The following is a 57,671-nucleotide window of genomic DNA, read 5'->3' as shown; positions in this document are numbered from 1 at the left end:
CGTTCGGAAGTTTCATGGGCAAAATATAGAATAGTAGCAAAAGCTCAGGGCCTATTTTGAAAACAACAGTACAAAAATTTTTCGGTAATTCTTTGTCTGACAAAGGGAATTACTTAGTAGTTTTAACGAATTATTTAAATGTGCTGCCTTGCAAATCTAGTAACAATAGCGGTACGATTTTTGCCTTCTGTGCAATTTAATAGGATTATCATATTCGAATCGAATGGGATGGCAATTTAGTCGGTAGTAATCCCCAAAAGTTTGCCGTACCCGTACCATTCTTGAAACCGACTTTTGTAAGTCCCGCACCGATCGCTTGTCAGCCCTACGCTCCAAACGCATGAAATTATCGTCGACCAACCGGTTGTATATTGGCTTTGCATTTGCTCTTGTTCTGTTTGTTGTGCTGGGCGTGATTGCGTTCCGCACGATTCGTAACCAGCTTGAAGAAGCGCAGTGGGTGCGGCATAGCTATAAAGTGTTGAAAAGCATCGCCATAACGGAGCAGTATCTGATCGATATGGAAACGGGTCGGCGGGGATTCCGGGCGACCAATGAAAAGCGGTTTCTCAAACCCTACACTGAAGCCCTGGGCCGGGTAGAAATTTCGGCCGAAACCATCCGGAAACTGGTGACGGATAATCCGGAACAAACCGAGCGGGTCATTGAGATAGAAAGGCAGATCCGGGATTTGCTGACCTATTGGAAAGAGCTGGGTGATGACGCTTCCCGGTATACACGAGCCGACATCGTCCGGATTACCGACGGCGAGAAAGCCCGCATGGATGAGGCCCGGCAGAAGCTGGGAGACATGGCCCGCATGGAGGAATTGCTGCTGGCGAACCGGGAAAAAGAAAGCGATCGTGCCGTCAATACGGCGATTTATGTCTTTAGCGCGGGGGCGGTATTTTTGCTGCTATTCGGTGCTGTTCTTCTGTATCTGTTTGCCTTTGAGATCCGTAAGCGCCAGAAAGCGGAAACGGAGTTGCTGCAGAATCTGGAAGAAGTCGAACAGCTCAATCAGGTCAGTGAAGAAAAAAACTGGATGCTAACGGGTTTGGCGGTGATCAACGAATCGATTCAGGGCGTTAATGAATCCGACTCGCTGGCGAAAGAAGTATTGAGAAATCTGACCCATTATCTGGCTGTACAGGCGGGCGGTTTTTATTGTTATGACGACGAAAACGAACGTCTGGAACTGAATGCGTCGGTGGCTTTGCCCGCCCAATCCCCTCAGTTCTATGCGCTGGAAGAAGGTCTGGTTGGACAGGCGGCCACCGGTTCCGAAGTCGTGGTGACCAACCACGTTCCGGCCGACTACTGGGCGATTCAATCGGCCAGCGGCAAATCCGTTCCGGGGCAAGTGATTTGTATGCCGCTTTGGTACAAAAAAGAACTGAAAGGGGTGATCGAACTGGCTGCTTTTCAGGCGCTGTCGCATACCCAGCTCGCCCTGTTGAAGGCCGTTGCCAACAACATTGCCATTGCCCTGAATGCCGCCGAAGCCCGCAAAAAAGTAAACCGCCTGCTGGAACGGGTTCAGGAGCAGAAAGAAATTCTGGAAAACCAGCAGGAAGAACTCCGGCAGTCGAACGAGGAGTTGACGCGGCAATCGGAAATTCTGCAGGCGTCGGAAGAAGAACTGAAAGTACAGGAAGAAGAACTGCGCCAGATCAATGCTGAACTCGAGGAACGAAATGAAGCCGTCGAAGTGGGTCGCCAGACCCTGGCCCGGAAAGCTTTGGAACTGGAAGAAACCGGTCGGTATAAATCGGAGTTTCTGGCCAATATGTCGCACGAATTGCGAACTCCGCTGAATAGTGTGCTGATTCTGGCCAAAATGCTGTCGGAAAATAAGGCCGGTAACCTAACCGGCAAGCAGGTCGAATATGCCAATGTGATTCATAAATCGGGCTCCGATCTGCTCAATCTGATCAATGATATTCTGGACTTGTCCAAAATTGAAGCCGGTAAAATTGACATGGTGGCCGAAAAGGCAGCTGTCAGCGGAATCGTCTACGATCAGGAACAATTGTTCAGCGTGGTGGCCGAGCAGAAAGGCGTTAAGCTGGTTACGGAAGTGGACGAATCGGTACCGCCGGTTTTATTCATTGCGAAACCCCGACTCGAACAGGTCATTAAAAACCTGCTGTCCAACGCCTTCAAATTTACGCCACAGGGCGGAACCGTCACCCTGTCGTTCAGGGTGCACGGCCCGATGGACGGTTTTGCCAACGAACCGCTGGTGAAGGCCGGACAATGGCTGGCGATTGCTGTTCAGGATACGGGCATCGGGGTTTCGCCGGACAAGCAGCAGGTTATTTTTGAAGCGTTTCAACAGGCCGACGGGTCGACCAGCCGGAAGTATGGCGGTACGGGTCTGGGGCTGTCCATTAGCAAGGAACTGGTGAAACGGCTCGGCGGAGAAATGCGGCTTCAAAGTCAGGAAGGGCAGGGAAGCACCTTCACCGTTTATCTGCCGCTAACGGAAGCGCCGACCGCCGAAACCCCCAAAGCGACCGAGCCGGAACCCCCAAAAGCCAGCGCCCCGGTACTGCCTTTGACCGGAATTGTTGAGCAAAACACGCTGAAAGACGACCGCGATGCGCTGCAAAAGGGTGACAAAGTGATGCTCATCGTGGAGGATGACCCCATCTTTGCGAGTGTTGTTCAGGATTTTGCCCGCAGTAAAAACTACAAAACCATTGTGGCCCTGCAGGGCGATGAAGGGATCTACTACGCCCGGAAATACAAACCGTCGGCCATCATTCTGGATATGCAGTTACCGGTTGTCGACGGCTGGAGTGTGATCAACTGGTTGAAAAATGACGAAAGTTTGAAGGCCATTCCGGTCCACGTGATGTCGGCAGCCGACGAGCCGAAGTCGGGCATCGGGAGCGCCTTGGCGTATATCCGGAAACCGGTCGAGAAAGATGATCTGGAGAAGGCGTTCGGGCGAATCAGCGACCATTTGCAGGCGCAGATCAAGAAGGTGCTGGTGTTGTCGGGCGATTACCTCAACAACGATTCATTGAAGCAATTTATCGGTCAGCGGCATTTTGACCTGGAGTGTGAATACGTGGCCACGAAGGCGGAAGCACTGAAAAAACTCGGACAGAATTCGTACGACTGTCTGATTGTCGACATGGGCGGGGATCTGGAAAAGGGACTCGGCGAACTCAAACAACTGCGCGAAGCCATGCCGACGGAATCGCTGCCGGTAATTATTTACATGGACAAGGATTTGAAACCGGCCGACGAATGGGAACTCAAAAAACTATCCGATGTCGTCATCCGGGAGTCGTCACAGGCCATCGACCGGCTGATGGACGAGCTGGAACTGTTTTTATACAAAGTACAGGAAGTCGAAAAGAAAGAATTGCCCCGGCCGCTGACCAAAATCGACGACCGGAGTTTGCAGGGGAAAAAGGTCTTGCTGGTCGACGACGACATGCGGAACGTATTCGCACTGAGCACCTTACTCGAAGAGCAGCAAATGAACGTGGTGACGGCGGTCGATGGCCGCGAAGCCCTGGAACTGTTGCAGCAACACCCGGATACCGACATTGTTCTGATGGATATAATGATGCCCGAGATGGACGGATATGAAGCGACCCGGCGGATTCGGGCGGATCTGAAACAGATCCACTTGCCGGTAATTGCCCTGACAGCCAAGGCCATGCCCGGTGATCGTGAAAAAGCGATCGATGCCGGAGCGTCGGACTACATCACCAAACCCATCGATAGCGGGCGTTTATTTTCGTTGATGCGGGTTTGGTTATCGGTAAAAGCATGACCGTACACAGTCACATTTCACTGGAAGAACTGGAAGAAATCGTTCACCTGATTCGGCGGCAGTATGGCTACGATTTCGGCGATTATGCCCGGGCTTCGCTCCAGCGCCGGGTGATTCGGTGCATGCAGAAATCGGGCTGTCTGACGGCCTACGAACTAAAATACCAACTGACCAACGACAGGGTGTTTTTTGCCTGGTTCATTGAATCATTGACGGTGAATGTAACGGAAATGTTTCGCGATCCGTCATTTTATAAAGAACTGAGAAATACGGTATTACCCAAGCTGGCCTCTTACCCGACCATCAAAATCTGGCATGCGGGCTGTTCAACGGGCGAAGAAGTGTTTTCGATGGCCATTCTGTTGCACGAAACCGGTTTGCTCAACCGGACGCGGCTGTATGCCACCGACCTGAATCCGGCCAATCTGGAGCGTGCGCGCCAGGGAATCGTGCCGTTGCAGCATATGAAAGACTATACGTCCAATTATATCCAGTCGGGTGGATCGAATGCGTTTTCGTCGTACTACACGGCTCGTTACGAGAACGCCATTATTCACAAGGAATACCGGAAAAATCTCGTATTTGCGACGCACAATCTGGCAACCGATCAGGTTTTCAACGAGTTCCAACTGATTTGCTGCCGGAATGTACTGATCTATTTTAACCGGAATTTACAGAATCGGGTCATGACGCTGTTCAGCAACAGCCTGGCACCGCTGGGCTATCTGGCACTCGGCATGAAGGAATCGTTGCTGTTTTCGGACGCCCGGCATCAATTTGACGTCGTGAGCCCGACCACCCGTATTTACCGAAGTAAAACCTAAACGGATGACCGGATGCAAGGTAGTGGCAATTGGCGGCTCGGCGGGAAGTATTCCGGTCGTGGCGGAGTTGTTGCAGGCTTTGCCGGCGAATTTTCAATTTACCGTAATCATTATTTTACACCGCCTGAAAAACGTTTCCAGTAGCATGGATACGATTTTGGCTGGCAAACGAAGCGGGATTATGATTGCGGAGCCTGACGACAAAGAGGTGATTGAGGGAAATCGTGTTTATCTTGCTCCGCAAAATTATCATCTGTTGATTGAAGCAGATAAAACCATCAGCCTGGACTATTCCGAGCCGGTTCATTACAGCCGCCCGTCGATCGATGTCACGTTTGAAAGCGTGGCGCAGGCCTATGCCGATAAAGCCGTAGCGGTTTTACTGAGCGGAGCCAATCCCGACGGGGCCGACGGGCTGCTCGCTATCGTCAGTCAGGGCGGTATGGCCATCGTTCAGGACCCGGCAACCGCCGAATATCCGGCCATGCCGCAGGCCGCCATCGACCGGAACCGGGACGTGGTTATTCTGACACCCGAAACCATTGCATCCTTTTTACACACACTCAACGATTAACCCATAAACGAATGGTAACAGCGAACCACTCTCCGGATATTACCATTATGCTGGTCGACGACCGCGAAGAGAACTTGCTTGTGCTTGAAGAAATGCTGGCCAGCGACCAGCGGAAATTTATCAAGGCTACTTCCGGCAACGAAGCTTTGCGCTATGCCCTGAAAAACGACCGGATTGGCCTGGTTATGCTCGATGTTCAGATGCCGGAAATGGACGGTTTCGAAGTCGCCCGGATTTTGAAATCCAATCCGAAAACCAAAGATATCTCGATCATTTTTGTCACGGCCATCAACAAGGAGGAGCAATACATTCTGAAGGGGTTTGACGAGGGCGCCGTCGATTATCTGCAAAAACCGCTGGATGTCAATGTGACCAAAGCGAAAGTAAATGTTTTTGAGCAACTGTATCATTACCAGCAGGAACTGAAGCAGACGGCACTTCAACTCGAGAAAATAAATAAGCAACTGGAAAAATTTGTCTACATCGTGGCGCACGATCTTAAGTCGCCGTTGGTTGGCATGATTGCTGCCCTTTCTTTGCTGGAGATGAAAAACGAAGAAGAGGTGGTGCCACGGGAAGAGATTCAGGAGTATGTCGGCCATTCGAAGTCGGCCGCGTTTCATTTGTCCGATATGATCAATTCATTGTTGGAATATTCGCGGAAAAACGTTGCGCAGCAAACCGTCGAGGAAGTTGACGTCCATGAACTGGTCGAGCAGATTGCCCTGCTGATTTTTCCGCCCCGCCATATTTCCATTGAGATTGTGGGGCGATTGCCCGTATTGAAAACCAAGAAAATCAAACTTCATCAAATCTTTCAGAATCTGCTCAGTAATGCGATCAAATACAACGATAAAGCCGTCGGAATCATTGAGATCGGTTGTCACGACCGCGGTCGTATGGTGGAGTTTTACGTAAAAGACAATGGGCCGGGAATTTCGCCGGATGAACACGAAGCCATTTTTAAATTATTCCGGACGACCTCGAACGTTGCCCAGGCCGACAGCAGCACCGGCGTCGGGCTGTTCATTCTCAAAATGCTGGTCGAAGAACAGGGCGGCCGGGTTTGGGTGGAGTCGGAACCCGGAAAAGGCAGTACTTTTTATTTTGAGTGGATGAAATAAAGTGAAGATAATAGGCCGGATATGAAAGAATGGAGAATTGTCACGGTGAATGAAAATGCCTCGCTATCAGTGGATTCTTAGGTCTAAGCTTGCGTATCTGAAAAATAAAAACGGTATGGAAAACAGTATTACATTTTACGTGGTGGAAGACGATCAGACGGATTTTAGTTACATCGATCGGGCGATTCACGAGATCCAGCCGGACCTGAAAATCCGGCGGTTTTTACACGGAGCAGCCCTGCTGACTCATCTCCAGAATAGTGCCCCGGAAGAATATCCTTCCCTGATCATGCTGGATTTTTACATGCCGGTTCTGGATGGCCTGAAAACCCTCCGGCAATTGAAAATCAACGAAAATTACCAGCAGATTCCCGTCGTCATGTGGTCGGGGTCTTCGCGCCCCGAAGACATTAGCCAGGCCTACCGGCTGGGTGCCCGGGCCTTCCATACCAAACCGGTTTTGTTTGAAGACTGGCAGGAACAGTTGCAAACAACGCTTCGGTATTGGCTTCGGACCGTCGAGCTACCGAATCTGGTGGAATAACGAAGAGTAGCGGGCACGTTACCAAATTTGTACCCGAGTGCACAATTCTATACCAGCCAGCCGGAATTCTGTACGGTTTGATCTTGTTCTATCGGTGATATTTGCACTATCAATGAATTGAAACAGGATCATGGAAACGATAACATTCAAAACCAATATCAAATGCGGGGGCTGTGTGGCCACGGTTACTCCTTTTCTCAACAAAGCCGTCGGTGAAAACAAATGGCAGGTCGATACCCAAAACCCGGATAAACTCCTGACGGTGGAAGGATCGACGGTCGATCAGGTGAAAGAAGCCCTGAAAGAAGCCGGTTACAAAGCCGAACCGGTATGAGTACGCAACCCACGGCGGTCGAACGAACCGCACGAACCGGTTCGACTTCCAAACCGGTTCGAAAAACCTATCCCGTTCTGGAAATGAGCTGCGCGGCCTGTGCCGTGAGTGTGGAGTCGATGCTGAAAACGACACCGGGCGTTGTCGATGCGGGTGTCAATTATGCCAATCAGCAGGCCTGGGTCGAGTTCGACCCCAAAGCCGTCAGCCAGCAGGACCTCCAGAATGCCATCCGTTCCATCGGCTACGACCTGATCATCGATGCGGAAGACCCGCAGGCGGTGCAGGCCGAAGCCCAGCAACGCCACTACGAATCGTTGAGACAACGGACGATCTGGGCGGCTGTCCTGTCGGTACCGGTGGTCATCATCGGCATGTTTTTCATGAATGGTGCGTATGCCAACGAGATCATGCTGGTGCTGTCGGCTCCGGTGGTGTTCGGTCTGGGTCGTTCGTTTTTTGTCAATGCCTGGAAACAGGCCCGGCACGGAAAAACCAACATGGATACGCTGGTGGCCCTGTCGACCGGTATTGCGTTTCTGTTCAGCACCTTCAATACCTTCAATCCCCAGTTCTGGCACGCCCGCGGCATTCACCCGCACGTTTATTTCGAAACGGCTGCGGTCATCATCACGTTTATTTTACTGGGTAAACTACTCGAAGAACGGGCCAAATCGAACACCTCATCGGCCATTAAAAAACTGATGGGTTTGCAGCCCAAAACGGTCCGGATTGTGGAAAATGAGGCAGAAATCGAAGTTCCGGTGGCGTCGGTGCGGGTGGGTCAGGTGATCGTGGTGCGGCCCGGCGAGAAAATTCCGGTCGATGGAGTCCTGATTTCCGGTTCGTCGTTCGTCGACGAAAGCATGATTTCCGGCGAACCCATACCGGTTGAAAAAAAGACGGATCAGGCGGTATTTGCCGGAACGATCAACCAGAAAGGAAGCTTCCGCTTTCGGGCCGCGAAGGTTGGTGCCGATACGGTGCTGGCGCAGATCATCCGGATGGTGCAGGACGCCCAGGGCAGCAAAGCGCCGGTGCAGAAACTGGTCGATCGGATTGCCGGTATTTTTGTGCCGGTCGTCATCTCGATTGCCCTGCTGACGTTCGTGGTCTGGATGGTTTTCGGGCCCGCCGAAAACGCGTTTGCCCAGGCTTTGCTAACGTCGGTCACGGTGCTGGTCATCGCCTGCCCGTGTGCGTTGGGACTCGCCACGCCCACGGCCATCATGGTCGGGGTGGGCAAAGGCGCAGACAACCAGATTCTGATCAAAGACGCCGAAAGCCTGGAGTTGGGGCATCGGGTGAACGCCGTCGTTCTGGATAAAACCGGCACGATTACCGCCGGAAAACCAGCCGTCACGGCGCTGGAATGGCAGTCGTCCGAAGTCGCGCGGCTGTCGTCGATTTTAGTGGCTCTGGAAAGCCAGTCGGAACACCCGCTGGCCGATGCCGTGATCGACCATCTGGGCCCCTTGTCCGGAAAAACACTCACGCTCGAGAGCTTCGAAAGCCTGACCGGACGCGGTGTTTCGGCTCGTTATGAGGATGTTACGTATCTGGTTGGGAATCGTCGCCTGCTGGACGAACGCGGTATTTTCATAGAGCCGGGCATTGAGCAACGCGTGAACCAGTGGCAGCACGACGCCCAAACCGTGGTTTATTTTGCCGACGAAAAAACCGTTCTGGCCATCATTGCCATTGCCGACCAGATCAAGGAAACGTCGAAAGCCGCCATCCAAACACTGAAAAACCGGGGTATCGAGGTCTACATGCTGACCGGCGACAACCCGCAAACGGCCGGGGCAGTAGCCCAAACCGTGGGGCTGACCGATTTTCGCGCCGAGGTCATGCCGTCGGATAAAGCCGCTTTCGTCAAGGAACTGCAAAACCGGGGCAGGGTGGTTGCAATGGTGGGCGACGGCATCAACGACTCACAGGCACTGGCTCAGGCCGATGTCAGCATGGCGATGGGCAAAGGGTCTGACATTGCGATGGATGTGGCCCGGATGACGCTCATTACGTCGGATCTGGGCAGCATACCGAAAGCATTGGAATTGTCGCGCAGGACCGTGCAGGTCATTCGGCAAAACCTGTTTTGGGCGTTCATCTACAACCTGATCGGCATTCCGATTGCCGCCGGAATTTTGTTCCCCTTCAACGGTTTTCTGCTCAATCCGATGATGGCCGGAGCCGCCATGGCGCTCAGTTCGGTGTCGGTGGTCAGCAATAGTTTACGGTTACGCAGCATACGGTTATAAACCGTTTGTTAAAAATGAACAGCCCACGGCCAAAACCGTGGGCTGTTTTTGGTTTAGGGCATCTGTTGCGTAACCCGCCACATTTCCACGATTTTTCCCTGACTCAGCCGAAAAACGTCATAGAACGTCACCGGTTTCCGGTCAAGTTGACCGTCCGACTGAACAACCACAAAATTGCCCTCTCCAATGATCCGAAGCAGGTGATCGATGGAGAAACGACCGGTTTGCTGCAAATACTGGCGCAAACCGTCCGATCCGTTGGCGATTTCGGGCGTGTGCTGAATGAGGTCCGGCGCGACATACTGGGAAAGAAACTCAACTTTCCGGTCAATCAGAATGCGTTGATAAAAGTCGCCGACCCGCTTTTTATGGGTCAAGGTTAGGCCGAAATCTTCTGTTTCTACGGCACCGTCCATCATGGGATGACCGTTCAGGGTGGTTTCGGGTTGCTGTTGAACGGCGTCCCAATGTTCGGCCACTTGTCCGTTCTGGAACCGGAACAGATCAACCACGACCATTATTTTGCCACCCATCTCGAAGCTCAGATTCGTCACCACGAAATCACCTTCTGCAATGAGCCGCATGAACGGTTTCGTGGAAGTGGCCGGTTTGGGCATTTGTTTCATCGAATTCAGCGCTTCCATCAGCCCCGCTTTGCCCGGTTTGACCATCGGACTGTGCTGAATGTAGTCGTCGGCGATGATTTGGTCGGCGTAGTCGATATCGCCATTCGCAACCGTGCGCCGGTAAAAATCACGGATGATGGTTTTGTTTATTTCTATCTGCTGCATGCTGCCTGTCTGGTTGGGAGTTGTTCTGGAACACGAAAGGATCAGGGCAACGCATAGCGGCCCCGCAATGAAAACGCGAATTTTCATTTTTTCGAAAATTGAATGGATTGACTGGTTGGACCGTCAGGCTCCTTTCCGGAGCCTGTTGCGCTCAAAAGTGTGGCGCAGGTGAAAACGACCTACCGGTTTTCGGCAGGAATTTTCGGGAAGGTCGGCGGTATTTGATGATTCTATGAAGCAGTGGGGCAAAGGTAAGGCGTGGCCGCATGAGTTGCAACTGATGGCGGTATTTGGCATACTTCTTGTCCGTTTTTCAGGAATAAGCCGCCCGTTTTGCAGGCGCTCTAGTTTCGATCTTTTCCATCATAGGCAGACGGTACCAATAAATAAGTGATTTATAATTGGATAGGAAAACGTAGGTGAGGTTGACTATAAATGCCTACTTTAATCGTTATATTGACTTTCTATTCCTCTCTTTAATGCGGTTTATGAATTTATTACGACTTGTTATCAACGCCACTCCGGCCGATGACCTTCCGTTCAGGCATGTTAATTGGTACCAGAATGAAATTGCTCAAATCGAACGGGCAATCCGCATCCAGGCGGGTATCGAGCAGGTGGCAGAATCCATACGGAAGTATGAGAAGCTGGCCCATGACCTGGAACTTGAGAGAAAGCAGCGAAGTAGAATGCTTGCTAAAATCCAATCCCGGATGGACAAGTTAAAAGCCGAGATTGAGCTGGTCAACTACCAATTCAGTACCAATTAAGAAACTGATTTTCACGGATCGACCCGGAATGGCCGCTCGACGAAGTTTCCCGAAGTCGCGGGGACTGCTTTTTGGATTACATCCCGATCAAAAGGCCGGTTGAGTGTATGGCCGGCGAGGTCTTCCAGCCGGGCCTGGTTCCGCAACGTGTAGGGGCCTGGTTTCCACGCCCGACCCGGTTTGAAGAGGCCGGTTTTTTCGAGCGGGTGGTCGTGGCCAGCCAGAGCAGTCCCGCAAAGCCAACCGTCAGTAGGAAATACATTTTTTTCGTGATTCGAACGGTTAGTTAGGATTTGAATTGGTAGTGATGATTGGCTGAATTTGTCTAGCCGTACAACCCTGAAAAAGCTTTTAAAAAGACAAATTTTGGTCGTTTTTGGTTAGTAATTCAAGGTGCCGTAGGGTGGGGTGGTCGGTGTTGAACCCCGGAGGGGTTTCCTGTTACTAGAATGAGTAATCTGCCGCCATCTGGCTAAGCCCCGGCCGGGGCGTCCTAAACTTCAAACCACCATCAATTTCACCAGTAGGACGCCCCTGCCGGGGCTTAAAGCTTGCAATTCGGCTTTTACGGGCTAGTAGCAGAAAACCCCTCCGGGGTTCAACACAAATGAGATCTTTCCCGACATTCGAGAGAATATTACCGTCAGAACACCCTTTCGGGGTTCAACACAAATCCCCTGGTTGATGAACCAACATGGAATTTAAGGGCGATTTATACATGCAATAGCATGATCAAAGTCCTGCGATTATACCCTTACAAATAAGGGACTTGTAATATACTTAAAGAACCGCCGATGGTAACCGGTAACTCCGGAAGGGTTTTCCGGTTACTAGCCTGGAAGGACTGAATTGCCTGTTTTAAGCGCCGGCAGGGGCGTCCTAAATGCAAGACCGCCGTTAATCAGGGCTCCCCTGCCGGGGCTTAGATGGATAGGTTCATCGTCTTATTCTGGTAACTGGAAACCCCGCCGGGGTTCAACACCGACCCCGGGAGAAATTTTGTGCTCCCCGGTCTACTTCCGCGCCAGCCGGTCGGCATCCACCGCCGTCAGCAGCGAAATCAACCCGTTCTGTTCGGTGATTTTCCGGTGCGTTTCGGGATACCGGATGGCAGATGTCTGGTCGCGGAACATCAGCCGCAGCAGTTCGCCATACAGGTGCATTTTGTTGTGATCGAAACCGTAGCGGATCTGAACCTGCTGGGCTATTTCAAACTCTTTGTTGCGGCCGCGGGCCGCCCGGTCTTTGCCGCCGTAATTGGCGGAAATGTCCAGGATTGACTCCGGAAAAAGGTCCATCAGTGCCCGCGTCCCGGATTCGTCGACCAGCCCCCGAATCACGGCCCGCGTCGGCACCCATTCCTGCAGGGTAACGTCGCCCCGCTCAAACAAAAGCCGCATTTCCTGGCGGTCCATCCGGCCCACCTGCGTGAAACCGTGGTAGAAATTAACCAGCGTATCGCCGTAGCGAACCGTCGCATTCACCTGATCTTCGAGGTCGGTTCCGTCGCGTTTGCAAACCTGGGCGGCTTCTACTTTGCCTTCGCCCAGCCAGCCCGCAAACATGTCGAAGAAGTGAACGCCGTGTTCGATAAAAATACCGCCACTCAGTTCGCGGTTCCAGAACCAGTGCTGGGGTGCCAGCCCTTCGTCACCCGCGTAATTCTCGAAATAACCGTGCAGAAATTCACCCAGTATCTTTTTGTCGATCAGCGTTTTAATGCGCTCGAACATCGGGTTGTAGCGTTGCATCAGGTTGGTCACCATCAGCAATCCTTTGCTTTCGGCGTAGGCCACCATCTCGCGACCCTGTTCGGCATTCATGGCCAGCGGTTTTTCACAAATCACGTGTTTTCCCGCCCGTAGCGCCTGCATCGACTGTTCATAATGCAAAAACGGCGGTGTGGCAATGTAAACGATGTCGAGGTCGGGCTGGGCCAGCAGTTCGTCGATGGTATCAAAGTGCGTAGCGCCAAAGCGGTTGGCGGCTTTTGTCGCTTCTTCGCGCTGGGAACCGGCAATGCCGATGAGTTTGACGTTGGGCGTTTGGAGGAAATGCTGTGTGGCAAACAGGCCAAAACCGCCGAAGCCAATAACGCCTAAGCCCAGTTCTTTCAGTTCACTCATGATTGGTTTTTGATTGATTAACAGACAGGTTGTTCTTACCTAACAACAATCCGGCTCAACTGTTGAAAGGTTTTCAGAATTAGGAGGCCGATTGCGGGATTACAGCGACTGGAACCGCATTTTGATCAATTATCTGCGTTTCTGATCCATTTCACCGCGTCTCCATTTACTTTGGCCGTATAGCCTCACCGTTGCTTTAGTTCAACCTATGATGCCTTTCAGGCTGGAATTTTGGCGGTTCATCACTTTTTTGTCCTATGTGATAGGGGGAAAACCGACCTTTGCTGTCATCAAACAAAAGCAGCCCATTCCGGCTGTTTTTCAGTCATCCAACCATCCTATTATGAAACAGTTCTTACAAATCGGCCTGCTGATGCTTTTGGTCAGCTCTTTTGTCCTGGCGCAGGGGACGACCGACCCGGCTTCGGCGACCCGGCGAACGAACGGTCAGGCAACGGTGAGCGGTTACATTAAAGATGCTGCCAACGGCGAGGGATTGATTGGCGTTTCGGTGTTCGTGAAAGAAGCCGGTACCGGTATTACCACCAATTCCTACGGCTTTTATTCGTTGACCTTACCGCTGGGTACCTACAATCTGGTGTATTCGTACGTTGGTTTTTCCAAACAGAACCGCACCATCGATCTGACCAGCCAGAACGTCCGCTTAGACATTGAGTTGAAAGAAGAGGGACGTGACCTTCAGGAAGTTACCGTGTCGACCAAGCGCGAAGACGACAACGTCAAGAGCATGGCGATGAGTGTCAACACGGTGGAAATGAAGACGATTCAGAAAATTCCGGCGTTGCTGGGCGAGGTCGATGTCATTCGGAGTATTCAACTGCTGCCGGGCGTCTCGACGGTCGGCGAGGGCGCCACGGGTTTCAACGTCCGGGGCGGGAACGTCGATCAGAACCTGGTGTTGCTCGATGAAGCACCGGTCTACAACTCCTCCCACCTGTTCGGTTTCTTTTCTGTTTTTAATCCCGATGCGGTAAAAGACGTCAAGCTGGTGAAAGGCGGTATTCCGGCCGTGTACGGCGGTCGGATTTCGTCGATTCTCGACGTTCGGATGAAAGAGGGAAATTCCAAGAAAACGACGGTGTCGGGCGGTATTGGGCTGATTTTTAGTCGGTTAACGCTGGAGCAGCCGCTTTTTAAGGATAAAAATGGCCAGGCGCGGGGGTCGTTCATTATTGCCGGCCGCCGGTCGTATGCCGACATTCTGGCCAAACCGTTTCTGACGGGCGACCTGAAAGGCTCCCGGTTTTTCTTTTACGACCTGACGGCCAAGGCCAATTACCGCATCAACGCCAAAAATACCATCTACTTATCCGGTTATTTGGGGCGCGATGTTTTCGGGGCCGATTTTGGGTTCAACTGGGGGAACACGACGACCAGTTTGCGCTGGAACCACGTTTTCAGCGACAAGCTTTTCCTGAACACCACGGCTTTTTACAGCAATTACGACTACCTGCTGGACAGCGACCTGAAGCGGAAAAACACGAAGGATTTTTTCAACTGGAAATCCGGTATTGTCAACTACAGCATCAAACCCGACTTCACACTGTTCCTGAAAAACAACACCCTGACGTTTGGCGGGCAGGCCATTGTCTACGACTTTCAGCCGGGACTAGCCACGGCGGCCAGTGGGGGCGAAGTGCGGACGTTTGGACTGGAAAACAAATACGCACTCGAAAGTGCGCTCTATATTGGCAATGAACAAGTGGTTTCCCGGAAGTTGCAGTTGCAGTACGGACTGCGGTATTCGCTCTATAATTACATTGGCCCCGGCGAAGCCTACGAATTCCAGACCGATGTGCCACCCAATCAGCGCCGGTTTCCGGTTTCGACCACGACCTACAAACGCAACGAACCCATCAAAACATACGGCAACTGGGAACCCCGGTTTTCGGCCAAATATGAGTTGAATGAGGTTAGTTCGCTGAAAATGAGCTATAACCGGCTGGCGCAGTACATCCACCTGGTGTCGAACACGACGGCTTCAACGCCCCTGGATGTCTGGACGCCATCGACCAATAACATCAAGCCGCAGATTGCCGACCAGATCGCCGGGGGCTATTTCCGGAATCTGGGTAAAACCGGTACCGAATACGAAGTGTCGGTTGAACTGTATTACAAATGGCTGCAAAACCAGGTCGATTACATCGATGGGGCCGATCTGCTGCTCAATAAATACCTCGAAGGCGATCTGCTGAACGGCAAGGGCCGCGCCTACGGAGCCGAATTTTTTGTGAAAAAGAACCGGGGCGACCTGACGGGCTGGGTGAGTTACACGCTGGCTAAAACCGAGCGGTTCGTGGACGGTATCAATAACAACCGCTGGTTTCCAACCCGTTTCGACAAGCGGCATACGGTGAACATCGTGGCGTTGTATGACCTCAACAAACGCTGGAGCTTCTCGGGGACGTTTGCTTTTGCAACCGGTACGCCGGGTACGTTCCCCACCAACGGCTATCTCTTTCAGGGCTATCTGGTGCCGCACAACGCGGAGAATTCCCGCAACAACTACCGGATTCCGCCGTATCACCGCCTGGATCTGGCGGCTACCCTGCAAAACCGCAAGAAAAAACCGACCCAGAAATGGGAAAGCAACTGGGTGTTCTCGGTCTATAATTCCTACGCTCGCCGGAATCCGTTCTCGGTCTATTTCCGGCAGGCCGAAGACAAACGAACCGTCACCCTGAATGGCGAACAGGTGCAGATTCCGGTTGCGGAAGCCGTGCGGTATTCCGTTTTTGCCACGCTCATCCCATCAGCGACGTATAACTTTAAATTCTAGAATTTAGAACCCGCCATGAAAAATAATCAGATATTCGGTTTTTCGGTCATTCACGTAATCTTACTGGGATTGCTCCTGCTGGGCATGACGTCCTGCGAAGATCCGATCGACATCAACCTGCAAACCGGCCCGTCGCAACTGGCCATCGATGGCTGGCTCACCAACCAACCCGGTCCGCAAACCATCAAACTGACGCGAACCGCCGGTTATTTCGACGCGGCTCAACCGCCCGCAGCCCTGGGTGCCACGGTGATCGTGGCCGACGAGGACAGTGTCATTCACGAGTTTGTGGATTCGAAAGGAACGGGCAATTACGTCTGGACCCCGAAGCCCGGTGAAGTGTTCGGAAAAATCGGTAAAAGATACCTGTTGGGCATCCGGTATGAAGGGCAGGAATATTACGCCATCTCGCAGATGAATCCGGTTCCGACCATTGATTCGCTGGTTTTCCGGGAAGAAAAACCCAATCCGCTGGAAAAACGGACGGCTTTTGAGGGTGAATTTTATGCCCGGGATTTGCCGAACCGGACGGATTATTACTGGATTCGGACCTATCGCAACGGCAAGAAACTCGACGGAACCGAAAACATTCTCGTTTCGTACGACGGCTCCTTCAACGGGTCGGCCAACACCGACGGACTGTTGTTCATTCAACCCATCCGGACGTCGATCAACCCCGATAGCCTTTATAATATGAATGACTCGGTCAAGGTCGAAGTGTTGTCCATCACACCGGATGCGTTCTATTTTTTCCTGCAACTGAGCACCCAGATCAACAACGGCGGTTTGTTTGCTTCCCCGCCCGCCAATGTGCCGACCAACGTGATAAACCGGAATGCCAGCGGTCCCAAAGCCGTGGGTTTCTTCGGGGTTTCGGCGGTGAGCAGCAAGGCGGTAAAAGTGGAACCGGCGTTGATTCGTCCGAGTGAGGATTGAAGAGAAAGGAGGTAGAAAGGTGAAACGAACTTACTTAGTCAAAGCCGTTCGCAGAGGCCATGGCGAATACCGCCCTCTTGATCGAAGCGGTCTGCAATGATGGAGTAAAATTGGTCGTCATGACGTTCGTAAAACCGGAATATCGCGTATGCTACCAGATCGGCCAATTGAATAAGACGCGACGCGCGGGAATCGAGAAACAAAGGTACTTCAGACAAGTTACGCAACACGCCCCAAGTATGTCCCAGAGTCCTAAAGTTTGTCGCTAAGCCCTGAATAGTGGTTTCGTAAGTGGATTTGTCAAAAATAATGATACCGCGTTGTGTATCATTATTTTTATGCAATCGACCCAAATAATGATCAAATCGGCTAGCCAATTGTTCAAATGCCATCTCTACAGGATCATGTGGGCTAACTTTTGCTTTGTTAATGACACAAGCAAAAATACGATTGGATAAGTGCGAATTTGCTAAGACTGAAAGGGCATCTTTAATAGCTTGTATCCGGTCTTGTTTAGGAAACGGTTTCCACATGTTCCGTCCGCCCATCATTGGACTGCCATGCAACTCAATGGCATTAATTTCAGCAGGATTGAAGCGTTCGGCGATGCGGTCGAGTTCATTTGAGATCCAGAAGGTTTGTCTCTCAAAGAAGGAAATTCCAGCCAAGACAAAGTGTATTTGGTTAGGATCAGCTGCGCTCCCGGACTCGTCAGCGTAAAGTAAGTGCATAAAAAAAGCAGTCAAGGAGAAACCATGTTCTCGCGGCCCAAAGTGGCAGGGCCTCCCAACTGCATTACAAATGTAATAATATTATGCGACATTATGAACAACAATGTTACATAACAACAGGTTGATGGCGCGACCTTCATAGCTTCCACCGCACCTGTACTTTCACTTCGCTCTTGTGCGGTTTGGCAATCTCGTCCAGATCCGAACCGGCGGTTTCCTGTTTTCGGAAATCGGTGCGGCTCCAGCGCAGCCAGAGGTCGAAATGCTTGTTTAGTGTGTACTGAACCAGCAGGTAATTCCGGATGCCCTTGTTGGCGTAGGCCGGAATCGAAAAAGCCGCCAGCACATCCCGTTCATAAACGTACTGGCGGCTGTCATAATCATCCGTGCTGAACCACGCCAGCCGACCGCTGAACGACAGCCGCCCAAAATCGGCCGTCGCATCCTGCACTATAGCCACGCCGTTCGAGGGGGAGAAGCCGGTATATTGGAAACCGCCCCACTGAACCCGCGTCCGAAACGACCAGGTTCGCGAGGGCGTATACTCCGCGTTGAGCGCGTAGTTGGTCCGTACGGTTTTGACGGTTTCTTTCGTTTTGCTGAGCCTTTCCGGCAGGTTTTTCGCCTTGTGCTCTGCGTGGTAGATCCCGTAAACCGTCAGCTTTTTCGTGGGCGTATAGGTCGTTTGCAGAAGGTAATCGTACCCCTGAGACGGTTTGTCGACTAAAAATTTCCACCACGGAAACCGGTATTGATCGATGAAAGCGCCCAGCGTCAGCTTGCGGTAGATGACGTAGCGCAAACCGGTGTAGATACCGCGCTCGTTGCTGTTGCGCGTATTTTCGCCGAAAGCATTGGCGTAGAAGCTGTGAAAATTCCGGTCGTAATACCGCCCCAGAATAGCCGCATCCAGTCGTTTCGTCAGGCTGGCCACCGCTCCGCCAACCGCGCCAACTCCTCCGCTGGATGACCGGGCCGCTTCACCGAAAAAATTAACATTCTGCCACAAATAGGTGCCGTGCAGTCCCAGAACCGTGTTTTGTTTTCCCGTAAACTCATAGCGGTTATACGGCAAATCGCGTTTTTGCAGGGATTTATCGAAAACCGTATGCAAAACGGTTGCGCCCAACTGCCATTTCTGATCCGAATGATACAGCACATGAACGCCCAGATTTTGTTCCAGGAGGCTGGCCCGGTCGGCAAGCTCGGCGGGCGTTCGGTGCAGGCCACTGGTTTGTAAGGAACTGATCTTGTCTTCCTGATTTTCGGTATCCGCCACCACATTGCCATCGCGCCGGTTGCGAGCCGCCAACAGCGTAACATCCCAGTTTTTGCTCAGCGCGTACGTGGCCGTCAGCCCGCGCAGGTAGCCGTATTCGCTCAACGACGTATACGGTCGTCCGCCCAGCGACGGCCGACGAACGCCCCCAACGGTTTCGGCACCCTTGCCCAGCGAAAAGCCCGACGCCAGTACCAGCCCCTGACCGATTTGCAGTTGATAGTCGCCAACCAGGATATTCCGCCAGCGGCCCCGGTTTTGAATCTGGGCGTGAAACGAAAGGTAATCGATGCCGTAGTGATGGCTCGCCGGTTTCCAGCGGAATGGTTCGCCGGGGTCCTGCTCCAATGTTAAGCCAAAACTGAAATCGCGCGGACGGCTGTAGCGATACCGCAAATACCACTGCTGCCGGCTGCCGTCGTAACGCCGGGGCAGATTGCCGTTTTTATCCGGTTCGGCGGCCGTAAATCCTTTTTGCTGCTCCAGAACGCGTTCAACCCGCATAATCAGGTAATGATCCGTCGGGTTTCGCACCGAAAGCGAGCGGTTTTGGGTATCGACGGTTACAAAAGGCAGGAGTCGGCGGATGGTCGGCAGGTCGAAATCGGGGACGGCCTGAAGTTCATAAATCGATAAAAAAGGGCCGAAGGTCGTGCGATAGTCAAACAGGCTGTTGAGTTGTCGTTCGGACAGCAGGTAGGTCGCCGAAAGTTCGTCGCGGGAAGCGGTATTGAGATCGAGCGGATTGGCGTAAAGCTGGTACAGATTTTCGTACACCGTCGGGTAATCGATGCCTTCGGTCTGTACGGGAAATAAATTCTGGATGAAGGCCGTGAGGTTGGTTTCCCGCCGGCGGTATTCCTGGCTGAAGACGGACTGATTCAGCAGCAACAGGCCCGCCAGCAGGCCAACCGGGAAATGGAATTTCAAAGCTTCGTCGCGGTGGGAGAGGCCATACTGCTACCGAACAGCCCGTTTCGGCTGAAAGATTTTCTTTCAGTAGCTTAGACGAAGAAACGGGCCGGAAGACACTCCGGCCCGGATCGGGTTGGTTTAAAATACCGCCACCTTACTCTCCCTTGATGACCTTCAGCAGTTCCTGCAAATTTTTCTGCTGGCGTTTGTTCACTTTCGGATACTCGAACTTCAGATTTTTCAGTTCGTCCACCAGAACTTTGGCCACAATCAACCGCATGTTTTTCTTGTCATCGGCCGGAATGACGTACCAGGGGGCCTTGTTGGTGGCGGTGGCATTGACCGCATCTTCGTAGGCCTGCATGTATTGCTTCCAGAAGCCCCGTTCCACCACGTCCTGGTCGTCGAATTTCCAGTTTTTCGACGGATCTTCAATCCGGTCGATCAGCCGGTCGCCCTGCTCTTTTTTCGATACGTTCAGAAAGAATTTCAGGACCGGAAAACCGTTGCGATTCAGATACGTTTCGAAGTTGCGGATGTCTTTGTAGCGTTGTTTCCAGACTTTGTCCAGGTCGGTGGTGCGTTCTTCAGGTAGCCGCTGGGTTTGGGTCAGAATCTCCGGATGAACTTTAACCACCAGCACCTCTTCGTAGTACGACCGATTGAAAATGCCGATGGTGCCGCGTTCGGGCAGGTTGATGAGGTTACGCCAGAGGAAATCGTGGTCGAGTTCCTGGTCGGTCGGCCTTTTGAACGAATGAACGCGCATTCCCAACGGGTTTACACCGGAAAACACGTGCTGAATGGTGCTGTCTTTGCCAGCGGCATCCATCGCCTGAAAAATGGTGAGCAGCCCGTAGCGGTTGTGGGCATACATTTTCTCCTGCAAGGCATTGAGTTCGACGGTCAGGCTGCTGAGGAGGGTTTCATACTGCTCCTTGCTTTCGTAGAGATCGTCGATTTTAGTCGGAAAGTCGGAAATGGAAAATTTTCCGCTTTCTTCCGAACCGGAGAAACGGAATTGCTCCGTTTTCAGGTGTAATGATTCGTTTTCGCTGTTCAAAGTGGTAGGTGGTAAACTTTCGGGACGGCGAACCGTCTTAAAATGGATTCTGTTACTTAAAAACCGTTGGACTGATTGCTGCGTCTGTACGGCAGGGAACTCACTTTTGTTATTCGGGTACAATGTCGGAATAAACCTTTCAACTTTGTAATATGTTCAAACCATTGCACGTCAAACGCCTGACGACCTGGTTGATGGCCCTGTTGCCCATCGTCCCTTTGTTGTCGTGCGGCCAGTCGAAACAACAATCATCTGATCGAAAATCCAAAATTATGAATACCAACAACCCCGCATCAACTGCCGCTGGAATGGAAAAAGCGACCTTCGGCACCGGCTGCTTCTGGTGTACGGAAGCCATGTTTGAATCTCTGGACGGTGTTTCGGACGCTGTTTCGGGCTACGAAGGCGGTTCCAAAGCGAACCCGACGTACAAGGAGGTCTGTACCGGAAACACCGGCCACGCCGAATGCGTCGAGGTGACCTACGATCCCAAAAAGGTGACCTACGCCGAACTGCTGCAGGCCTTTTTCCGGAGCCACGACCCGACTTCGCTCAACCGTCAGGGCGCCGACGTCGGAACGCAATACCGCTCGGTGATTTTCTACCACAACGATGAGCAGAAGCAACTGGCCGAAACCGTGAAGAAAGAACTGAACGCATCCGGTGCCTATGACAAACCGATTGTGACCGAAATCAGCCCGGCTACGACCTTCTACGAAGCCGAAGCGTATCACCAGAGCTATTTCGCCAACAATCCGGATCAGGGTTATTGCTCGTTTGTGATTGCGCCGAAGCTGGATAAATTCCGCAAGGTGTTTAAAGATAAGCTGAAAAATAGCAATAAGGTGACGTCGAGTCACGAGTAAGATCTACTAAAAGGCCCCGAAAGGGGCTTTTTAGTTTAATACCGATTACAGCATACGAATTAATCCGTAGGTTCGTACTTTGCCGGCGCTTTTCACTTTTTCATTTTTCGAACGCCGACGCTGCCCTATGACTGCTGGTTCCAACGCCCATTTGCTATTGGTTGAAGACGAACCCAAAGTGGCTACGTTTATCAAAAAAGGACTACAAACGCAGAGCTACACGGTTGACGTGGCCCTGACGGGCGCGGAAGGAAAAAACCTGTTTAACACCACACCTTTTGATCTGATTATTCTGGATGTGAATCTGCCCGACATCAGCGGTCTTGACCTGGCCGAATACATCCGTCAGCAGAAAAGCCGGGTGCCGATTCTGATGCTCACGGCGCTGGATACAACCGCCGATAAATTGCTGGGATTTGAAGCCGGTGCCGACGACTATCTGGCCAAACCGTTTGATTTTCTGGAACTGCTGGCCCGCGTAAAAGCCCTGCTGCGTCGGGCGGGCACGACGGAAGACGTGGATCGGATTTTGCGGGTGGCCGATCTGGAACTCGATCTTCACGAGCGCGTGGCCCGGCGGCAGGGGCAGACGATCGACCTGACGGCCCGCGAATTTGCCCTGCTGGAATACCTGATGCGCAACGCCGGACGGGTTGTGTCGCGGGTGGACATTGCCGAGCAGGTTTGGGACATCGGATTTGACACGGGAACAAACGTCATCGATGTGTACGTGAGCTATTTACGTGCTAAAATCGACAAGGATTATCCCACAAAACTGATCCATACGCTGATCGGTATGGGTTACGTGCTGAAAGAAAAATGAGCCTTCAAAACCGACTGACCCTCTTATCGACCGCCATCGTTTCCATCTTGCTGGCGCTCTTCTGTCTGTTTCTGTATCTGGTGGCGGAGCAATACCGGAAAAAAGAATTCCTGAACCGGCTGCGATCGGAAGCACTGACGGCCGGCCATCTGCTGGTGGGGCAGGAGCGCCTGGGGCCGACCCTCTACAAACTGATCGATAAAAACCAGTTGACGGTGTTGCCCGAGGAGGAAATTATTATCTACAACGCGCAAAACCGGTTGATCTACGAAAGCGGGACGGACTATCTCACCGTCACGCCCGCGATTTTAAACCGCGTTCGGGAACTGAAAACCACCCAGTGGCGGGAGGGAAGCCGTGAAATTGTCGGAATCGTATTTACCGGAAAAGCCGCTTCGTTCCTCATTTTTGCCTCGGCGGTCGACCTGTATGGCGTGCGGTCCATGCAGGATCTGGCCCGGTTGCTGGGCGGTGGCTGGTTTGTGATGATTGGCGTCATGCTGATTGCCGCCCGGTATTTCATGGGGCGTATTCTGGAACCCATCAGCCGGATCAACCACCGCATCGATGAAATTACGGCGTCGAACCTTTCGCTCCGCTTACCCGAAGGCGAAAATGCGGATGAGCTAACTCAGTTGGCGCAACGATTCAACCGGATGTTGAACCGGCTGGAAGAGGCTTTCCGGCTGCAACGCTCGTTTGTGTCACACGCGTCGCACGAGCTTCGCACTCCCCTGACCGCCATTACGGGGCAACTGGAAGTGTCGCTGCTGGCCGACGATGAACCGGACGAACTGCGGGCCACTCTCCGTTCGGTGCTCGACGATGTGCGGGGCCTAAACCGCATGGCCAATGGGTTGCTGGCGCTGGCCAATGCCAGTATGGATTCATCCGCCGTGCCGATGGCAACCGTGCAGGTCGATCAGTTGCTGGAGCAGGTCCGGCGGGAGGTTCAGCGGCTGCAATCCGATTATACCGTTCATCTTCACATCGACCCGCCGAATGCAGCCCCTGCCGACTGGCAACTGACGGGCAGTGAACCGCTGCTGCGGACGGCTTTTTTTAACCTGCTGGACAATGGGGGCAAATTCTCGGCCGACCATACGGTATCGGTGCAGTTGTCGAGGCTGGCAAAGTCGGTTGAATTGCGGGTGCACAACGCCGGTTCGGTGATTCCGGCCGATCAGCTAGTCGCTATTTTTATTCCGTTCCAGCGGGGCCGAAATGCCAGCGGACTGCCGGGTTACGGGATTGGACTCCCCCTGACGGACCGTATTGTCCAGTTGCATCAGGGCCAGATCCGGGTCGAGTCATCGGAGGACGCCGGAACTACCTTTATCATCACCCTCCCGCGCTGATTGCATTTCTAACCCCGTTCTAATACCGCTCTAACACGAGCTTAACCCCGGCTTACGACCTTTGTACTGTCAACCGGAAAGCAGGTCACTTCATGTACCTGACCCGTCTGGTTGATCATTTAAAAGATAGAAAGCCATGAAAACATACATTTTTGCTCTTGCCCTTAGTGGATTAACGGTCCTGACAGCCTCGGCTCAGGACGATGCAAAACAACGGAAAGACGTCACTTACTCGACGCATAATTATAAACACCCGAACAAGGCGGCCGCGGCCCAAAAATGGGCCAACCAGCAAGGCGAAGGAATCAGCGCCCCGGCGGTGACTAACCGGACGGTGGTTAACTACAAGCAGCCGAGGCCGAACGCCGAACCGGTCAACGGTATTGTCGTACCCCACACTGCGCAGGAAAATCTGGCCAACCGGAATTACAAAATTCAGCGGCTGAATGTGGCGAATCAGGATACCCCGGTGACTGAAGTCGCCGGTTCTACCGCCAAAGACGCGCTGCCACAAGAGAACGAATAACCCGAACCCTTCAATCTGGCGGCTTAACTGCTTGTTTTTTAGCAGTTAAGCCGCTCAAGTTTATTTATACTCAACGAAGACTACGATGATCCGGTCCTATCAGCAATTATTTGTCAACAATAAGAAATGGGTTCAGGAAAGAACCCGCCAAACTCCCGACTTTTTTCATAAACTGGCCGAGGGGCAGCAGCCTAAGTTTTTATGGATTGGCTGTTCCGATAGCCGCGTGCCAGCCAGTGAAGTAACCGGCACCGACCCCGGCGACCTGTTCGTGCACCGCAACATTGCCAACATGGTGATTCATAACGACATGAGTGTGCTCAGTGTGCTGGATTATGCTGTCAATGTACTGGAAGTGCAGCACATCATCGTCTGCGGCCATTACGGCTGCGGGGGTGTTGCCGCAGCGATGGGAAGCAAACAGGTGGGAATAATCGATAACTGGCTGCGCTACATCAAAGATGTGTACCGGCTGCACCAGCGTGAACTGGACGGCATCGACGATCCGGGCCAGCGGCTCGATCGCCTGATCGAGTTGAATATTCAGGAGCAGGTCTATCGACTGACCACGACCACGATTGTTCAAAATGCCTGGAATATGGGAAAACCGCTTCAGATTCACGGACTGGTGTACGATTTGAAAACGGGTTTACTCAACGATCTAAAGCTGACCAAAGACCAGACGAGCGTCATCGATGAAGTCTATCGGCTCGAACCCGTTTATGCGTAAATGCGGTAAAAAATAAGGTTTGTGTTGGTGTGATGGAAGCCCAAAAGCCCCGAAAGGGGCTTTTGGGCTGTTCATTGTATTCAAAAAACGAAGGCTTACTTCTTTTTCCGGACATACACATTGTTGCTGATCGATTCCAGCCGTACGTCCGGCCCTCCGCCGTTTACCGTTCCTTCCAGCAGATACCCAACAATCGGATTTTGCTGTTTCTTGTTTTTAAAGTCGATGCTGAGATCGGAATACACCTCGCCGGTAATGGTTTTCAGCGCCAGATTCGCACCCTTTGTCCCCGACCAGTTCAGGTCGACAAAACCGCTGATGGTTTTGGCAAAAACAGCCTCGCTGGCACCTTCGATGTCGATGTTGCCATTGATGGTTTCAACGCGTAGTTTGGCTTTGCGGGGCAAAAAAACCTGGTAATTGATCGTGCTGCAGGTGTAATAAGCAGCGCCGTTCTTTTCCGTACGCCAGGTGGAATGTCTGCTTTCAGGACAATCTTCGGCTTTACCCTGTTTCAAAAGTTCGCGGTCGAAGTCGGTTTTGACGGTAATTTCGGTTGCCGTTGATCCCGATTCGACCAGCAGCGCGTCGTTCAGCCGACCGCCGTTGATGGTTGCGGCAATGTGCACCGATACTTCCGCCTTATCCCAATACCGGATCTGGATGCTGTCGGCAAACTTCAGGTTGAGGTTGACGACCTGGTCCGGGCTGAACGGTATTTTTTTGTCGATGATTTTCTGGGCGAAGGCCGGGCCGATGGTCAGGCCGGTGAGGAGCAAAATGAGAAGGTTTTTCACGGCTGTCTTATTTTTGCTTGCGGATGTAGATGTTACTGCTGATGGTATTGAGCTGAATTTCAACCCCTCCGCCGTTGGCGGTCCCTTCGATGTTGTTGCCTCCACCCACGCGTGCCAACCCTTCTTTGGCGCTTTTCAGACCCAGGTCGAAATCGGTGTACATTTCGCCGTTAATCGACCGCAGCTTCATGTTGGCTTTGGCATTGGCGGGCAACGTCACGTCCACGGCCCCCGAAATGGTCGTGATGGAAGTCGGTTTTTCCTGACTCAGATTGGTGAAGGAGACGTTGACTTCGCCGTTGGTGGTATTGGCCACCACGGGGCCGGTTACATTTTTGAGCGTGATCGGGGAGTTGGTGGTGCGGACTTCCAGGTCGCCGTCCATGTTACTGATCGTGACTGCGCCGTTCCGCCAGTTGGTTTGCCGGAACAGAATCGAGGCTTTTTTGGGTACCCGGATCGTGTAATCGATGTCCTTGCGGTTTGCTTTTTCGATTTTCAGACCGCCGTTTTCCGGCGTCACCGCCAGACCGATACCGGAGTTGTCGACGGCCGAATAATACAGCGGTTTTAACCCTTTGGCCCGTTCCGGTGGTGCCTCAAGCCCGGACGACGCCCGGATAATGACTTCGTCGCCGTCGTAACCTTCGATTTTGTATTCGCCGGCATCCATTTCGATGGTAAGTTTCCGGTCTTTGGCATTCCCTAACTTGGCCTTGTATTCCTGCGCATGGGCATCCAAAAGGCAGCATAAAGCCGTGACAATCAATAGACTGATTTTTTTCATTGGTTTGGTATAAAAAGTGAAAATCGAGTGGGGTCAGGAAGCCGTCTGGGTTTTGGTCTGCGTCAACCGGTTGAGTCCTTCTTCGGCTTTCAAACGAACGGCTTCCAGAATCTGGCGGCTCCGGGCCAGTCGCTGCATTTCGTCGACGGCCCGTTTTTCCTGAATGGAAACCAGCGTTTCGATGAGCATGATCTGGACGTAGGGGTCGGTCTGAATCTTCAGCGACTGAATCAGGGCTTCCCGCACGCCGGGTTCGTTGGGCAACCGCATCAGGGCCTCGCAAGCCGCCAGCCGTACGTTGACGTTGTCGTCAAAATTCAGCGTATTGATGAGCAGTTGCGTAATGTCCTGATCGACTTCTGCCAGCTCGTAACTCTGGTTAACCGCCTGAATGCGTTCACTGGCCGATGTTTGGGCGGTATGGTCAAAATCCAGCGCCTTCTTGATGGCCAGCGTCGATGAGGTTTCCGTCCGATCGGGTTGGCCAGGAAGCCGGTTGCTGTAATACAATCCACCGACAAAACCGCCGGCCAACAGCGTCAGACTGGCCGCAATCCGCAGGCTCCATGTGATCAGGCTCCGAACCCGGCCCTCCGAACCCAGGCGGTCGGACAGCCGTTGGTTAAAGGCCAGCGACGGCTGCTCCTTTCGCGTTTCGGCATAGTAACGAAATGGTCCGGCCTGCTTCTCCAGATGAGCGGGAACCGAGGCTCCGCGAAAAAAATCCCGCAACTGCTTTTCCTCTTCCAGTGTGCTCTCTCCGGCGTAATATTTTTCGAGCAGCTTTTCAATATCCTGCTTCATAGTCGTTGGTTTTTAGGTAACTGTCCCGCACCCGTTGCCGGGCTCTCGACAGAATCACCCGGATGTTATTCACGGTCAGGCCCGTTACTTCTTCAATTTCTTCAAACGAATACTCCTCCACATCACGCAGATGGAGAATCAGTTTTTGCTGCTCCGGTAATTCGTCGATGATGCGATGCAGCAGATTTGAACTGTCTGATAATTCCGCCTGACGATACGGTGAAAGGGTGTCGGCCTGAACGCTTGTCAGGTCGGCATTGCCGTCCGTTGTCCGGTTTGCAAACGATTTCAGTTTGTCCAGACACAGATTCCGCGTCATCTGAACGGCCAGAGCCTCCACGCTGTGGTACGAATCCAGTTGCTGCCGTTTCGTCCAAAGCCGCATCAAAACCTCCTGCAAGGCATCCTCGGCTTCTTCGCGGTTGCGCAGAAACAGTTTGGCCAGCCGGAAAAGCCGGCCCTGGACGGGGAGTACCTTTTGTTTGAAGGCTTGTAAATCCATTTCAGAGACAAAGACGAGCCAGCGGTCAATTCATTACAGGGAGTAAGCAAAAAATAGATTTTTTTCGGAATATTTCTGAATTGGCCCTCAAACCGCGTCTCCGTGTCTGGTTTATAGGCGGGAGAGACGGCCGACTCACGTGTCACCGAACTCAGGTACGTAGAAATACTTGCTACCAAAAAGTAGATAGGGGTTACTACTACGAGATTTTAAGGGAATTCTACCCGATTTTGGGGCAAATAACGACAACTAACCGCTCACCTCTTGTAAGACGTTGATAAACTCCCTTATTTTGACCCAAGTTTCACATCTAACTCATTCATACTAATGAAAAAATTATTCTCCTCACTTCTCGTAATGTCCCTGCTGCTAGTAGGTACTCAATCATTCGCACAATATCAAAAAGGCGATAAATTACTCAATGCCGGTATTGGTTTGGGGGCTTACTATGGCGGTGGTATTCCCTTGGGAGCATCCTTCGAAGTGGGTGTAACAGACGAAATCAGCGTGGGTGCCCAAGTCGACTTCTATACCTGGAGTTACTCTTCGTACTGGCGTTACACATTCGTACCCATTGGTGTTCGTGGATCATACCATGTTAATGAATTATTAAACCTTGGTAATGAAAAGCTGGACTTGTACGCTGGTGTAGGTCTTGGCTATCGTATTTCGAGTTACAAGTATGATGGACCGGGTGGTTCAATTTACAGTGATTCATACGGCAGCGGTGCCTTCTTAAATATTCACCTGGGTGGTCGCTATTATTTCAAACCGAACCTCGGTGCTTTTGCTGAAGTTGGTTACGGTGTTGCGCCCTTGAAATTAGGGGTTACCTTCAAATTCTAAGATACCCTTAGTTCATACAGGAAAACCGCCGGAAGCATGCTTCCGGCGGTTTTTTGCTTTTAAACGTTCAGATCACTTACTCTTTACAGACGGTTCTTTCAGGCTTTTTATTCCCATGTTCCAGAGCGTAAATGCGTACAGATCCGCCGTCGACTCGATGTTTTTCTTCGTATTACTGGCGCCGTGACCCGAATTGGTCTCGATCCGGATCAGCACCGGATTCGGGCCCTTGTACTTCTCCTGCAACGTAGCCGCATACTTGAACGAGTGCGCCGGAACCACCCGGTCGTCGTGGTCGGCCGTCATGATCATCGTGGCCGGATACGGGATTCCTTCCTTAATATTGTGGAGGGGCGAATACTGGTAAATCGCCTTGAACTCGTCGGCATTGTCGCTGCTGCCGTAATCGGATACCCAGCCCCAGCCGACGGTGAATTTATGAAACCGCAGCATGTCCATCACGCCCACCTGCGGAATGGCCACCCGAAACAGATCCGGGCGCTGGTTGATGACGGCCCCCACCAGCAAGCCGCCGTTGGAACCACCCCGCAACGCCAGTTTCTGCGGAGACGTATACTTCTGCGCGATCAGGTATTCCGCAGCCGCGATGCAATCGTCGAACACGTTTTGCTTTTTGAGCTTCATACCCTGCTCGTGCCAGGTTTCGCCGTATTCGCTACCGCCCCGCAAATTTACCTGCGCATAAATCCCGCCTTGCTCCAGAAAAGGCAGCAGCATGGCACTGAAACTCGGCGGCAGGCTGATGTTGAATCCGCCGTAGCCGTATAGGATCGTCGGATTGGTGCCGTCCAGCTTCATGCCTTTACGGTAGGTCAGAAACATCGGGACGCGCGTGCCGTCTTTGCTGGTGAAAAACACCTGTTTGGTTTCGTAATCCGCCGGTTTAAAGTCCACTTCCGGCTGGCGGAACAGCGTGGTTTTCTTCGTGGCAATCTCGTAGCGATAGATCGTCGGCGGGAAGGTGAACGACGTAAAGGTGTAGAACACAAACGTGTCTTCTTTCTGACCACCAAAACCGCTCACGGTGCCCAATCCCGGTAATTGAACCTCGTTTTCGAGCTTTCCGGCCAGGTCGTAAACGTAAATGCGGGAGGTGACATCTTTCAGGTAATTGACAAAGAGCTTGCCTCCGGCGGTATTGGCCTGGTCTAACTTCTCCGGTTTTTCACCCACAAAATCGCGGAACTGCCCGGTTTTCGGATCAACTTTCGACACCTTGTAGTTCGGCGCTCCGTTGTTGTGATAAACCAGCAGCTGATCCCCGGCGTTGTCGACCACCGAGTAATTGTATTTGAATCCTTCCACCAGACGCTTGAACGTTTGATCCTTCGCCTGGGCGTCTTTATACCAGATTTCCGACCCGTCGGTACCTTCCGAAATGTTCAGGATCAAAAACCGCTCGTCTTCGGTCGTCTGCGCAAAGAAATACCGCAGCGGGTGGGTTTTGTCTTCATAAATCAGCTGATCCTGCGCCTGCGGGGTTCCCTGCCGGTGGAAATACACTTTCATGAACTCATTTTTGGACGACAGTTCCTGTCCGTCGGCGGGATGGTCGTAGCGGCTGTAAAAGAAACCGTCGCCCTGCCAGGCAGCCCCGGTAAATTTCACCCACTCCAGCTTATCGGGCAGCGACTGGAGGGTTTGCATATCCATCACGAAAATTTCCTGCCAGTCGGAACCGGCTTTCGAAAGGGCGTAGGCGGCATAGCGGCCGTTTTTCGACAAATCGAAGCTCGTCAGGCGCGTCGTGCCGTCGGTCGAAAGTTTGTTGGGATCGATCACCACTTCCGGGGTCGCGTCGAGGCCCTTCTGCCGGTATAAAACCGCCTGGTTCTGCAAACCGTCGTTTTTGTAAAAATAAAACCACTCGCCTTTGCGGCCCGGAGCCGAATAGCGGGGGTAGTTGATGATCTGTTCGAGCCGGTTCTGAAGCTGCTTACGATACGGAATCTGCTCCAGATAGCCGAACGTCACGGCATTCTGGGCCTTCACCCACGCCCCGGTTTCGGCCGAACGGTCGTCTTCGAGCCAGCGGTACGGATCGGCCACTTTCGTGCCGTGGTAGTCGTCGGTCTGGTCCGTTTTGCGGGTCTGCGGGTAGTTTAGCGAAGGGGAAGCGGAGTTTGATTGGGCCGTAGCCCCCGAAATTTCAAGCATAAGAAAAAAACCGGTAAAGATTGCCTTTAGCATGTTCGTTGTCGAAGAAGGTAAGCGGGAAATCAACCAATAAAGTTCAAAATACGATTTTCGAAACAAAAAACCGCCTGACACCTCTTCTTCAAAAACAGGATTGGGCGGATTGAACGGATCAAAACGGATTTTAATCCGCGCTAATCCGTTCAATCCGCCCAATCAGCGTTCCCGTTTACTTTACAAAACGTCCCACCAGTTTTTTGCCGCCTGCGTATCGCCACCAATGTTTTTGGCGGCTGCTGCGCTGTTGGTGGCGTTGCTGGCCCGGCTTCCACTCGGGTATTTCAGTCGTTTCGGAACATCTTTTACATCCGGGTCGAGGCTTCCGGAAGCGGGATCGATGAACAGAATGTCGCCGTTCGGTTTTTTAATATCCAGCCGCAACCGCTCCATCCAGGCCTGCAAACCCTGCATGTAAAGCGCCAGCCACTTCTGGGTGCCGATCACGTTTTTGAAATTACCGGCTTTGTACGGAACGCCTTCCAGATAGGTAGCAATCGCTTTCGAATCCGTGATGCCCCACTGCGTCATCGAGGCCGTTACGGCGGCTTTGTACAAATCTTCGGCGCTTTCGGTGCCGACGTTCATTCCACGGGCTGCGGCTTCGGCTTTGGCGAAGGCAACTTCGGCGTACGTGATCAGGTAGCCTTTGGCCGAACCGCTGTAAGCAATCACGCCCGGTTTCGACAAACCAATCATCGTCGGCGAATTGGCTTCGGTACCATACACCTTGCCAATGTACTTGCCGTTCGTATCGTCCGGACGCGCAAAAATCGGCAAGCGCGGGTCGTTGACGGATTTCAGGTAATCGACCAAAGTCGACGTTACGGCAAATTCCACCAGCGGTCTTTCCACGTCATTATAGGGAAACCGGCTGGTTGTGGCAGACACATTATACGGGAAAAAGACATCCTGGCTGACACTGGTCAACGTATTTTTAACGGCATCTTCGATTACCGCTTTGGCTTCGGCGGGTTGAGCATCGGCGGTCCGCAAGGCAATGCGGATGCGCAGGGCATTCCCGATCCGGGCCCATTGCTTGGGGTCACCGTTGGCGATGATGTCACCCCGAATGGCGCCGGACGGCGTGTTTTGCAGAATATCCACCTGTTTTTTCAACGAAGCCAGAATTCCGGCATACACATCCTTGCCTTTATCAAAAGCGGGTTGCGGAATGTCATCGCCTTTGAGCGCCTGCGAATACGGAATGTCGATATACGCATCGGTCAACACGTGGAACAACCAGCTTTTCAGAATTTCGGCCACGGCCAGCGTGTGCGGATTGCTTTCCTCCGGATGCCGGTTGTAGTAGTTCTGAATTTCCTGTAAATCCATCAAAGGACCGGAATACAGGCCGTTCCATAAGCCGTCGTTGGTAAACAGAAACCGGCCGTCGGTCGTCTTGTCGGTACCCATCCAGTACTGCGAAAGTTCCATGCCGATTCGTCCGTTGAAATACGTGTCGTACATGATGTCAGACGCTCTTTTTTGGGCGTTGGCCAGCAGAAACTCCGGCTGCGTTTCGCTGGAACGGGCCGGGTCGGTATTGAGTTCTTCAAAGTTTTGGCATCCTGAAAAGGCCACGAGCAGGGCGGCCAGCAGGAAAATGGTATTGAATTTCATGGCAGTAAATTTTATGAGTTAGCGTACCCAAACCGGGTCGTCCTTAAAAGGTCAGATTTAGATTGACACCGTAACTGCGCACAGGCGGCAAGGCTCCACCCTCAAAACCAATCTGGTTGCTGATGGAGTTGGTGATGTTGGCCGGGTCCACATTCGGGGCGCTGCTTTTGATCAGCCAGAGGTTCCGACCCGTCAGCGTGAGCCGCAACGCCTGCATCCGGATTTTTTTGGCGATGGCATCCGGGAAGTTCCAGCCCAGACGCACTTCCCGCAGATAGATGAAGCTGCCGTCGTAGAGGTTGGCGCTGCTGATGCGGTTTCCGCCATCGGCGTTGAAGTGCGTACGGGCCGTAATCACCACATCGTTGGGGGTGCCGTCGGCTTTTACACCCGGATTGATCAGCCCATTCTCCCGAATACCGCCCTCGGCCGTTTCGGCCAGCATACCGGATTTATACCCGTACAGATTGGTATACGAGAAGAAATCCCCGCCTTTCTGAAAGTCGATCAGCGCCGATAGATACAACGCTCTATAACTGAAGGTGTTGGAAAAACCGCCGATAAAATCCGGGTTGGCATCGCCAATGATGACCGGTGTCGGCGTCACGTTGTAGGTACCGTTGGCGCCCACCGTTTTGTTTCCATTGGCGTCATACACAAAGTCGGTGCCGAGCATCGTGCCCAGCGACATGCCTTTTTGCGCGATCATCGACACTTTATTGGTACGCCGTTCCGTGCCGATCACAAACCGCTCGATGCCCTGGATATTATCCGTGTTCAGGTCGAGCACGGTATTCTTGTTTTTCGAAAAGTTCAGGGCGGCCCGCCAGCTAAAATTCCGCGTGGTGATGGGCGCAATCGAAAGCGTTAGCTCAATTCCCTTGTTCTGGACCGTACCGCCGTTGACCGTTTTGGTCGAGAAACCACTTTCGGGCGGTGTCTGCACATCCCAGATCTGGTTTTTGGTCCGGCGGTCGTAATACGTGAAATTAAGCCCCAGCAGTTCATTGAAGAATTTGAAGTCAAAACCGCCTTCGACTTCCGAAGATAATTCCGGTTTTAACTTGTTGTTAAACAGCTTGTCGGAGGTGCTTTGCAGCGGAAAGGTATTGAACGGCGCTACGTAATCATAATACCGGGAAACGTTGTAGGGGCTGGCGTCATTTCCGACCTGCGCATAGGATAAGCGCGCTTTGCCGAGCGTCAGCCAGTTGCTTTTGGGCAACACATCCGAGAAGATAAACGAACCGGCTAAAGATGGATAGAAATACGAGAAATTACCGGTCTGTTGCAGGGTCGACGCCCAGTCGTTCCGGCCCGTCGCCGTCAGATACAGCACTTTGTTATACCCCAGCGTGGCCGAAGCAAAAAGCGAATTAGTCTGCCGGTTACCGTACGCATTCGAAACCGTTGCGGGCAATACCGAATTTTGCAGGACATACACCAGCGGATTCTGAAGACCTCCGTTGGTGGTGCCCGCATCCACGCTCGATTTAATGCTGAGGATGTTGCTACCCGCTACGGCTTCCAGGCTCAGTTTGGAATCCATGAACGACTTGTTGAGGTTCAGCGTGGCCTGGTAATTGGTTTCGTTGTTGATGGCGACCCGTTTGGCGTAGGACCCGACGAAAAATCCTTTCGCGCTCCGAACTTCATCCAGGTGATTCAGGTAATCCGAAAAGACGCGGACGTCGGCCGAAAGCCAGTCGGTGATTTTATAAGTCAGACCGGCATTGCCGAAATACCGGTTGTTCTGGTCGGTGTTGAAACTTTCGTACTGGTTCCAGTAGGGGTTCTGGGTAAACGCCGGTTTCTGAATGTTCCAGGCCGTACGGTTCCAGGATTGCTCCGTTCCATCGGCGTATTTATAGTCTTTCAAATACGCATCGTCGATCTGCCGCTGCCCGAACATGACGTAAAACAGCATCGGGTTGTTGCCGAAGAAACCGGTTCCGGGCCGACCTTTGGAGTCGTCGTGAACGTAATTGATACCCCCGCTGAAGGTGAATTTGTCGGTAAATTTATACGTCGTGTTCAGACTGATAAAAAACCGTTTCAGGTGGCTACCGGGATAAATGAAGTTCTGATTGGTCTGGCCGAGCGAAAACCGGATGGAACCTTTGTCGGTGCTGCTTGAGACCGACAGGTTGTTGGAGAAGGTGAAGCCGGTTTTGAAAAAATCCTTCGCATTGTTCGGGTGGGCGCTCCAGGGAGCGGTTTTTCCGAAGTTCGGATTGTTCCGGTCCTGGTCCCACGACCAGTAATGCCGCACCAGCGTGCCGTCCAGTTTGGGCCCCCAGGACTCATCGGTGCCGTAGTCCGGAATAAGGTCATATTTGCCTTTGCCATCGTTGTCGTCAAAGGTGCCACCGCCGGGCAGAAAACCGGTCGGGTTCTGGTTGACGTATAATTTGGTGAACGCCGAACTGCCCCCGCCACCGTACGAATTCTGGAATTTGGGCAGCAGCGAAACCTGGTCGACCTGCATGTTGAGGTCATAATTGATCGACAGTTTTCCCGATCCTTTTCCGGATTTGGTGGTGATGTAAATGACGCCATTCTGACCACGGCTTCCGTACAACGCCGTGGCTGCGGCCCCTTTCAGCACCGAAATATTTTCGACATCATTGGGGTTGATCAACTGGGCCGGGTTACCGTAGTCGTACCCGCCACCCCCGGTGCCCTGGCCGCCCGTAGTCCCGTAGGAGTTCAGGTTCATGTTGGCCATCGGCACGCCGTCCACAATAAACAGGGCGTTGTTGTTGCCCGAAATGGACTTCAGTCCGCGGATCGTTACCCGTGAAGAACCGCCCATCGAACCGCTGTTGCCACCGATCTGCACGCCGGCCAGTTTTCCCTGCAGCGAGTTGATAAAGTTCACTTCCCGGGCTTCCTGAATACCGCTTCCGTCGATCTGCTGGACGGCATAGCCTACATTTCGCGTATTGCGCTGAACCCCCAGGGCCGTTACCACCACTTCACTTAAACTCTTGACGTCGGGCAATAACTTGATGGTCAGCTTCGACTGGGCGGGTGTCACTTCAATCGCCTGCGTTTTGAACCCGATGGAAGAGACCGTCAGGGTCTGATTCCCGGACGGAATAGACAGTGAAAAACTTCCTTCACCGTCGGTAATTGTACCGGTCGTGGTGCCTTTCACCACCACATTCGCAGCGGGAACTGCGGCATTCATTTCATCAACTACTTTTCCGGTAATCTGCCGGCTCTGGGCGTGAACTTCCTGTGTCCACATTGCTATTCCGATCAGCATCAGAAAGCAACGGTGTAAATTTTTCCTCATGGGTTTAGTGAATATGATTTTAAGATTAATCCAGTAATATTACATAATAAAATGATAATATATAACCAACATTACTGAATTGATTGCTTGTGAAAACAAAAAACGGTATTAACTTGTCTGGCTATCTGTATAATATTACCGCAGCATTTGCACCTTCTACTTAAGTAGAAAAGATAGGATACCATAAATTAATCCAGGATTTATGCTTAAAAAAACATAGAATTAAAATAGTATTGCATACTCATTTATCCGAAGCAAAAAACGAGTGCTGAAAGGAGGCCTTTGTCTGTAAATCCAACACAATTGGTCTTGATTCAGGACGAATTTGTTTCATAAAACCGCTTGGTATGCAAAAGAAATTACTTTCATTTTTCGGGCTGATTTGTGTACTACTATCCGGTATGTCGGATCTGTACGCTCAGGTGGTCATTTCGTGGCCCCAAAATGGTATGATCTTTCAACGTGGGCAAGATAATAAAGCGAGTATAAAATTTATTATCACCTCCACCAACGGGCAACCGATCTCGTCGCTTCAACTGCTTTTTTATAAATATTCCCTGACTGGTGAAACCCAGGGGCCGCTCGATCCGGTTACGGGCAACGCGCAAAGCTGGACGACGGTGCCGGTTTCGGGCGGGGGAACCTGTCAGGTAACGGCTCAAATTGACGTGGCAGGCGGTATGTATAAAGTCCGGGCGAAGGATAACAGCAGTCGGGAAACGGCTGATTTTGACATCGGGGTTGGTGAAGTCTTTGCCATTGCCGGTCAATCCAATGCTGCGGGCTATGCCAATGACAACAATACCACCTATGAAGCGGGAAATCCGACCTTTGTCCGGTTTTTCAATGAGAAAGACCAGAGTGCTAATCTCCAGGGCTTTGAGCAGAATGATCCGGGAAAATGCCCCGGCTGTTCACCCGCCACCATCAATTTTCAGTGGTATTGGGGGGGAGTGGGAAACAAGTTGATTCAGACACTGAACGTTCCGGTGTCTTTTCACCAGAATGCGATGGCTGCAACCAGCGTGGTAGAATGGCGCAACAGCAGCCAAAACCGGAATACGCCTTTTAATGATGGACAACCCCGGTTTGTGAACGGGTTTCCGTATCGAAATTTAAAAAACTATTTGACGGGCCGGGCCAGGCAAACGGGTTTGCGGGCCATTCTGTGGCACCAGGGCGAGAGCGATATCCGAAACGATCCGAGCAAGCCGAATGACTCGCCAGCCAACACAACCGGTGGTTTTCCGAGGGCAACGCGTTATTACGACGTTCGAACCAATTCGATCAACAGCTCAGAGTCTATGGGCGATGTGCTGAACGAGTTGATTGGGCAAAGTCGCACCGATCTGGGGGCCGATATCCCCTGGGTCATTTCCCAGGCCAGCCACCTCCGGGGGTTTACCGACCCGCTGGTGTTGCAGGGACAGGCCAAAGCGATCGGGTATAGCACCCACCAAAACAACAACGCTATTGCGGCCCCCAAAGCATTTGGCGATCCGTATCCGTCACCCTACGGGCGGTCCGATATCTTCACCGGCCCCAATACCGATCAGTTTGACAACTCCTACCGGCTACCGGCTCCCGATAAAACGCACTTCAATACGCTCGGTCAGAGCGCCGTCGCAGCGGAGTGGAACAAAGCACTGACCAGCCTGTATAACGGCCAGACTTTTTTCAGTAGCTCATCACCGATGCTCAACAAAGGAGAAACCGCCGGAGTGCCAACCCCGGCCAATTGTACTGTAACGCCCCCGCCGGTTGTTTCGGGTAATTTCGACGGGTATCTCTACGGAGCGGATTGCGAGACCTTTCGCGGATGGGCGTGGGATGCCAACCGCCGGGATACGCCGATTTCTGTTCAGCTCCTGGACGGTACCACGGTCATTGCCACGCTGACCGCCGACGAATTCCGGCAGGATCTGGCCAATGCCGGTAAGGGCGATGGCCGGCACGCTTTCCGGTATCCGATTGGTAACAACCTGAAAGATGGCGCCAGACACAGCCTTTCGGCCCGGGTAACGGGTGCTTCTTTTGTCCTGAAAAGTGGGCCCAAAGTGATCGAGTGTCAGGCAACCGGCACGCCAACGCCACCCGCCAATAACCCGCCCCAGCCACCCACCGTAGCGGCTTTGTCGGCCCGGCAGGGCGTTGCCTATTCGATCACCCTACCGGCTTTTACCGATCCGGATGGCGAAACGCTCGCCTATGGATTGTCTCCCGTACCCGGCGGTTTGACCTTTAACGCGGGCAACCGGGTATTGAGCGGTACGCCAACCGGAAACGGGTCCTTTACCCTGACTTATACAGCAACCGATCCGCGCGGTGGCACCGGAACGACGACGATTACCGGAACGATACAACCTCCGGCTACGCAACCGACGTCTTCAACGACCGTTGCGGGTAACTTTGAGGGTTTTCTGGACAAAGTGGAGTGCGGCACGATCCGGGGTTGGGTGTGGGATCGCAACAAGCCCAATACGCCGATGATGCTTGAATTTTATGCCAACGGCGTTTCAATCGGCACCGCTGAAGCCAATATCTACCGGCAGGATCTGAAGGATGCGGGCAAGGGGAACGGCACGCACGGCTATAGTTTTACCACGCCGGCCGGCCTGAAAAATAATACAACGTATCAGATCAGCGCTACCGTTCTGAACAGTACGTACATCCTCAAAGGGGCACCCAAACCGCTGACCTGTCCGGGTTCGGCGGCAAGGTTGTCGGCCGGAATGAATGAGCGGACCTGGAGCGCAACACTTCTGAGCAATCCGGTGGGCGAAACGCTTGGAGTAGAAATCCGCGGAGCCGAAGGCCAGTTACTGAATTTGCAACTCACCGACCTGAACGGCCGGGTACTTGCGGAACACGAAGTGGCGGACGCCGGTGCGGTTGAACACCGCTACCTGCCCACCGGACGGCAATCGACGGGCTTGCTTCTGCTGCGGGTGACGGGTGGTCGGCAGGCGGTTACCCTGAAAGTGCTTAAGCCGTAGTCAAAAGGCCGTCAACTTAAGTCACCGAATAATCACAAAATAAGCTTCAAAAAAGAGGGCTGCTTTCGTTGAAAGCGGTTCCGAAACGGCCATGGCACGTCTGGTAATCCAGGATTGGAAAGGGGACCCTAAGAATCTGATTTGCAGGTTACCAATCAATCCATTAATTTACCATGCTGTTTCCGTTTCGGTAACAAATGAAACTAACCCGTATCTTGTTCCTGCTCATCTGGATGGCCGCCTTGAGGTTGCCAGACGCTTCAGGAGTCACGAAAGACCCGCTTGGCCAGTCCCTCCGGATTGATCACATCGGTGTTGACGATGGCCTGACGCAGGGTTCGGTGTACCATTTGCTGACCGACAGCCGGGGCTTTCTGTGGCTGGGAACACAGGACGGTCTGAACCGCTACGACGGTGCTCATTTTCGGCATTATCGCCCCAATTTGCGGGATTCTTCGGCGATTGTCGGCATCAATATTTCCGGAATTGTGGAAGACCGCAACGGAAATCTCTGGATTGGGACCGAATATGGCCTCAATTACTACGACCGGGCCACCGACCGTTTTACCTGTATTTATTCGTACTCCAAATCGAAAAAACCGCTAAAGAGCAAGACGATTCCGTTCTATGCCAATGGGCAGGAAGTTTTGTATTACAGTGAAACGGAAGGGCTTGTTTCGCTGACCATCAAAACACGCCAGAAACTGGTGCTGGATGCCGGTGTGCGGCCCACTCATGAGTACGATCAGCTCAATTCAACGGTTCGAACGCCACTCGGGGATGTCTGGCTCCACGCTCCAACCGGCCTGATCCGCTACAGCCTTTACGAACGGCGGGCGCATTATTATTTCAGCAATCATCCCGCCAACGAAGCCGGGCCGGCAACGGGTGTTTTTTCATTCCACTGCGATACGGCGGGCATCGTCTGGCTGGGAACGGCTACCGGTCTGATCCGCTTTGAACCGCAAACGGGGCGGTATCAAACGTTTTTTCCGGACGAAGGGCGTTCGCTGACATCGATTTATACCATTGCCGAAGACCATGACGGGCGGTTATGGCTCGGCACACAACGCAGTGGCATCTGGCTTTTCGACAAGTCGGCCAACCGGTTTAGTCAGGTCGGCGGATTTACAAACAGCTCGCGGCATTTGTCCGACTACGAAATCTGTAAAATATACATCGACCGGCAGGGAATCATCTGGGCCAATACCGATCCCGACGGCCTGGCCCGCATTGTTCCGGGGAGCACTTTTTTTGGCGGAATGGCGGTTTCCAAAAACGAGCCCCATGTGACCAAAGATCCGTCGATGCTCAGTCATTTTGTGGTGCGGGGGTTTCTGGAGACCTCCCCGACCGAACTATGGATTGCCACCGAGCGGAGTCTCGATGTGTTGGATCGGCCCCAAAACCGCATCATAAGGCGGTATTTGACGCAGGCTAAACACAGCGATTTGCCCTCACGGACCCTGATCAAATGCCTCTACAAAGATCCCCAGGGCCGGATTTGGGTCGGCACGAACGGGGGTGTTTTTACCTTCGATAAAGCAAAATCTACTTTCAGCAAGATCCCGCTTCCCGGTTCGCCCAACAGCAAGGTGGTCGAAAATTTTGTCCGTCGGCTGTTGGCCATCGATAATAATACCATGCTGGCGGCCACCGAAGATGGGCTTTTTCTGCTCGATGTGCGGCAAAAAAAATTCACTTTGCTGCCGACAATGGCCAACCAGAACATTTTTAGTCTGGCCCGCGACCGCGCCGGGCGGTATTGGGTTGGCACCAATTCTGCCGGTTTTTATTGCTACGAACGACCGCCAATCGGTAAGAATTTGCAACCTCAGCGGTTGGTGAAGGGCCTGAATGGGTACACGGTTCTTTATTTTTATGAAGACCCGATTCATCCGCTCGTCTGGATGGCAACCGACAAAGGGCTGGCGGCTCTGAACACCAAAACGGGCCGGATTCGCATCTATGATCAGCAGTATGGGCTGGCAAATCCGTTCGTATACGGTATTTTGCCGGATCATCAGAACCGGCTGTGGATCAGCACAAACCGGGGTATTTCCTTCTTTAATCCCACGACTAAAAAATTCAAAAACTTTGACATGTCCGACGGCTTGCAGGGCTATGAATTCAATGGCAATGCGTATTTCCGAACCCAGGATGGTGAGTTGTTTTTTGGGGGCGTAAACGGGTTCAACCGGTTCTATCCGGAGCAGTTCCGGACGAGTTCGTATATGCCTGCGGTTCATATTCACAAGATGAGTGTCAATGAAACAGCGTATGAATCAGAAGGGTATATTGGTGAAGTGGCCCGGGTCGAACTTCCACACGATCAGAATACCGTAGCCCTTGAATTTACAGCCTTGGATTATTACAGCAACGGTCGGAACCAGTATCAGTATCAGCTGGTTGGCTACGATGCGCAATGGGTGCAGTCCGGTTCGGATACGTACGTCCGGTATGCCAATCTGCCGCCGGGAACGTATATCTTCCGGGTAAAAGCCGCCAATAAAGACGGGCAATGGAGTCCCAAAATTAAGCGGCTGACGCTGGTCATTCAGCCCCCTTTCTATCGGCGCGCCTGGTTTCTCGTGTTGCTGGTGGCCGTGATTGGAGCGGCCGGTTTGTACTGGCTTCGCCGGCGCGAAAACCGGATTCACCGGCAACACCAGCGGAATACCCGCCTGGCGGTCGAATTGCAGGAACAGATCAAGAAAAATCTGGCCCGTGATCTGCACGACGAGATTGGAACCCAGCTGGCAACGTTGAAACTGTATGTCGGCCGGCTGGTCGATCCCCCCAGCCATCCGGCCCGGGCCACCTCCCTGAGCGATCTGGCCCGGCAACTCATCAGCGACATCATTGGCAACATCCGCAACCTGCTGCGTGAGCTGAGTCCGCGGACGCTCGAGCAATATGGCTACGCGGCCGCCGTTGAAGAACTCCTTTCCCGGATCGACAAATCGACCCTTGAAACGCATTTCTGGGCCGACGAACTGCCGTCGCGACTGGACGCTGAAACCGAACTGATGCTCTACCGGATTACGCAGGAATTGCTGAACAACACCTTGAAACATGCCAATGCGCGGCAGGTCAGTATCCGGCTCGTGTATGAAGAACCCCTGCTGAAACTTTATTACAACGACGACGGGCAGGGTTTCGACTACAAGGAAGCCCGGCGTGGTTTGGGCATCGGCAACATCGAATCGCGGGTGGCGCTGATCAACGGCGACATCGAATGGCAATCGACACCCGGCGACGGAACCCGGGCCATCGTGACGCTGCCATTCCGGTCGACCAACCGGTTTTCACTCACGCGGCTGGAGCGGTCGTTTAAGAAAGTGACGGCTTTGTTTTAGAGAAGTCCAAACGTCAGTATGAAAGATTTACGCATAAATGGGCGGGTGTGGCTGGAAGCCCGGGAACGGTTTTTTGGCATTGGCCGGATGGAACTGCTGGAACGGATTCAGCACACGGGATCGATCAATCAGGCGGCCAAAGAAATGAAAATGTCCTATAAACGCGCCTGGGAACTGGTTCAGTCGATGAACAGCCAGGCCGACGCGCCTTTGGTGACTACCCAAACCGGCGGTGAGCGGGGTGGGGGCGCGAGTGTGACCGAAGAGGGACTCAAATACCTGACCTATTACCGCGGACTTCAGGAGCGTTTCCAGCAATTTCTGGCCCGGGAAATTGACCACTTGCCCGCCTGATCTACCGGGTTAATTGACGGACAAAACCGTACTTCACTTTCCGGTATTCGTTGCCGGCCCCTGCGCATTTCTGCTTTTTCCGGAAAAAGCGAAAAAATATTTTTTGCCTCAAAACCGGCTTTTTCGCCCAAAATGCCTCCTTCTCCATCCCGTTCCCTCGGATAGTGGCCTAATAAAATCTTTTTTAAAATTTCCGAAATCCAAAAATCGGGCTGGCTCGTTCGTATGGTTGTCTTTTAAGAAGATCCTTTTATACACCCTATTAACAAATTAACTTTTCTTATGGAAGAATTAACAAGTACCTCTACCCCCAAGAAAGGCCCGAGCGTACCCGCCATTCCATCGGTTGAACGTCGGATGTTTCTGCGCGCTTTAGGCTTAACTACGGTTTCGGCGGCTGCTTTATTGACGGCTTGCCAGAATTCAATGAATGATCTGTCGCCGAAAATTTCGGGTGCCCGGATTTCGGCCGACGGTGTCAGTTTCGGAGAAGGTGACTTTGCCATTCTGAACTACGCCTACGCACTGGAGCAATTGGAAACCGCTTTCTACATGGCGGTTGTCGAAAAGAAAACCTTCGCAGCCGGTAGCAAAGAGGAAATGATTTTTAGAGATATTCATGATCATGAACTGGTCCACCGGGAGTTTTTCAAACTGGCTATTCCGGCCGACAAGCGTATCGGTGATCTGGAATTTGACGTGAGTAGTATCGACTTCACCAACCGCCGGGAAGTGTTGAACACGGCGCGGGTTCTGGAAGATACCGGGGTTGCCGCTTACAACGGCGCGGGTCCGCTGATTTCCAAGGCCAATTCAATTTATCTGACGTTAGCCGGAAAAATCGTATCGGTAGAAGCTCGTCACGCTTCATTGATCAGTTCATTGCTGCAACCGGGTGGCGGTTTATTTGCCGGTGATTACGTTGTGGATAACAACGGTTTGGAGAAAATGCTGACGGTGTCTGAAGTATTGGGCAGAGCTGGCAAATACATCAAAACGGCAATTAACCCAGCTTCACTGCTTGCGCTGGAATCATCCAAAAAATAAACCTCAAGAACGATCATGAATCTCTTCGGAATATTCTCCCAAATTGAAAAAGCTGATCCGGCCATCGGTGAAAAAATGGATTTCTCGCGCCGGAAAATGTTAAAAACCACCTCGGTTGCGGCCGCGGCTACGCCCCTGTTCTTCGCTGCCATGGTCAACAAGGCATTTGCCGCTGAAGGTTGTGCGGGTGATGCCATTGAAATTGTAAAATTTGCCCTGACGCTGGAATACCTGGAGCGTGATTTCTACCGGGCGGCCCAGTTCAAGGCGGGTCTGGTTCCTTCGGGCGCACGCCCATATGTGGTCCAGATCGCCAAGCACGAAGCGCAACACGTTGATTTGCTGGAAGGCGTTCTGGGGTATAAGCCCAATCAGATGCAGCCGAAATACAATATGGCTACGCTGAATGCCGCTCTGGCTGATTATCCAACCTTCCTGGCCTATGCGCAGGCATTGGAAGACACCGGAGTTCGGGCCTACAAAGGACAGGCCGCCTGTTTGCTGGAAGAGGATACGGCAACGTCGAGAACGGTGCTGGCGGTAGCCCTCCGGATTCACTCGGTAGAAGCCCGTCACGCGGCAGCCGTTCGTTACATGAGGGAATTGCGGGTTTGGCCGTCAGGCGGTCAGAACGGAATGGAACCCGATGCAAAGATTTATGCGGGTGAAGATATGGCCATGCAGGGTCCGATAAACCTGGTCGATTATTTTAACATGTCGGAAAACAAAATGAAACTCTACAGCCCGGATATGGCTGCACGGAGTGTTTACGAATCGTTCGATGAGCCGCTCAAAGCCGCCGAAGTGCTGGCCATTGCCGGTCCATTCTTTGCGACTCCTATGTAATAAGTAGGGTGTTTTTGAAAAGGCCGATTCAGATCGGCCTTTTTTTTGTCTTTTATTCTGGTTTCTACCCGGATCACCAACGATTTTTCAAGTTAACCTGCCGGTGCTGGCGCACCATTTTGATCGATAAGCGGCCGTGGATCCTGATTTTTTGAGGTTCATTTTAAACTAAAAATGCCGTTTCTATTGTGAGCGGTTTTTGATGCTTAGTGATCAGGTAACTTCAGCGTTAATTTTACCGGGCTGTAAATTATTTTTTATCGACATTGGAGTTGTCTTTTCCTTGATAAAAGGACTTTTTCAGAATTGTATACCGCTGATTCCTGGACTCTACGATAACCGTGCCGGATTTAAATCTATCGGTTTAGTCTCGATAGCTTGTCTGATAAACGCCGGTTTTAAGGAGCGTTACAATTTGGCGTATCGCTAAAGACTGAAAAGAAAAACGCCTGGTTCAATTCTGCAAATTAACACTGGCCCTGCGAAAGAGAAGCACACCGGCCAGGCGTATAAAACCCGGCTATGGCAAAATTAAACGGTTTGTTTATCAGCCTTTTGGAAAGCTTTTCTGTTGATTCGCAGCCTGCGGTTAACCGTCTGGAGCCTACTCCGCCGGCGGGTTTATCTGCGACTGATCAACCGGTAAAACCAGAAAACATATCATTACTATATGGTAAGATACTATTAGATAGAAAAGGCGAAAATAGGTTAGACTTGTCATCAATAATAACCACACCAACCCGCTATTGACTATTAATTAAGGTAAGTTTAGCCATACAAATGTATTTTGGGCCTGATTTTGCCTTAAAAAAGTATAGTTGGTGGAGAAATTGCTGGTTATCGTCAAAAGTAACAGGAGTGGGATTCCGAACCCGGCTGCGCCCGATTGCTCCATTGAATTCAAAAAATAATAATTAATTTAGCAGGGGTAATCTTGTCAAATATGTCTAAACTTATACAACTTACAACTCATTCTTCCGCCAAGGGAGATCTTACCGTTTTTGAAAAAATACTACCGGGTGAAATTAAAAGGGCGTTTTATATCTACAATGTTGCATCCGTATCTCAACAACGGGCTATGCACGGTCATCGAAAAGAATCCAATGCCCTGATTGCCGTATCCGGTAAATGCCGGATATTCGTAACCAACGGCAAAGAAGAATCCTATTTTTATCTTACTATGCCGAGTGAATGTCTGGTGATTGAACCCGGAGACTGGCATATAATCGACGAATTTTCGAAAGAAACCATTCTGCTGGTGCTCTCCAACGAAACCTACGATCCATCGGACTACTTTTTTGATCGCCCATGATCCAACACCTCGACCTCAAACAGGTTAACAAACCGTATGCAGAGGCTCTCCAGGCTGCGGCTTGTCGGGTGCTGGCTTCGGGTTGGTATGTGTTGGGGCGCGAAGTAGAAACGTTTGAAGCTGATTTTGCGGCCTATTGCGGAGCAAAACATTGCATCGGCGTAGGCAATGGGCTTGATGCTATTAATTTGATTTTCAGGGCTTTTTCCTTTCCGCCAGGGAGTGAAATCATCGTTCCGGCCAATACGTATATCGCCACCATTCTCCCGATAACGGACCTGAAATTAGTCCCGGTTTTAGCCGAACCCGACCTGCAAACCTATACCCTGACGGCCGCACAGATTGAACCCCTGATCAGTGAAAAGACCCGCGCTATTGTGGTCGTTCACCTATACGGGCGGTGTTGTGATATGGCGCCGATTCAGGAACTGGCCCGGAAACACAGCCTGAAAATCATTGAAGATGCGGCTCAGGCTCACGGAGCAACCTATCAGAACCGCAAAGCCGGGAATCTCTCCGATGCGGCCGCCTTCAGTTTTTATCCCACCAAAAACCTCGGAGCCCTGGGTGATGCGGGCGGGGTCGTCACCAACGACGACGCTCTGGCCCGGCAGGTGCGCCTGCTCCGTAATTACGGCTCCGAGCGCAAATACATTCACCAGATTCAGGGAATGAACAGCCGGCTGGACGAACTGCAGGCTGCTTTTCTGGGGGTGAAATTACCGCATCTCGATGCCGATAACCGCCGTCGGCAAACCATTGCGGGGCGGTATCTGGCTGAGATCCGGCACCCCACGCTCCGGCTACCACCGGCCGACGCCATTCAGAATGATGTCTGGCATCTCTTTGTGGTGCGGCATCCGCAACGGGAAGCGTTCATGGCGTATCTCCACCAAAACCATATTGGCACGGTGATCCATTATCCCGTGGCTCCTCACCAGCAGGATGCGTACACCGAATACCGTCAGCTGGAGTTGCCGCTGACCGAACAAATACACCGGGACGTGTTGAGCCTGCCGCTCAATCCCGTCTTAACAGATGCTGAAGTGGATTCTATCATCGACACAATCAATAAATCACCCTATTGATGCTACTCTCTGTCATTATTCCTGTCTACAATAGCGAACGCACCCTGTTTTCACTGGTGGAATGCCTCACGTACGAACTTGCCGATTATCCCTTCGAGATTGTGCTGGTGAATGACGGCAGCCGCGATGCGTCCGAAGAAATCTGTGAGACCCTGGCCCACACCTATCCGCAGGTCCAGTTTGTGTCGTTGCGCAAGAACTTTGGCGAATTTCACGCCGTAATGTGTGGGTTGAACCACGCCCGGGGCGAATACTGCGTTATTATCGACGACGATTTTCAGAACCCGCCCCAGGAAATCATCAAACTGCTCCGCGAAGCCCAGCAGGGCGATTACGACGTGGTGTATTCGCAGTACGAGAAAAAAAATCACGTTTTGTTCCGGAACATGGGAAGCTGGCTCGTAAACCGCCTGACGACCTGGTTACTCCGTAAACCCGCCGACTTGTATCTGTCCAGTTTTAAACTGATCCGGCAGGAAGTTGTGCAGGAAATCGTTCAGTATACGGGCCCGTATCCGTATATCGACGGCCTGATTTTCCGGACCACCCGAAACATCGGCCGGGTGATCGTTCAGCACCATAAACGCCGGGAAGGCGGTTCGAACTACACAGTCCAGCGACTGATTTCACTTTTTCTGACCATCCTGTTCGGCTACTCCGTTCAGCCCCTGCGCTTGTTGACTACCCTGGGCATCGGCATGATGGGCTTTAGCATCCTGGCGGGTTTGGCCGAAACCATCGGGTCGTTGCTGACGCAACATCTGCCGGCCACCGACCATTTACTCTGGCTAACGGTTTGCCTCTGCGGGGGAATCCAGCTTTTTGGAATGGGCTTACTCGGTGAATACGTGGGCCGACTTTTTATGATGCAAAGTGGTTTGCCGCAGTATGTAGTCAAATCGGAACATTTCAACTATGATCGGGAATCGGAACGAGTACGAAAGTATGTACCAAGTAGAGCGTAAGCTCTGGTGGTATCGGATTCTACACACAAAAGCTATTCGTCAGATTCAAACGCATTTTCCGGCTACCCAATCGATCCGCATTCTTGACGCCGGTTGTGGAACGGGCGGTATGCTCGACGCGCTGCGGCAGGCCGGTTATACTGATTTGCGGGGTTTTGATGCATCGGAAGATGCGGTTTCTTTTGCTCAGGAACGGAAAATCGCGGTTGAACAGCATGATTTGCGGGACATAGCGGCTTTTCATCCCGGCGAAATGTACGATGTGATTATCTGCGACGATGTGCTGTATTTTTTCAGCGATGAACAGATCCGGCATATTCTGGGAGTCTTCCGGCAGCGGCTCCGTCCGGGCGGTATTTTTATCAGCAACAACAACGCATTCAGCGCCTTACGTGGTACGCACGACATTGCGCTGGCCATTTCCCGCCGGTTTGTAAAAGCCGAGATGGCGGACTTCGCCCGGCATACCGGTTTTGCTTTGAACCGCAATGTCTACTGGAATTTTCTGCTGACCATTCCCATTTGGTTCGTGCGGAAAGTGCAGCTTTTCGTTTGGCGGTTGAATCCTGCGCAACCGGTTCATTCCGACGTAAAGCTACCTCCGCCCTGGCTGAATGCGCTGTTCTGGCGGGTGCTTCGTTTGGAAGAACGGTTTTTTCAGGCTCCGCCTTTTGGCAGTTCCGTATTTACCGTCATGCGCTGATGGAAACCGTAGTCTATGCGCTGCCTTTCCGGCTTTTTAGTATGCTTGTGCTGGCTGGCTGGAGTGTCGTGATTGGTCGAAAAGCCCTCATCCCCAATGCTTTTCCCCGGTTTTCCACCCGCACAATGCTGGGGATTTCGTTCCTGCTTTTCATCGGAATCCGGCTGCTTTATGCCCAAAACCGGGAGCATAACGTGGATACCAGCACCTGGATTGCAACCGCTCTAACCGTGGGGCAGGCCGAAGATCCGCTCTATACCTTACTGAATTATTCCGACGGCCGGCCGCTGGCCGTGCTACCGCTGGCCCTTGTCGAACTGGCGGGCATACCCGTTGATTATCGCCTTGCCGACTTGATTGGCGTGCTGCTTTGGTGCCTGACGTTCTGGATTTTCTGGCGACTCTTGAAAAATTACCTCGCCGAAGAACGGGCACTGCTGCTGGTTTGGCTCCCCATTTTGCTTCTGAGTACGGTCTGGAAAAACGATTTTGCCAGTTTCAACTCCGAAAACATGGGAAATCTTTGGTTGATCACCGGGCTTTTCTGGATTCTCCGCGGCAATACCGGATCGGCGGTACGGGCATTTGCGATCGGGTTTTGGCTCGGCTGGTTACCTTTCGTCAAGTTTCAGACCGTGCCGATGGGCCTGGTTTTTGGCCTGTTTGCCGCCTGGAAACTGTACCAAACCCGCCGGTTTGTCAAGGTGTTCAGCCTGGTTGGCGGTGCATTGCTGCCGGTGCTGCTTTTGACTCTTTATTACGGCAGTCGGGATGATCTGACAGCGTTTTGGGGCGATTATTTCAGCAATTATTTTGTCTATTCCTACACCACCGAATATTCCGATTTATCGCCGGCAGAGCGGTTTTCGCCCCTGCATATTGCCAGATACCTCTTTCAATCCTATCAATTTCCACTGTACTGGACCGGTATTTTCGGCGGTATTCTGCTGTATGGCATCGGACTGGTTGTTCGTCGCCCGGTTTCGTTGGCTCCCGAGCAGAAGGAGCGGCTCTGGCTGGGCGGTATCTGGCTGATTGCCAGCTTCTATGCCGTTTTGCAGGCCGGAAACAACTATACGCATTACCTGCTTTTTCTGCTTTTGCCGGGCTTGTTGGTCCTCGCTGTTCTGAGCGAATTGTCCCGTTCTTCGTTCAATCGGAAGATTCTCTTTTTTTGCCTGCTAACGGTTTTAACGCAGGCTTCCGTGAACGGTTTTTTCCGGAAACCGCTTGACATCCATCCGGGCGAGCCCTTATTCCAGAAAATCTCGGCTGAAATCCGGCAACGAAGCCAGGCTGAGGATGGATTGGTGCTGTGGGGCTATGTCGATCGGCTCTATTCGTATACGCGTCGGCCGATGGGATACCGCGCGTCCGACACATTCTGGGTGTATTACCCGACGTCGACGCGGGAATTTCGGATCAAAGAGTTTCTGAGTGACATGGAGCGGAATAAACCCCGCCTGTTTGTGGATGTGCTGTCACCCAGAATCTCGCTGTTTGCGGAGAATGCCTTTGAGTTTGAAAATTTTCCGAGCATCAAAACGTATATCGATCGGCATTATCGGCTGGTGAAAACCATCGAAGATGTGCGGATTTTTGAGCGGAAAAAGGAGTGAATAATGTCGAAACTGATTCCGTTTGTTTACCAGCCCCCGGTTTTAACCGGGGGTTGAACGAAAAAGCGAATTTTAGGCAACTGTTTTAACGGTTTAAGGACTACAAAACCGTTAAAACGGTTGCCAGCACGGCCGTTATTTCTGTTTAGACCCCCGATTTTAATCGTGGGCTGATTGTTCTCCACGGAAATGAAGGTCGGACCTATAAATTAACCGTCTGCTGCCCTTCCTTCAAAACCACCGTTTTTCCTTTCCATTTCAGCGTCCCGGTCAGCCCATCGGGTAAGGTAACGGTGCCTTTCAAGCCGCCGGTTGGCGTTTTGTCAAACCGTACGGCAATTTCCCCGGCGGGGTGTGGCATGGCTCCTTCCGCAAATTGCAGATTCCCCAGATAGGGCGTGATGAGCACCGACGCAAAACCGGGTGAAGCCGGATTGATGCCGCAAACCGTCGACAGAAACTCGTAATTCGGGGATGCACTCCACGCGTGGCAGTCGGAGCGGGTGGGTTCGGGATTTTCGGCAAACGTCGTCAGGCCCATCGCCAGCATGTCGTGCCACGGTTTCAGCATCGGCAGAAACTGATCGGCCATACCGGTTTTTTTCAGCGCCTGAAACAGGTAGAATTTGAAGTAGAAGGTCGCCTGAATCAGGTTTGGCGGTCCGTCGCTACGGTCGGCCATTACCTTCTGCATCAGGACCTTTTGCTGCGCCACCGGCACGGCATCGGTCAGAATGGCCCAGATGTTGGCGTGCTGGCTAAAACCGGTTTTGTCTGGCGTATCGGCCATCAATCCCCGGCCCGCATCCCAGCAGCGGTCGTACACATTTTTGGCCAGCCGGATACCAACCAGCCGGTAATGCTCGGCCTGCTGGTTTTTGCCATAATGATAGAAAACCTGCGAAATCCGCTGCATGGTATAGGCCTGTTGCAGAGTCAGAATGGCCGAACCGCCTTTCCGGGCCCCCTTCGGTACTCCGCCCATGCCTTCGTCCGGCGCATCCCACTTCGACCAGTCGACGAAGTTCCACCATTCCAGCGGGCCGTTCAAGCCGTTGGTCGCCAGCCGTTTTTCGTGCCAGTCCAGCACGCTCGTGATGCCCGGCAGCATGGATTCGACAAACGGATCGTCTTTGCGGTGCATCCAGTAATCATACACCATCGTCACCCAATACAGCGAAAACGGCGGAATGACCTGGAAATCGGCACTCGGGTAGCGGCTTTGCGTCAAACCGTCGCTGAACCGGCTGTGGTCATAGTCCGCGATGGCTTTCCGCATCAGCCGGTCGTCGCCCGTGACGTACAGCGAAATGAACGACTGAATGCGCGTATCGCCGGTATACTGCAATTGCTCGTAATACGGACAGTCGTAGTAGGTTTCACCGGCACAAAGCCGGGCCGTCCGCCAGCCCACGTTCCAGATGTTTTTCAGACTCTCGTCGCTGCTGGCAAACCGGGCTTTTTCCTGAAAGGGGTAGCCCGTAAAATGACCCATCAGGTCGTGAACTTCCAGCGGTTCGCCCCTGGTTTCGATCGTAATCTGCAAATACCGGTAGGTCCGGAACAACAGCGGCCGAAAGGTGCGCTTCTGCCTGGTGCCATCGCCGATAAACTGGTCTTCAAACCCGATCAACTGCTTGCCTTCCACCTGGTTGCGATTGCCTTTTTGCCGTTTGTCGTCCACCATCGCTTCGGCATAGCCCAGCGTAATGACGGCGTCTTTTCCCCGGCTGACGGTTAGTTCGGGAAACGCATTGGTCAGATGGCCCTGATCGAAGAGGATAACGGCTTTGTGGTTGCGGTGAACGGTAAACGAATTCTTTCCCTGCAAAAAATCGTCATCCACATCGACGCCTTCCGCCCGCCGGACCGTCGCCAGCCGTTGCGGAATTTCTTCCAGGAACGGAATCGTTCGCGGCACCAGATTCCAGTTGCCGTCGGTTCCCAAACCACGCGGTTTGGCGGGCCAGCCGATCGGCTTGGCGGGCGTCCAGGCCGCATCGTCGAAGGCCGGTTCTTCCCAACCCCACGGATATTTCGCGGCCTCGACCCGGTCGCCCGCGCCCATGACGATGTAGGTCCGCAGTTTCGGAATGTCGTTAATAACCGGGGAATAGGCCGGATTCTGGTAAATTTTCCACGTGTTGTTGGTATTGACCACCTGCTCGGCGTCGCCATCGCCCTGCACGATAAACCCAAACTGGTAGTGCATCTGCGCAAAAGGCGCGTATTCGGCCATGTAGGTAACCACAGCCGCCAGCGTATTTTTGCCGGCAGTCAGGTATGGAGCAATGTCGACGGTTTCGTAATTCCAGTTTTGCAAATCGCTGCGGGCGGGGCCGGAAACGACGGCTTTGCCATTGACAAACAGCCGGTAGCGGTTATCGCCGGACACATTGATTACGAACCGGGCCGGTTTTTGGGCCAGATCAAAACTCTTGCGGAAGTGATACACGCCATACGCCCGGATGGGCGCCGTCGGGTGACCAATCCACTGGGCTTTCCAGAAGTCGGTTTGCCAGCGGGGATTCGGTTTGGCCAGTTGGGGGGCGGGGGTTTGGGCGAACGTGGTTAAGTATGTGAAAAAACATAACCAGAGCAATCCTGCTTTTTGCATATAAATCGAAATGAAGGGAGTAAATTTCCAGGTATTAGTCAGCCAATAAATCGAGTAACTTCTGATTGATGTAATAGGTAGTACGGCCAATCTTATTCGGTATTAAGATACCGGCACCGGCCAGTTTTTTTAAATAGGCCGACGATGTCTGGCGATGTGCCAAGCCCCTTTTTTCAATCAATTCAATTTTTAGATAAGGAAGCATAAACATAAGCCGCAATAAATCAGGGTTGTATGATGCGCCGAGTGCTTGCCGCGCTTCTCTTTCCAATACGGTCATTAAGTCAAGAATCCGGCGGATTTTGGACGTGGTTAGCTGAGCGGTCTCGGCAATTCCTTTCAGCATGAATACAATCCATTCGGTCCAGTTCTGATGTTCTGTTACCGTGCGAAGCAATCGATAATAATCACTTCTGTAATAGTTCATGTAGCGGCTCAAATACAAAACCGGGTGAGGTAAAAGGCGCTGTTGAACCAGGTAAAGTCCTATTAAAATTCGTCCCGTACGGCCATTTCCATCGAAAAATGGGTAAATGGCTTCAAACTGATAGTGCATCATGACCAGCTTAATCAGCGGGTCTGGTCCCGACGGGTCATTTTCATTGATAAATTGCTCAAGAGCCGATAATTTTTCCCGTATAATATCCTCACAGCAGGGCGGAGTATACAGGATTTCGCCATTTTGGGCATTTCTTAAAGCTGTACCAGGTGCATTGCGAATGGCAGACCGGTTTTGCTTGATGGTCTGTACAACCTCGATCATCGTGTTGGTTACAATGAGGTTCCGCTGTGACTGCATTCGGGCCAGGCCGGTATACATGGCTTCCCGGTAGTTCAACACTTCTTTGGCTGCTGAATTTTCGGATAGTTCGTCAATCGACGCCCGAAAGAGTTCATCCTGGGTCGTTACGATGTTTTCGATCGCTGAACTATCCCGGCTTTCCTGTAATACCAGCGTGTTAAGCAACAACATCGGATCAGGTAAGGTCGCACACAAACCGTTCAGTTCACCTAAATTTCGGGCTGCCTGAATTAAGACTTGAATGATTCGGGCATCATTTAAATCTACTTTCGTCGATAAATTGGGCAACTCGTTAAACGGCTCAGTGGGGTTGTATGCCATTCTGCTTATGTCGATTTTTTGCTAATTTCTCAACATGAGTAGCTGAGTACGTCGAAGATATCGCCATCAAAATTAAGTGATGTCGAGAAAGTAACATAGTTTCGACATGAAATAATTGCTAGTTCCTGTATTCAGGTTTTACAAAGTTGCCATTATTTAGGATAGTTTGATTACCAGGGTGTGCCGTTTTAAGATTAGAGTACGAATCTCGGTTTTTAAGCCAATTTCTTAATACCGCCGTAACCTGATAAATCCTTATTTTTAGCGAATGAAACCACCTCTTCTGACCCCGTTCCGATGGGTCCTCCTGGCCTTGACGTTTCTTCCCGGTTTTGTTGCCAGCGCGCAGCCCGCTCCCAAAACCGCTCTGGGCGACTGGTGGTTCTGGCCCGATTATACGCTGGAACGAAACGCCCGGAATTACCCCGGCCCCCGGAAAGAAAATCCGGTGACACCGGTTGTTGCGGCTACGGTCGAAACACCACCGCTCACCTTTTTTGGGGAAAAACCGACGGAGCGTATCCATAACCTGCTGCCCGCGGTGGCCCTTTCCGGGAAGACGTTTGCCGTTGAACTCTGGCTGCTCAATCACGTCAATGAACCCGTTGGTGCGGTGGTAGCGCTCCGGAGTCGGCAACGGCCCGAACAAGGGAGCTGGCTGCTGGGCTGCTACGGACGAACGATGCTGTTTTCGCTGAAACCAGAGGAACTGGCGCAACTCACGGTCGGCAAAAACCAGCCCAACAGCGGGCCGGAACTGACCACCCCGGCGTCAATCCTGCGAACCGTGCAGGAACGAGGCTGGAAAAAACGCTGGAGCCACCTGGTCGGAACCTACGACGGAACCCGTCTGCAACTCTACCTGAATGGCCGGAAGATCGGCGAAATACCGCAAGCTTCCCTTGCCGCTTCCGAAACCGACTCGCTACAGCTCGAAATGGCGGCTTATCTCAATCACGAGCCGTATATGCAGTGGGGCGATCTGGTTAAAAACGTGCGGATTCACAACACCGCCCTGACGGAACAAGCCATCGCGGGCCGGTTTGCGGAACTGCAACAACTGGTCGAAGACGGACGGTTGTATCCGGATCTGTTTCACTTCAACGCCGGGCCGTACCTGAACGGGGTGCAGCCCGAAAGCATTCGGCTGGTGTGGGAAACGGACCGCCCGGCGTCGGCGGTGATCCGCTACGGTGACCGCCAGCCGTTGAGCAATAGCATAACCATTCCGCTGACCGAGGGCAAAACCCACAACGAGGGCAAGGTGCACAGTTACATTCAGGAAGCCCTCCTGAACGGCCTGAAACCGGGAACGCCCTACTTTTACGAAATTGAAGCGAAGTCGAAAACCGGCGAAACCATTTCGTCGGGCATTCTGACCTTCAGCACCGCCGTGCCGGAAGGGGCGGCTTTTACGTTTGGCGTGATCGGCGACACCGAAGCGCGGCCGCATGTGAGCAATCGTGTGGCGCATCTGCTGTGGGATGAACGGCCCAATTTTGTGCTTCACGTGGGCGACCTCACCGATGGTGGCGAGCAGCCTTTCAAATTCGAGTGGAATCACGAGTATTTTGCCGGTAGCCGGCAGCTCTCGAGCCGCGTTCCATTTTTTCCGGTTCCCGGAAACGGCGAAGGTGATTTATACTGGTACAAACAGTACCACGCGCTGCCCGAACCGAAAGCGTATTACAGTTTCCGGTATGGTGATGCCGAATTTTTTATGCTCAACAGCAACGAACCGAAGGAGTTTGCCCCCGGCGGCAGGCAATACGTCTGGTTGGAAGAACAATTGAAAAGATCGACCGCCCGCTGGAAATTTGTGGCCCACCACCACGCGCCATACTCGTCGGACGAAGACGATTACGGAAATGCCTGGACCCGTTCTACCGATCTGGGCGACGTTCAAATCCGGAAAATCATTCCGTTGTACGAGAAATACGGCGTCGATCTGGTCTTTTACGGCCACTTGCACACCTACCACCGGACACTGCCCATCCGCGAAGGAAAAGTGAACCGCAAAAAAGGCATTACGTATATTCAGGCGGGCGGAGCGGGTGGCAATCTGGAGGATTTTGCGCCCGCCAGAGCCTGGTTTACGGCCAAATCGTTCCGGGGTTACCACTACGGCACGGTAACGCTGGCCGACGGTCACCTGAACCTCAAAGTCTACGATACCGAAGGCCGTTTGAAGGATTACCTCGATCTGGAAAAAGCGGACCGGGATAAGCAATAGGAAGTACTAAATCCGGTCAATCAACTCCGCAACCTTCCGCGCTCCGTTATCGCTCGCGTGTCGCGAGTGATTTGTATTCATAGGGCCTCCGGCCCGATTTGCCCCCGTCTCGAAAGTGACTTTCATTCAAAATCAACATCGGGCCGGAGGTCCTTAGCATAACCATCACTCGCGACACGCGAGCGACAACGGAGCCTCCGGCCCGGTTTGCATCCGGCTCGAAAGCGACTTTTATCCCAGACCAACAACGGGCCGGAGGCCCTATGAATACAAATCACTCGCGACACGCGAGCGATAACGGAAATCTGGAAAAAGCCAACCGGGATAAGCAATAAGAAGTACTAAATCCGGTCAATCAACTCCGCAACCTTCCGCACCGGTTTACCCGCAATATGGTCGATGATGGCTTTGGCGTGGTCGCGGCCGTTTTCGATGAACACTTTTTCGGTATAAATTCCGGCCATGACCGTGCCGCAGACGTACAGGCCCGGCACGTTGGTTTCGAACGTTTCCTTGTCGTAGGTCGGCACCTGAGTTTCGGGATTCAGCTCGACACCGCACTCCTGCAGCAACTCGGCATCGGGAATGTAGCCTGTCAGAATCAGAACAAAATCGGCGGGAAGCTCACTTTCTTCGCCGGTTTGCAAATTCGTCGTGCAAACCCGGCCCGGTTCGATCCGCGTTACGCAGGTGCTGAACCGGGTATGGATTTTCCCTTCCTTCACCCGGTTTTTAACATCCGGCACAAGCCAGTATTTGACGGTTTTTCGGAAATCATCCGCCCGGTGCACAATCGTCACATGGGCGTCGGCGCGGTAGAGTTCCAGAGCCGCTTCCACCGCCGAGTTCGACGCGCCGATGATCACGACGTTGGTAAAGGAATATTGAAACGGTTCGTCGTAATAATGCGTGACGTGCGGCAGATCTTCACCCGGAATTTTCAGCCAGCGTGGTTTGTCGAAATAACCCGTGGCCAGAATGATTTTGCGCGTCTGATAGGTTTTGCCGTCGGTGGTGAAAACGGTAAATAAATCGTCGGTTTTTTCCGGCTGGTCGGCCTCCCCCACAAACCGCGTGACGTGATTCACTTCCGTGAACAGCTTGAAGTTCAGCTTGAAATAACCGGCCACTTTCCGGTAATACTGCAAGGCTTCGGTTCGGTTGGCTTTGACGCCCGCAATCGGAAACGGAATACCGCCAATCTCGATGTTTTCGGCAGTCGAGAAAAACCGCATCATTTTTGGATACCGCCGGATCGATTCCGTCAGGCTGCCTTTTTCCAGAATCAGATGACTCAAACCGGCTTTTGAAGCTTCAATACCGGCTGCCAGGCCGCACGGTCCTCCGCCAATGATAATTACGTC

45 protein-coding genes (2 of these 45 only partly in view) are annotated in these 57,671 nt (G+C 52.4%); 28 read left to right on the top strand and 17 right to left on the bottom strand.

Annotated elements, in window-relative coordinates; genetic code table 11:
- On the bottom strand, positions 1-16 hold the 5' end (the start) of the coding sequence (locus EHT87_RS12865) for a response regulator (protein ID WP_124907016.1). Its footprint begins 734 nt before the window's first position; only the first 16 of its 750 coding nucleotides appear in the window; it begins with the start codon at positions 14-16; the stop codon falls past the left edge of the window.
- 324 nt (positions 17-340) lie between these two features.
- Between EHT87_RS12865 and EHT87_RS12860 the strand changes: the two genes are divergently transcribed.
- The 7 genes from EHT87_RS12860 (at position 341) to EHT87_RS12830 (ending at position 9,457) form a co-directional block, all read left to right on the top strand.
- Positions 341-3,796, top strand: coding sequence for a response regulator (locus EHT87_RS12860; RefSeq protein WP_124907015.1), 3,456 nt, complete (start codon positions 341-343; stop codon positions 3,794-3,796).
- Entirely contained in the window at positions 3,793-4,620 is an 828-nt protein-coding gene (locus EHT87_RS12855; protein ID WP_124907014.1) for a CheR family methyltransferase, read from the top strand. Before EHT87_RS12860 ends, EHT87_RS12855 begins: the two co-directional genes overlap by 4 nt.
- Positions 4,621-4,624: 4 nt before the next feature.
- Positions 4,625-5,194 carry a chemotaxis protein CheB gene (locus tag EHT87_RS12850; RefSeq protein ID WP_124907013.1) on the top strand — a complete coding sequence of 190 codons (570 nt, stop codon included), beginning with the start codon at positions 4,625-4,627 and terminating at the stop codon, positions 5,192-5,194.
- Positions 5,195-5,205: 11 nt separating this feature from the next.
- Positions 5,206-6,318 (top strand): sensor histidine kinase, encoded by a 1,113-nt coding sequence (locus tag EHT87_RS12845; RefSeq protein ID WP_124907012.1) that lies wholly within the window; start codon positions 5,206-5,208, stop codon positions 6,316-6,318.
- A 115-nt stretch (positions 6,319-6,433) separates the two neighbouring features.
- On the top strand, positions 6,434-6,862 hold the full coding sequence (locus EHT87_RS12840) for a response regulator (RefSeq protein ID WP_185716202.1): 429 nt from the start codon (positions 6,434-6,436) through the stop codon (positions 6,860-6,862).
- A gap of 130 nt (positions 6,863-6,992) precedes the next feature.
- Complete coding sequence (locus EHT87_RS12835; protein WP_124907010.1) at positions 6,993-7,196, top strand: heavy-metal-associated domain-containing protein; 204 nt, start codon at positions 6,993-6,995, stop codon at positions 7,194-7,196.
- Positions 7,193-9,457, top strand: a complete 2,265-nt coding sequence (locus EHT87_RS12830) for a heavy metal translocating P-type ATPase (RefSeq protein WP_229321034.1) — start codon at positions 7,193-7,195, stop codon at positions 9,455-9,457. Before EHT87_RS12835 ends, EHT87_RS12830 begins: the two co-directional genes overlap by 4 nt.
- A gap of 53 nt (positions 9,458-9,510) precedes the next feature.
- Here EHT87_RS12830 and EHT87_RS12825 read toward each other — a convergent pair whose 3' ends face one another.
- Complete coding sequence (locus tag EHT87_RS12825) at positions 9,511-10,335, bottom strand: nuclear transport factor 2 family protein (RefSeq protein WP_229321032.1); 825 nt, start codon at positions 10,333-10,335, stop codon at positions 9,511-9,513.
- A 401-nt stretch (positions 10,336-10,736) separates the two neighbouring features.
- On the opposite strand from EHT87_RS12825, the gene EHT87_RS12820 reads away from it, so the two are divergent.
- Entirely contained in the window at positions 10,737-11,018 is a 282-nt protein-coding gene (locus tag EHT87_RS12820; RefSeq protein ID WP_124907009.1) for a hypothetical protein, read from the top strand.
- A gap of 76 nt (positions 11,019-11,094) precedes the next feature.
- Here EHT87_RS12820 and EHT87_RS12815 read toward each other — a convergent pair whose 3' ends face one another.
- Positions 11,095-11,280 carry a hypothetical protein gene (locus EHT87_RS12815; protein ID WP_124907008.1) on the bottom strand — a complete coding sequence of 62 codons (186 nt, stop codon included), beginning with the start codon at positions 11,278-11,280 and terminating at the stop codon, positions 11,095-11,097.
- Between the two features lie 751 nt (positions 11,281-12,031).
- Positions 12,032-13,144: a Gfo/Idh/MocA family protein gene (locus EHT87_RS12810; RefSeq protein WP_124907007.1), complete on the bottom strand. Its 1,113-nt coding sequence runs from the start codon at positions 13,142-13,144 to the stop codon at positions 12,032-12,034.
- 343 nt (positions 13,145-13,487) lie between these two features.
- Between EHT87_RS12810 and EHT87_RS12805 the strand changes: the two genes are divergently transcribed.
- Positions 13,488-15,944 (top strand): TonB-dependent receptor, encoded by a 2,457-nt coding sequence (locus tag EHT87_RS12805; protein WP_229321030.1) that lies wholly within the window; start codon positions 13,488-13,490, stop codon positions 15,942-15,944.
- A 15-nt stretch (positions 15,945-15,959) separates the two neighbouring features.
- Positions 15,960-16,880, top strand: a complete 921-nt coding sequence (locus EHT87_RS12800; protein ID WP_124907006.1) for a DUF4249 domain-containing protein — start codon at positions 15,960-15,962, stop codon at positions 16,878-16,880.
- Between the two features lie 38 nt (positions 16,881-16,918).
- Here the strand turns inward: EHT87_RS12800 and EHT87_RS12795 are convergent, their stop codons facing one another.
- The 3 genes from EHT87_RS12795 to EHT87_RS12785 form a co-directional block, all read right to left on the bottom strand.
- Positions 16,919-17,611 (bottom strand): DUF3800 domain-containing protein, encoded by a 693-nt coding sequence (locus tag EHT87_RS12795; protein WP_124907005.1) that lies wholly within the window; start codon positions 17,609-17,611, stop codon positions 16,919-16,921.
- Between the two features lie 136 nt (positions 17,612-17,747).
- Positions 17,748-19,820 (bottom strand): ComEA family DNA-binding protein, encoded by a 2,073-nt coding sequence (locus EHT87_RS12790; RefSeq protein ID WP_229321026.1) that lies wholly within the window; start codon positions 19,818-19,820, stop codon positions 17,748-17,750.
- A 139-nt stretch (positions 19,821-19,959) separates the two neighbouring features.
- Complete coding sequence (locus tag EHT87_RS12785; protein WP_229321024.1) at positions 19,960-20,868, bottom strand: polyphosphate kinase 2 family protein; 909 nt, start codon at positions 20,866-20,868, stop codon at positions 19,960-19,962.
- 272 nt (positions 20,869-21,140) lie between these two features.
- Here EHT87_RS12785 and msrA point away from each other — a divergent pair, with 272 nt between their 5' ends.
- From msrA to can, 5 genes are all read left to right on the top strand, one after another.
- A complete protein-coding gene (msrA, locus tag EHT87_RS12780; protein ID WP_124907247.1) occupies positions 21,141-21,734 on the top strand; it encodes a peptide-methionine (S)-S-oxide reductase MsrA in 594 nt (197 codons plus the stop codon).
- A 127-nt stretch (positions 21,735-21,861) separates the two neighbouring features.
- Positions 21,862-22,557: a response regulator transcription factor gene (locus EHT87_RS12775; RefSeq protein WP_124907004.1), complete on the top strand. Its 696-nt coding sequence runs from the start codon at positions 21,862-21,864 to the stop codon at positions 22,555-22,557.
- Positions 22,554-23,915 carry a HAMP domain-containing sensor histidine kinase gene (locus EHT87_RS12770; RefSeq protein WP_124907003.1) on the top strand — a complete coding sequence of 454 codons (1,362 nt, stop codon included), beginning with the start codon at positions 22,554-22,556 and terminating at the stop codon, positions 23,913-23,915. The genes EHT87_RS12775 and EHT87_RS12770 overlap by 4 nt, the downstream gene beginning before the upstream one ends.
- Positions 23,916-24,051: 136 nt before the next feature.
- Entirely contained in the window at positions 24,052-24,441 is a 390-nt protein-coding gene (locus EHT87_RS12765; RefSeq protein WP_124907002.1) for a hypothetical protein, read from the top strand.
- Between the two features lie 85 nt (positions 24,442-24,526).
- Positions 24,527-25,171: a carbonate dehydratase gene (can, locus tag EHT87_RS12760; protein ID WP_124907001.1), complete on the top strand. Its 645-nt coding sequence runs from the start codon at positions 24,527-24,529 to the stop codon at positions 25,169-25,171.
- Between the two features lie 95 nt (positions 25,172-25,266).
- Here the strand turns inward: can and EHT87_RS12755 are convergent, their stop codons facing one another.
- Genes EHT87_RS12755 through EHT87_RS12740 form a run of 4 tightly spaced genes read right to left on the bottom strand, consistent with a single transcriptional unit; the run spans position 25,267 to position 28,061 of the window.
- Positions 25,267-25,968, bottom strand: coding sequence for a DUF4097 family beta strand repeat-containing protein (locus tag EHT87_RS12755; protein ID WP_124907000.1), 702 nt, complete (start codon positions 25,966-25,968; stop codon positions 25,267-25,269).
- Between the two features lie 7 nt (positions 25,969-25,975).
- On the bottom strand, positions 25,976-26,755 hold the full coding sequence (locus EHT87_RS12750; protein WP_124906999.1) for a DUF4097 family beta strand repeat-containing protein: 780 nt from the start codon (positions 26,753-26,755) through the stop codon (positions 25,976-25,978).
- Positions 26,756-26,788: 33 nt separating this feature from the next.
- Positions 26,789-27,559, bottom strand: a complete 771-nt coding sequence (locus EHT87_RS12745; protein WP_124906998.1) for a HEAT repeat domain-containing protein — start codon at positions 27,557-27,559, stop codon at positions 26,789-26,791.
- Entirely contained in the window at positions 27,543-28,061 is a 519-nt protein-coding gene (locus EHT87_RS12740) for a GFO_1088 family ECF-type sigma factor (protein WP_124906997.1), read from the bottom strand. The genes EHT87_RS12745 and EHT87_RS12740 overlap by 17 nt, the downstream gene beginning before the upstream one ends.
- 327 nt (positions 28,062-28,388) lie before the next feature.
- On the opposite strand from EHT87_RS12740, the gene EHT87_RS12735 reads away from it, so the two are divergent.
- Positions 28,389-28,907 carry a hypothetical protein gene (locus tag EHT87_RS12735; RefSeq protein ID WP_124906996.1) on the top strand — a complete coding sequence of 173 codons (519 nt, stop codon included), beginning with the start codon at positions 28,389-28,391 and terminating at the stop codon, positions 28,905-28,907.
- A gap of 72 nt (positions 28,908-28,979) precedes the next feature.
- Here EHT87_RS12735 and EHT87_RS12730 read toward each other — a convergent pair whose 3' ends face one another.
- The 3 genes from EHT87_RS12730 to EHT87_RS12720 form a co-directional block, all read right to left on the bottom strand.
- Complete coding sequence (locus EHT87_RS12730) at positions 28,980-31,085, bottom strand: prolyl oligopeptidase family serine peptidase (protein WP_229321022.1); 2,106 nt, start codon at positions 31,083-31,085, stop codon at positions 28,980-28,982.
- 213 nt (positions 31,086-31,298) lie between these two features.
- Entirely contained in the window at positions 31,299-32,744 is a 1,446-nt protein-coding gene (locus tag EHT87_RS12725) for a SusD/RagB family nutrient-binding outer membrane lipoprotein (RefSeq protein WP_124906994.1), read from the bottom strand.
- Between the two features lie 43 nt (positions 32,745-32,787).
- The gene (locus EHT87_RS12720; protein ID WP_124906993.1) at positions 32,788-36,045 is read right to left on the bottom strand and encodes a SusC/RagA family TonB-linked outer membrane protein; all 3,258 of its coding nucleotides are present in this window, start codon (positions 36,043-36,045) and stop codon (positions 32,788-32,790) included.
- Positions 36,046-36,392: 347 nt separating this feature from the next.
- Between EHT87_RS12720 and EHT87_RS12715 the strand changes: the two genes are divergently transcribed.
- The 11 genes from EHT87_RS12715 (at position 36,393) to EHT87_RS12665 (ending at position 50,334) form a co-directional block, all read left to right on the top strand.
- On the top strand, positions 36,393-39,041 hold the full coding sequence (locus EHT87_RS12715; protein ID WP_124906992.1) for a putative Ig domain-containing protein: 2,649 nt from the start codon (positions 36,393-36,395) through the stop codon (positions 39,039-39,041).
- 197 nt (positions 39,042-39,238) lie between these two features.
- Positions 39,239-42,400: a ligand-binding sensor domain-containing protein gene (locus tag EHT87_RS12710; protein ID WP_124906991.1), complete on the top strand. Its 3,162-nt coding sequence runs from the start codon at positions 39,239-39,241 to the stop codon at positions 42,398-42,400.
- 18 nt (positions 42,401-42,418) lie between these two features.
- Positions 42,419-42,754: a winged helix-turn-helix domain-containing protein gene (locus EHT87_RS12705; protein ID WP_124906990.1), complete on the top strand. Its 336-nt coding sequence runs from the start codon at positions 42,419-42,421 to the stop codon at positions 42,752-42,754.
- Between the two features lie 282 nt (positions 42,755-43,036).
- Positions 43,037-43,801: a ferritin-like domain-containing protein gene (locus EHT87_RS12700; RefSeq protein WP_124906989.1), complete on the top strand. Its 765-nt coding sequence runs from the start codon at positions 43,037-43,039 to the stop codon at positions 43,799-43,801.
- A gap of 15 nt (positions 43,802-43,816) precedes the next feature.
- Positions 43,817-44,647: a ferritin-like domain-containing protein gene (locus EHT87_RS12695; RefSeq protein ID WP_124906988.1), complete on the top strand. Its 831-nt coding sequence runs from the start codon at positions 43,817-43,819 to the stop codon at positions 44,645-44,647.
- A 522-nt stretch (positions 44,648-45,169) separates the two neighbouring features.
- Complete coding sequence (locus EHT87_RS12690; protein WP_124906987.1) at positions 45,170-45,397, top strand: hypothetical protein; 228 nt, start codon at positions 45,170-45,172, stop codon at positions 45,395-45,397.
- A 193-nt stretch (positions 45,398-45,590) separates the two neighbouring features.
- Positions 45,591-45,959 (top strand): sugar 3,4-ketoisomerase, encoded by a 369-nt coding sequence (locus tag EHT87_RS12685; RefSeq protein WP_124906986.1) that lies wholly within the window; start codon positions 45,591-45,593, stop codon positions 45,957-45,959.
- Entirely contained in the window at positions 45,956-47,047 is a 1,092-nt protein-coding gene (locus tag EHT87_RS12680; RefSeq protein ID WP_124906985.1) for a DegT/DnrJ/EryC1/StrS family aminotransferase, read from the top strand. The genes EHT87_RS12685 and EHT87_RS12680 overlap by 4 nt, the downstream gene beginning before the upstream one ends.
- Positions 47,047-48,012, top strand: a complete 966-nt coding sequence (locus EHT87_RS12675) for a glycosyltransferase family 2 protein (RefSeq protein ID WP_124906984.1) — start codon at positions 47,047-47,049, stop codon at positions 48,010-48,012. Before EHT87_RS12680 ends, EHT87_RS12675 begins: the two co-directional genes overlap by 1 nt.
- The gene (locus EHT87_RS12670; RefSeq protein ID WP_185716201.1) at positions 47,993-48,715 is read left to right on the top strand and encodes a class I SAM-dependent methyltransferase; all 723 of its coding nucleotides are present in this window, start codon (positions 47,993-47,995) and stop codon (positions 48,713-48,715) included. The genes EHT87_RS12675 and EHT87_RS12670 overlap by 20 nt, the downstream gene beginning before the upstream one ends.
- Complete coding sequence (locus EHT87_RS12665) at positions 48,715-50,334, top strand: hypothetical protein (protein WP_124906982.1); 1,620 nt, start codon at positions 48,715-48,717, stop codon at positions 50,332-50,334. Before EHT87_RS12670 ends, EHT87_RS12665 begins: the two co-directional genes overlap by 1 nt.
- Positions 50,335-50,536: 202 nt before the next feature.
- On the opposite strand, the gene EHT87_RS12660 is transcribed toward EHT87_RS12665, so the two are convergent.
- Together EHT87_RS12660 and EHT87_RS12655 are read right to left on the bottom strand one after the other, a co-directional pair.
- A complete protein-coding gene (locus EHT87_RS12660; protein WP_124906981.1) occupies positions 50,537-52,951 on the bottom strand; it encodes a family 78 glycoside hydrolase catalytic domain in 2,415 nt (804 codons plus the stop codon).
- A 34-nt stretch (positions 52,952-52,985) separates the two neighbouring features.
- Positions 52,986-54,074 carry a Fic family protein gene (locus EHT87_RS12655; RefSeq protein WP_124906980.1) on the bottom strand — a complete coding sequence of 363 codons (1,089 nt, stop codon included), beginning with the start codon at positions 54,072-54,074 and terminating at the stop codon, positions 52,986-52,988.
- 268 nt (positions 54,075-54,342) lie between these two features.
- Between EHT87_RS12655 and EHT87_RS12650 the strand changes: the two genes are divergently transcribed.
- Positions 54,343-56,307 carry a metallophosphoesterase gene (locus tag EHT87_RS12650; protein ID WP_124906979.1) on the top strand — a complete coding sequence of 655 codons (1,965 nt, stop codon included), beginning with the start codon at positions 54,343-54,345 and terminating at the stop codon, positions 56,305-56,307.
- A gap of 341 nt (positions 56,308-56,648) precedes the next feature.
- Here the strand turns inward: EHT87_RS12650 and EHT87_RS12645 are convergent, their stop codons facing one another.
- Positions 56,649-57,671 carry the 3' portion of a YpdA family putative bacillithiol disulfide reductase gene (locus EHT87_RS12645; RefSeq protein ID WP_124906978.1) on the bottom strand. Its footprint extends 6 nt past the window's final position, so the window shows 1,023 of its 1,029 coding nt (coding positions 7-1,029); the start codon falls outside the window, past its right edge — the gene reads right to left on this strand; the stop codon is at positions 56,649-56,651.

The organism is Larkinella knui (assembly GCF_003858645.1).
GTDB lineage: Bacteria > Bacteroidota > Bacteroidia > Cytophagales > Spirosomataceae > Larkinella > Larkinella knui.
This window is presented reverse-complemented; position numbering and strand designations above follow the sequence as displayed.

Bases quoted from the DNA above. Each gene is read 5' to 3' on its own strand.
- EHT87_RS12860 (WP_124907015.1), top strand. From the start codon at position 341: ATGAAATTATCGTCGACCAACCGGTTGTATATTGGCTTTGCATTTGCT.
- EHT87_RS12855 (WP_124907014.1), top strand. From the start codon at position 3,793: ATGACCGTACACAGTCACATTTCACTGGAAGAACTGGAAGAAATCGTT.
- EHT87_RS12850 (WP_124907013.1), top strand. From the start codon at position 4,625: ATGACCGGATGCAAGGTAGTGGCAATTGGCGGCTCGGCGGGAAGTATT.
- EHT87_RS12845 (WP_124907012.1), top strand. From the start codon at position 5,206: ATGGTAACAGCGAACCACTCTCCGGATATTACCATTATGCTGGTCGAC.
- EHT87_RS12840 (WP_185716202.1), top strand. From the start codon at position 6,434: ATGGAAAACAGTATTACATTTTACGTGGTGGAAGACGATCAGACGGAT.
- EHT87_RS12835 (WP_124907010.1), top strand. From the start codon at position 6,993: ATGGAAACGATAACATTCAAAACCAATATCAAATGCGGGGGCTGTGTG.
- EHT87_RS12830 (WP_229321034.1), top strand. From the start codon at position 7,193: ATGAGTACGCAACCCACGGCGGTCGAACGAACCGCACGAACCGGTTCG.
- EHT87_RS12825 (WP_229321032.1), bottom strand. From the start codon at position 10,335: ATGAAAATTCGCGTTTTCATTGCGGGGCCGCTATGCGTTGCCCTGATC.
- EHT87_RS12820 (WP_124907009.1), top strand. From the start codon at position 10,737: ATGAATTTATTACGACTTGTTATCAACGCCACTCCGGCCGATGACCTT.
- EHT87_RS12815 (WP_124907008.1), bottom strand. From the start codon at position 11,280: ATGTATTTCCTACTGACGGTTGGCTTTGCGGGACTGCTCTGGCTGGCC.
- EHT87_RS12810 (WP_124907007.1), bottom strand. From the start codon at position 13,144: ATGAGTGAACTGAAAGAACTGGGCTTAGGCGTTATTGGCTTCGGCGGT.
- EHT87_RS12805 (WP_229321030.1), top strand. From the start codon at position 13,488: ATGAAACAGTTCTTACAAATCGGCCTGCTGATGCTTTTGGTCAGCTCT.
- EHT87_RS12800 (WP_124907006.1), top strand. From the start codon at position 15,960: ATGAAAAATAATCAGATATTCGGTTTTTCGGTCATTCACGTAATCTTA.
- EHT87_RS12795 (WP_124907005.1), bottom strand. From the start codon at position 17,611: ATGCACTTACTTTACGCTGACGAGTCCGGGAGCGCAGCTGATCCTAAC.
- msrA (WP_124907247.1), top strand. From the start codon at position 21,141: ATGAATACCAACAACCCCGCATCAACTGCCGCTGGAATGGAAAAAGCG.
- EHT87_RS12775 (WP_124907004.1), top strand. From the start codon at position 21,862: ATGACTGCTGGTTCCAACGCCCATTTGCTATTGGTTGAAGACGAACCC.
- EHT87_RS12770 (WP_124907003.1), top strand. From the start codon at position 22,554: ATGAGCCTTCAAAACCGACTGACCCTCTTATCGACCGCCATCGTTTCC.
- EHT87_RS12765 (WP_124907002.1), top strand. From the start codon at position 24,052: ATGAAAACATACATTTTTGCTCTTGCCCTTAGTGGATTAACGGTCCTG.
- can (WP_124907001.1), top strand. From the start codon at position 24,527: ATGATCCGGTCCTATCAGCAATTATTTGTCAACAATAAGAAATGGGTT.
- EHT87_RS12750 (WP_124906999.1), bottom strand. From the start codon at position 26,755: ATGAAAAAAATCAGTCTATTGATTGTCACGGCTTTATGCTGCCTTTTG.
- EHT87_RS12745 (WP_124906998.1), bottom strand. From the start codon at position 27,559: ATGAAGCAGGATATTGAAAAGCTGCTCGAAAAATATTACGCCGGAGAG.
- EHT87_RS12740 (WP_124906997.1), bottom strand. From the start codon at position 28,061: ATGGATTTACAAGCCTTCAAACAAAAGGTACTCCCCGTCCAGGGCCGG.
- EHT87_RS12735 (WP_124906996.1), top strand. From the start codon at position 28,389: ATGAAAAAATTATTCTCCTCACTTCTCGTAATGTCCCTGCTGCTAGTA.
- EHT87_RS12730 (WP_229321022.1), bottom strand. From the start codon at position 31,085: ATGCTTGAAATTTCGGGGGCTACGGCCCAATCAAACTCCGCTTCCCCT.
- EHT87_RS12725 (WP_124906994.1), bottom strand. From the start codon at position 32,744: ATGAAATTCAATACCATTTTCCTGCTGGCCGCCCTGCTCGTGGCCTTT.
- EHT87_RS12720 (WP_124906993.1), bottom strand. From the start codon at position 36,045: ATGAGGAAAAATTTACACCGTTGCTTTCTGATGCTGATCGGAATAGCA.
- EHT87_RS12715 (WP_124906992.1), top strand. From the start codon at position 36,393: ATGCAAAAGAAATTACTTTCATTTTTCGGGCTGATTTGTGTACTACTA.
- EHT87_RS12710 (WP_124906991.1), top strand. From the start codon at position 39,239: ATGAAACTAACCCGTATCTTGTTCCTGCTCATCTGGATGGCCGCCTTG.
- EHT87_RS12705 (WP_124906990.1), top strand. From the start codon at position 42,419: ATGAAAGATTTACGCATAAATGGGCGGGTGTGGCTGGAAGCCCGGGAA.
- EHT87_RS12700 (WP_124906989.1), top strand. From the start codon at position 43,037: ATGGAAGAATTAACAAGTACCTCTACCCCCAAGAAAGGCCCGAGCGTA.
- EHT87_RS12695 (WP_124906988.1), top strand. From the start codon at position 43,817: ATGAATCTCTTCGGAATATTCTCCCAAATTGAAAAAGCTGATCCGGCC.
- EHT87_RS12690 (WP_124906987.1), top strand. From the start codon at position 45,170: ATGGCAAAATTAAACGGTTTGTTTATCAGCCTTTTGGAAAGCTTTTCT.
- EHT87_RS12685 (WP_124906986.1), top strand. From the start codon at position 45,591: ATGTCTAAACTTATACAACTTACAACTCATTCTTCCGCCAAGGGAGAT.
- EHT87_RS12680 (WP_124906985.1), top strand. From the start codon at position 45,956: ATGATCCAACACCTCGACCTCAAACAGGTTAACAAACCGTATGCAGAG.
- EHT87_RS12675 (WP_124906984.1), top strand. From the start codon at position 47,047: ATGCTACTCTCTGTCATTATTCCTGTCTACAATAGCGAACGCACCCTG.
- EHT87_RS12670 (WP_185716201.1), top strand. From the start codon at position 47,993: ATGTACCAAGTAGAGCGTAAGCTCTGGTGGTATCGGATTCTACACACA.
- EHT87_RS12665 (WP_124906982.1), top strand. From the start codon at position 48,715: ATGGAAACCGTAGTCTATGCGCTGCCTTTCCGGCTTTTTAGTATGCTT.
- EHT87_RS12660 (WP_124906981.1), bottom strand. From the start codon at position 52,951: ATGCAAAAAGCAGGATTGCTCTGGTTATGTTTTTTCACATACTTAACC.
- EHT87_RS12655 (WP_124906980.1), bottom strand. From the start codon at position 54,074: ATGGCATACAACCCCACTGAGCCGTTTAACGAGTTGCCCAATTTATCG.
- EHT87_RS12650 (WP_124906979.1), top strand. From the start codon at position 54,343: ATGAAACCACCTCTTCTGACCCCGTTCCGATGGGTCCTCCTGGCCTTG.